The following is a 57,671-nucleotide window of genomic DNA, read 5'->3' on the forward strand; positions in this document are numbered from 1 at the left end:
AAGCACATGTCGTACGAAGAAAAAGTGGTCTTCCCGTATGTTCGTGGCCTGCTGGCCGGGAAGAAAGACCCGAAATACAATATATCGATCTTCCGCAAACGTCACGACCAGATAGAGATGAAGATCGTGGAACTGAAGAATATCCTGATAAAATATTACCCCGGTCCCGGAAGCAACCTATTGAACAGCGTCCTGTTCGACATCTTCGCCACCGAGCAGGACCTGGCTTCACACAACCATGTGGAAGATTATCTCTTTATGCCCGCTATTTTAGCATTAGAAAAAACAATTAATTGATGCCCTATGAGCACCACACTGAAAATCGTTATTGCTGAACCTTCCGCCATTGTCCGCAACGGACTGGAAACAATACTGAAACGCCTGCCCGGCGGCTTGCGTGTCCAGTTTTCTGAAATAACGACTATCGAGTCGCTTACCGAGGATCTTCGGACACACAAGCCGGATATCCTCATCATCAATCCTTCTATTCCCGGGTATTTCACTATTCCACATCTGAAAGAGATGACAGGTTGCCCGAATATGAAATGTGTGGCTATGCTCTATGCCCCTATCGACCATTCCCTGATCCGCTATTACGACGATCATATCAATATCCTCGACAGCCCCGACGAGATCGGGCTTAAACTGGAACGGCTCCATGCCAAATCGGAGGAAGACGGCGATGGCGACGAACAACAGACATTGAGCGCCCGCGAAAAAGAGATCGTGGTATGCGTGGTAAAAGGAATGACCAACCGTGAGATTGCCGACCGCTTGTTCCTCTCCACCCACACGGTCATCACACATAGAAGAAATATCGCCCGTAAGTTGCAGGTACACAGTGCCAGCGCCTTGACGGTTTATGCGATTGTGAATAAGCTGGTGGAGCTCAGCGACATCAATAAAGTATAAAGCCGACAGTGTTGCAGTTATCTACAATCGGGTTCCAAGCCAACCACGTCATTTAAGTTATTCCCTATTGTATCCTTTACTATTAACATAACAAATACAAAAAACCTTATCTTTCTTAATAATTAACCCTAACATTTCACCCTTTTTTTAAAACACAGCAAACAATATCCGAAACCTCGCTGTTAAGAACAAAGAGTATCACTAATAATGAATATCACATGAAGAAATTCTTTTTAATAGGAGCAACGTTATTTCTTTCTTTGTATGCCAGTGCACAGCATGTCGCATTAAAGAACAATATCGTCTACGATGCTACCGCCACTCCCAACCTGGGTTTGGAAGTGGGATTAGGAAAGAAGGTCACAATGGACCTTTCTGCGGGTTACAACCCATTCGAGTTCAGCAACGACAAACAGTTTAAACATTGGCTGGCACATGCAGGCGTACGTTTCTGGACCTGCGAAAAGTTTAACGGAACATTTATCGGCGTTCACGCCCTGGGCGGACAATACGATGTGTCAGGATTCAAGCTGCCGTTCGATATGTTCAAGAAACTGCGCGACCATCGCTACGACGGTTACCTGTACGGTGGAGGTATCAGTATCGGTCATCAATGGATACTGAACAAACGCTGGGGTATCGAAGGCGAAATCGGTGCCGGTTATGCCCGTATGCACTACGACGAGTACGCCAAGGGCAAAGACATGCCGAAAATACGCACTGCCAACCACAACTACTGGGGTGTGACGAAAGCGTCTATCTCTTTTATCTATTTTATCCACTAATAATCAAGCAAGCAAAATGAAGAAGTTATTCTATATAATAACCGTTTTAGTATGCTCCGCCTATGGGAGCATGCAGGCACAGACTGTTAGCCCCGACGGTATAGCTTACAGCGACCTGCAAGTAAATAAAGAGGGCAGCCAGGTTGTATTGTCGACCACCGCTAACCTCACCAACATGCAGCTAAAATCACAGAATATGGTGATCGTCACTCCCGTACTTCAGTCGGCAGACAAGGCACACACAGTAAAGTTCGATCCGTTCGTCATTACCGGAAAGAAACGTATGAAGGCACTCGACCGCGAAATGGGTTTCGGTGCCGAGCCGTTCGAACAGACACCGACCGTGATCTTCCGTCATAAAAAAAACCAGCCGGAGTCTATCCCGATGACCCTGACCGTACCATACGAAAGCTGGATGCGTAATGCTTCGCTGGTGATGCAGGCGAATACCACCGGATGTGCTTCGTGCGATGTAGCCAGCAATATCACTCCACTGTCGTCACGCATATTGCCTCCGGTAGTTGCACCGACTTACGAACTGAGTTATGTCACTCCTCCGGCAGAACCGGTAAAACAGCGTAGTGAAACGCACTCGGCTTACCTGAACTTCGAAGTGGGCAAGTCTGTCCTATTGCACGACTTCAAGAATAATGCCGCCGAACTGAAAAGCGTGAACAAGATCGTGAATGAAGTACGTAACGACAAGAACCTGAAATTTACAGAGTTCAATATCACCGGATACGCATCACCGGAAGGTGGCTACGACTATAATATGAAACTGTCGGAAAGCCGTGCCAAGGCATTCGCAGCCTATATGAAAGATAAGGAAGATATGCCGACCTCGCTGATGAAGGTGAACTGGGAAGGTGAAGACTGGATCGGCCTGCGCAACGCAGTCAAGGCGTCCAACCTGTCCAACCGTGATGAGATCATGAAAGTACTGGAAATTTCCGATATCAATAAACGTAAAGCACAACTCAAAGCCCTGAACGGAGGACGTACGTATCGTATGTTGCTGGACGATTATTATCCTGCCCTGCGCCGTATCGACTATACGCTGGCTTACATTGCCCGTCCGTTCGATGTGAACGAAGCCAAACAGGTGATCAAGACGAAACCGCAGTACCTGAGCCTGAACGAAATGTTCGTGGTAGCAAACACTTATCCGAAAGATAGTGAAGCATTCAAGGAAGTATTCGACATTGCCGTACGCCTCTACCCGACCGATCCGGTTGCACAGCAGAACACTGCCGCTCTTGAGATCGAACGCGGAGCCGACGATGCGGGTATCGAACGTCTGCAAAAGATCAACACGCCGGAAGCATGGAACAACCTCGGTGTTGCCTACGCCAAGAAGAAAGAGTACCAGAAGGCTCTCGAGTATTTCAGCAAGGCTGCCAATGCAGGTGTCAAAGCCGCAGCAGCAAACCAAGAAGGTTTGAGCAACTGGCTGAAAGAACAATAAGCCAATAATTGACCGATAAAATAAAAGCGTCCCGCCTTTTCCTTTGTGGAGAGGGCGGGACGCTTCTGTAAGAGAAAAAGACTACTTCAATCCATTCTTACGAAGCAATTCTTCTATTTCTTTTGGATGAATGGAATCACGTTCTGATTTATCATAAATATAGAGCAAGTTGATTTCTGTTTCGTCTATGGAAACAACAACAGTGAATGTTATCACTCTTGCTCCACCACTTTTACCGCGTCCTTTAGAGGTAATTTTCATGCGGATTTTACGAAGATTATCCCCCAGGTCAATACCTAGTTGCGGGTTATCGATTATTTCATTCCGCAATGTTTTCACATCCTCCAACAAAGAGGGATAACGTTTACCTAAACGCTTAAACTCCTTTTTAAAAGTGGCCAAGATCTCTACCTTATACTTCATCTTCCATTTCCTTTAAGAATTCATCCCAAGATGTTTTCCTTCCAGCTTTCAAATCTTTCAACCCAGCATCGATACCGGCAAGGATTTCTTCTTTGCTGATATACTCAGTTTCTTCCTCATTGATATCTTCCAATAGCTTTTCTGACAGCCATTTTTTGTTGCTTTTGGAAAGAGATTGAATGATCTGCCAAAGACTTTCTAATGATATTGTTGCTTTCATGTTTGGTACTCCTTTCTTAAATGGTTGGTTCCGAAGGCAAAGGTAATGAAAAAGGACGTATACCGTTACAGAGGGGGTGTTAAAATAAAAATCATATTATTGTCGAACCAATTCTTCAACAGCCCGAATGAAAGACTCTGCACGAGGATAGAGATAATGATGTTCGGGGGTCAGTTCCTGTTTCATAACACAATGCCCTCGTTCATTACATTAATAGAGAAAGGGGTTTGGAACGGACGGTTTTCCCACAGCTTACGAAGCATAATCATAGGACTGATTATCACCCCCGATTTGACCTCCAACTCGTACAACGGACGTATGATTTCCTGTTCACGTTCAGGAGTGAGCTGGGATTCCTCAAGCAAGATCAGCAAGTCTATATCACTGTCAGGACGTGCGTCTCCACGAGCTTCAGAACCATAAAGGATCGTTTTTGCATCGGGTGCCACATGCTTTACTATACGGCGGATTGTTTCTACAATTTCTGTTCTTTTCATAACCGTTCTCCTTTCTTAAATGGTTGGTTCCGAAGGCAAAGGTAATGAAAAAGGACGTATACCGTTGTATGAGAACATAAAAAAAGAAGATGTGCCACAACTCCCTCTGTCATGATGACACATCTCCTCGGAACTGTTATCTCACAGCTACCTTATAGCTCTTGCCGTCGATGCGGACGATGTAATTACCCGTAGGCAGCGTCCAGCGGCTATCGCCCGGAGCCACTTCAGCAAAACGAAGAAGCGAGCCGGTGAAGGTATAGATACCGACCTCCCTACGCATACCCAGACGCAGATACAGGCAGCCTTCGCCACCACGCACTTCGACGGTATCCGCCCGGATTGCCTCGTTGGCTACCGGATCGGGATTCTTCACAATACCGGAGATGCGAATGTCCAGATCGCTACGTACGTAAGGGATGACGTACTTTCTATCACTGGCACGCGGCTCGATCGTTTCGCCACGGCTTGTGGTAACAACCGGTTTCGACTGATCGTAGTCGGCATCGAGGGTAAGATAAAAACCAAAGCTATTCCATGCCTCTACCGTATATTCTCCTACCGATGGATCTGTTGTCGCACCTTCCACGGCGGGGAGGGTGACGGTGTAGTAGACAGGATCGGGTTCAGGCACATAAGGCGGGTTGTAGGTAAAGCGAGCAGAGACAGTCACATCGGATGCAGGCATCATAAAGGTGCTGCCATTGACCGTTACGGGAGTGCCTCCGTTAGTTTCCGTCACTGTCCAACCTACAAAGTCGTAGTTCCTTTGTGCCGAATAGGAAAGAGTCACGGTGGTGCCCTCTTGCGCCGATAAAGGATCGGCACTGATCGTGCCACCGGAAACCGCAGCATCTAAAGTGATGGTATAAAAGGGCTTTTCCTTCAATGTGAATGTCCATTTGTCGAGAGTCAACTCCTTTACTGCGTTGTAGTTGATACTCTCGGCAATATCAATCTTAACCGTATAGGTTCCGGCACTCACTGGAGCCTCACTCAGTTTCTTTCCGGCTGCATCGTAGTAATTGACGGTGATAGCACCTATCCCATTGAGACCGCTTACAGAAACCGTGGCCTCTTTAGGCGATCCATCCACATACAAATCGGCAGGTGGAGTAAAAGTAAAGTAATCATCCAACCCTTCCGTAGGCAGATTAGCCCTTTTGATAGTGAGCACCCAACCGTCAGCTGTCAAGCCTTCAATCGCATTATAATTATCTCCTTCTGTGACAGAAATCTTAACCTTGTAATCACCAGCATTCACGGGATCAACCTCCGAGTGCGTCCCCTCCGAATCATAATAAGAAACGGTAATCTTGCCAATCCCATTCAACGTTGAAGTAACCGTCGCCTCTTTCTTCAGTCCGTCGTATGTCAATTCATCCTCTCCGGTTACAGAAAAGGTAAAATCGTCCTTAGTAAGGTCGGCTCTGTTCACTTGCAAGGTTATCTCTTTCTCCACCCTGTGTTTTTCCGAATTGTAGCCACTTATCGAACTCCAATCATAATTGTCATAATCCGTATCATAGTATGCCGTATACTCTCCTGTTTTAACATCAGGCACAATGTCTTCCTCTGCCCATTCCCAGTTATTATCCAATGTGATACTGGTCAATCTTCGAGAAGGATCGTATATTATAGCATCAAGGGCAGCCGGGCCTTCCGGAGCTTCTGTTACCTCTTTCCTATTTACCATGACAGAAAGCGTCGTTGAAACTGTCCCGTAGTTCTTGTCAGATGGTGTAAAAGTTGCCTGATATCCATGCACACCAACCTTTCCTACTGATGTTTCCGGACTATCCCATGCCCAACCTTGACCTAATGGGATATCGGAAAGCAGATCTTCGTAGGTTGCACTCAAATCTTGTGGTTCCGTATAATCTGTAGCGGTCGTACCGTCGGCCTGAGTTATCTTCAACAGCTTTGTTACCATGTCCGATATTAGTGTTTCCTCATCCCCCCCATACTGAGCAGTCAGCTTATAGTTACCAACCTCCAAACCTTTCGTTGAGAAGGTAAAGGTATATTCGTTCGAGGCACCGACCTCCTGCTTGTCTGAATAATAGGTAAGGTCTTGCTCATAATCCGTCAATACTAATTGCACACTGTTCATTGCTGCGCTGCGCAAACGGGCTTTCGTCTGCTTGGCTGTTATGTTGAGTTTGACTTTCCATTGATGTTCCTCTGGAGTATATTTGGCTGTGTACTCTTCGTTTTCAAATGAGAGAGCTGATTGTTTGGTTGGTGTATTGCTACTTCCTTTTGTAATTGTAAAATACCCATCAGCCGTATCCCCATCCGCGTTATAAGTCGCGTTATAAGTCGTGATACTATTATCATTCGTACGCACCGTGATTGTATGCTTATCTGCCGTCATATACAGATAAAGCCTGTTGTCGCCTTCATGGTTTCCGGGGACATAATAAGGCTTGCCGTCAACGGAGACGTCGGTGACGTTTTCGATTTCGGGGGTGATGCCTAAGTAAACCGGATCTGTACCATTAGTAACATCAGGCATAAATTCTCCCTTCTTATTATCATAAAGACTTCCTCCGGTAAGAGTCAGTGTTCCTTTTGCGGGATTAGCACTACCAATACCTCCGGTAAGAGAAAGCGTACCTCCTTCAATTGTAATATTCCCTCCTTCACCTGGATAACCGGCATATTGCCATTTACCTCCACCACCTATTGCCATGGCATTTGCTTCTCCACTTTTTGCAATAATGTTTCCTCCTGAAATAATTACCGTTCCGCATGTCTCTCCTTGACCTACAGTTTTTCCATCACCTCCAATACCAGCACCTTTATTAGCTACAACATTTATTTTTCCTCCATTTACATACAACGTCTTGTTTGGGGTCACATGTATAGCGGCACGTCCTTCTTGAGAAGTCGTATTTATATTAATTTCACCTCCTTTTATAACTGCTGAAGTACAATCTATACGACTCCCATCCGTATTATTAATCGTCCCTTTATACATTACAAAACTCTCTCCGGAAAAAGAACTGTTGGTAAAGTCTCCACCTTGAACGGTCGTTTTTCCAGAGAAAGAGATGTTGGTTAAAGTTCCACCTTGAACTGTTACTTCTCCGGAGAAAGAACAGTTGGTTAAAGTACCATCTTGAACTGTAATATTATCACTTATCTTCCACTCATCAATAGTACCTCTAAGTATTGTTATATCCCCAAATGCACTTCCTTTATAATTTGAACTACTATGATAAGAAGTCGTTACACTCCCTCCACTTATCTTAATAGTACCTGCCATGCTGGAAGAGCCATAATTATTTCCTCCTGCATGTACTGTCCCTCCTTCAATTTGAATAATAGCCTCTTTGGTCGAAGTCATATTCGAAAAATATCCTTCTCCTAATCCGAATGCCCAGTCTCCTGCATAAGCATTGACTATACCACTCTTAATAAGGATTGTTCCGCAAGAAGTTCCTGCTCCAGCACCGATACCGGCACCGCCCCAGCCGCCTTGTGAAGTCAAAGTACCACTGCCAGTAATAGTTATAGAAGCACCTTTCTCAACTTGGATACCTGCTGTTCTATGACCACTTTGAAAAGTATTATTGCCTTGTAACGTAAGCGTTAGATTTGCATTTCTTTTAAGAAAAAATGCACTTGTACCAACAGCATCATCCCCGCCATCTGTAAGTTTTATATTAACTCCATTCAAAGTAACATTCGCCGTCACCCCTTCCTTCACGACGATATGGTCTGTCGTCGTCGTCCCCGAAAAGGTCAAAGCTTTTTCTGTCAATATCGTATATGTGTTATCCACATAGGTGTAATCCGTCCTTTCAATCCCCCCGGAAACAGCCAAAATACCTACCTCAGCCTGCCCCCACGCCACCGGCAGGCATAAAAAAAGGAATGCGACGATCCATGCGCCCATTCCCATGATACGATTCTTGTAATATTTACTCATACTAGTGTTGTTGTTTTATTTATGATTGTTGGTATTGTCTTGTCGAAACCGAATCGACCGCCCGGTCGAAACACCTTCGACTGAGTTGTCGATGATGCGTCGACCGATCGGTCGATGGTGCTTCGAGAGATTACGGGCTATTCGATAACCGGACGGTCATCGTCGTCGTCTTTCGGTTTGCCGCCGATCCACAAAGTAGTGGATGCGCTACGAGGCGATTTCAGCAAAGCGCCGCTCGTGTATTGCGTGGTGACAGTCAGTGTGTATTCGCCATCAGCTAGCTCTGAAGGGATCAGCAAGGTCAGTTCAGACGGCTTGTTGGTGGTGATCATGTCTTCGTCCAATTTCGTCACTGCACCCTTCGAGTCGGTTAGTGTGACACCTACTGCTTCGTCGTCGCCAACGACCTTCAGCATCGCACCGCGCACGAACAGGTTGCGGCCGGCCGTAGCACTGCCGTCGCGAAGCTTCGTCTTGCGGTCTTCCGTTTCGAGAATATACATGATGTTCGACTTTTCGCCCAGTATTTCCACGCTGGTCTTTGCGATTTCTTCGCGCAGCTCCTTTCCTTGGTTGAAAACGACATAGATGGAGTTCTTTTCCTTATTCCATACGCCTCCTTCCACAACACCCGTCAGGCGGGCTACGGCATAGAAAAGGCCGGTGTTCACACTTACTCCGTTCAGAATAAGACGGGTAATGATTCGGTTGTACAATGAAATGGAGTGGCGAAGCGTCTCCTCACGCAGGCCGGTGTCTTCTTCGCGCATTTCTTTGATAATGTCATCGATACCGGCACTTCCGTTTGATTCCAGTTGTAAAATCTTGTCTGTCAGATTGTCGGCAGTTACGGTGTTGTCGACGAGCCACCCTTTCAGTTTGTTTTGCATACCAGTGGTATTAGATTAGTTCTAATAGAACTACGTAAACAAGATAACTGATAATCAAACAAACTACAGGTATTGGCTATAACTGAGCTCTTTTCATACATTTTACATAATCGCCCTTTATCCCTTGTTTATTAAGAAGTTTTCTCTACCTTTGGCAACATTATTAACGTAGTTCTATTAGAACTCTATCCAAAAACAAAACACATTTCTTAAATAATACAAAAAAGGTTGTGTTATCAGTATTCATTTGAGCTACTGAGTAACACAACCTTTTGTTGTATCTATTAAAAAGCTAAACTATTCTTTCGCCCTCCACTCGTTGATCAGTTCGTTGATCGTCTCGCGTACCGACATGATACGGCTGGTCTTCCAGGCATTGCTTCCGGCAAAGGCATACCCGTTCTCAAAGTTTCCTTTGAAAGCGTTGTACAAAGCCGTGACGATACAATAAGGACTTCGCGAAATATCGCACGTCTTGATGCAGTTGAAAGGACACGCTTTCGGTTGCTTGATCCCTGCCTTCACCTTTTCGAGGAAGTTGCAATGGATCGCACGACCAGGCATACCGACCGGGCTCTTGATGATCTCGATGTCTTTCTCTTCCGCTTTAATATAGCTTTCCTTGAAAGCGTCGGAAGCATCACACTCGGTAGTCGTGACGAAACGGGTTCCTAATTGAACGCCCGATGCTCCAAGGTCCATCATGCGTTTGATATCTTCACCCGTATAAATGCCTCCTGCTGCAATTACCGGGATACTCTTATTGTATTTCTCTTCGAAAAGAGAAACTTCGTGTACTACCTGCGGCAGTAACTCTTCCAGTGAGAAATGTTCGTCTTCCAGCTGGTTCTCCTTGTAACCGAGGTGACCGCCGGCTTTCGGACCTTCCAGCACGACAGCGTCGGGCAGGTAGTCGTAGTTGTTTTTCCATTTCTCGCAGATGATGCGTACGGCACGTGCACTCGATACGATGGGTACCAGCTTCGTCACACTGTCTTTCTTAAGGAAAGAAGGTAAGTCGAGCGGCAGACCTGCACCACTGAAGATGATATCTACCTTTTCGGCGATACTGGTCTTCACCAGTTCGGCAAAGTCTGACAAGGCGACCATGACGTTTACACCGATGATACCTTTCGCCTTTTCACGGGCTTTACGGATCTCTTCAGCCAGCCCCAGATTGCCGGCTTCAGTGTAATTGGGAGATAATTTTTTATATAAAAGTCCGAGACCGGCTGCGGAGATAACGCCAATCCCACCTTCATTTGCAACGGCCGAGGCTAAGCCGGATAGAGATATTCCTACGCCCATCCCACCTTGGATAATTGGGAAACGGGGTTTGAGATCTCCGATTGTTAATGTCTTCATGTAAGTTTATATAGTTTATAAATACGCAGCAAAGGTAGCACAATAAACCAAATGATGTGCAAAAAGGACCAATATTATTGCACAGGTATATCTTTTTTGTGCAATAACATCAGTCCTTTACGACTAAAACCAAAGCAAAACCTTTAAAGACTAAACTATTTAACCGGGATATAACCCACTTTCTTCACAATTTCCTGTCCCTCAGCAGACAATACATAATCGATGAACGGTTTCACAGGACCTTCGTTTTTTGCCTCATAATAGTAGAACAACGGACGGACAATCGGATAGGTCTTATTCTTTGCGTTGGCAAAAGAAGGTTCCACATAGTTCTTTCCGGCATCGTAAGAGACATGAAGCGGTTTTACGTCCTTATTGACATACGCCAGTCCGACGTAGCCGATGGCACCTTTTGTCTGGCTTACCGACTGGATGATGGCTCCTGTCGCGGGCATACTCAGGATACCGTTCATATAATTCTTGTTCTTCAATACACTTTCCTTGAAAAACTCATAGGTGCCGGAAGAGGTTTCACGCGAATAGGCAACGATCTTCATATCGGCTCCGCCTACTTCTTTCCAATTCTTGATCTTGCCGGTGAAGATTCCTTCCAGCTGTTCGCGGGTCAGGTTGTCTACCTTATTGGAAGGATGAACGACTACCGCCAGAGCATCATAAGCGATCACCACTTCCTTTGCATTCTTCTTTGCTTCCTGCAGACGGACTTTTTCATCGAATTTCATTTTACGGGAAGACATCGCAATATCGGTCGTTCCTTCCATGAGAGCAGAGATACCGACACCCGAGCCGCCACCTGTTACGGTTACTTTAGTGCCTTTATGCTTATTCATAAAATTCTCGGCCTCCGTCTGGCTGACGGGCAGACAAGTATCACTTCCTTTGATCTTCTGTGCAAATACATTTGTTGTAAATAAACCGATGGCCATAGCAGCCAAAAGAATCGTCTTTTTCATTACTTTTATTGAATTAATTTTCTTACTGCAAAGTAACTACATGCGTATTTCAAGAGCATGAAACAGGTATTACATTTATGTGAAGATAAAAGGGTATCTACCTTATAATGAAAGGGTGCATACTCTCCGGAGAAAGCATGCACCCTATTTTGAAAGTATATGTATCCTTTTCTGGTAATCCGGTCAGAACTTATACTGCAAACGTACCGTCAGCACATTATCTTTGCGGTCTTTTTCATAGCCTTTTACGAAGTCGCTTTTCTCGTTGAAGTTGAATTCGTAGTAAGCCTGTACACGGATATGTTTGTTGAAGCGGTAGAGGCCACCGATACCGAAAGTACTCTGGGCTAAATCAGTCTTGGAAGTAAATGTGTTCTCCACACCGATCTCATTTCCTTTCAGCTTTGTATTCGGGTCGTATACATCATATTTGAATACAGCGGAGAAAGGAGACGTTCCGATATCCTGTACCAGATAGAAGAAATAACCTATAAAAGGACGTTTGAACAAAGCGTTTTCGGGCAAGTCTTCCGGACGTGTTCCGCTGTTCGGACTTCTACTGCTGGAAGCAATACCGGGCTGTGTACCCAAAAGGCCTTCGGCACGCAGAGTAGTCGTACCCCAGGAACTCAGGAAACTGAACTGGGCGTCCAGACCGATATATTCACGTTTCATGTAAGTGCCGGTTTTACCTTTATCCACTTCGATAAAGCGTTTGCCGTCCATCTCGTAAGCCGTTGTCGTCGGGTTGTAAACGCCACCATTATAATAGGATACGCCTGCTCCCCATTTACCCCAGTTACCGATCTCCTTATCGGCTCCCAGACGTCCGATAAAATCCTTGCGGCTGTCGGTCTCGCGGTTGATACTGTTTCCGGCAAAGAGCCCGGCATCGAGGCGAAGGAAGCCCAGGGGACTCTCTTTCTTGGCACGGAGGGTCAGCATAGCTCCCAGGTCGCGTTCGTCCGGGAAGAAGTACTGGATGATGGTAGCGCGTTCGGGCGACTCCAAACCGCTGGTCGAGTAACCGATCTCGTGTCCAAAAGGACGGTTGAAGACACCGGCCATCAACTGGCTGCGTTTCGTCCAAGGGTCTTTGATCCCGATATACAGGTCACGGAAGCTGACACCCTTATCGTTTGCCTCAATCTGTACGGCTCCGGTTCCGATGCCGTCGTTGTATTCAAACTTCAGGCGGCCGCGACGAATACCGATACGGTTGAAGCCTTTGTCTTCATGTTCGTTCTTGTCGCCGACCTTTAGGGTGGCATCTTCCTGTCCATACTGATATTGTCCCTGGATATAGGCAGAGACTTTAAACTTACTAAGTCCCTTCACTATCTTATCCAGCGTTGCTGTCTCTTCCGCAAGCGAATCTATGCGAGCATCTAACTGTTCCGTGTTCTGAGCTTCCGCGAGAAAGGGAAGCTGCGCTAACAGGGTGAGCGCCATTAATTTGATTACTTTCATTCCTGACTTTGTTGGTTGCGGTGAAAAATATGTTACATCACTGTTTCCGGCAGCAAAGGAACAGCTTTTCTGTTTCACATATATTGCAGCCCTGTTACAAAGATAAAACCAAATTATTACAATATTGTTACAAACTACTCGTTCGGAGCCTGCAACTCAACTGTCAGGTTTCCATGTCCGGTTCTTTTATCCGACTCGGCACGCTTCGCCAACTCTTTTATTGTAAGGGTGATCAGTTTGCCGACCGGTTTACCGTCGCGATAGGTAATGACACGCAGTCGACTGGCTGTTTTCGGAATACGCAGCGGTTTATTGTACTTCGGAGTAAAACAATCCGGATCGGTATTATCGAATGTGTAGTAAATATCTGTTCCTGCAATTTCACTACCCAGTTCGACCTCCAATACACCATCCTGCAAATACGGAGTGACAATTGCATTATTCATGCTGCGGGCATAATTGATACCGGCCTGATCGGCACGCACGAAATGGCGTTCTACACGAGGCCAGAATTTCTCCCAATCCGTTTGCGCGGGACCGCTCCACAGAACTTCCGCCAAAGCCCATCCACGGGGCCAGGTCATATACTCGACATGACGGAAGGTCGGAATGGCTTCTCCCCATACATTACCTTGTCCTCCCAATACCATTTCAGCCGGAACACCTTCCGGTACAGGATTAAAGCTATACGAGTCTTTCAACCGGCACATGGAATAAGTAGCGGGTTCTACAGAAGGCTCCCCCTGATACAAATCCAGGTAACAATGTTCCGTCGGTGTCATAATCACATGGTGACCGGCTTTAGCTGATTTGATACCTCCTTCCATACCACGCCAGCTCATCACATTGGCATCGGGTGCCAGGCCACCTTCCAGTATCTCGTCCCAGCCGACCAGTTTCTTTCCTTTCGACTTCAACAGATCCCCCATCCGGTGGATAAAGTAACTTTGTAACTCTTCTTCATTCTTCAGATTCTCTGCTTTCATACGAGCCTGGCAACGGGGGCATTTATGCCAGAATCCTTTAAAACATTCATCACCGCCGATATGGATATATTCGTCGGGGAAAAGGGCAGCCACTTCCGTCAACACCTTATCCATAAACTCGAAAGTAGACTCTTTACCGATACAAAGTGTATTCTCATCTTCTCCATAGAATTTATTTCCTACATTCACTGCGTCGGGAGCTTTCATACAGGCCAGTTCCGGGTAAGCGACCAAAGCAGCAACTCCATGACCGGGCACATCTATTTCCGGAATAACACGCACAAAACGCTGGGCTGCATAAGCCAGTACTTCCTTCACATCTTCCTGGGTATAAAAGCCTCCGTAAGTTGTTTCTTCTCCTTTTTGCGCACGTTCACGTCCCCACCAGTCGCCTACACGGTCAGCACGCCAGGCGCCTACCTCCGTCAGTTTCGGCAATGACTTTATTTCCAAGCGCCATCCCTGGTCGTCGGTCAGGTGCCAGTGGAAAACGTTCATCTTATACTCGGCCAATTCATCGATAAACTTCATGACTTCTTCTTTGTTGAACCAGTGGCGGCTTACGTCCAGCATCAGCCCACGCCAGGGGAACTGGGGGGTATCGGTAATCTCGGTACAAGGGATTCTCCATTTCTTATCTTTAGGCTGTGCAGTCTTACTTTTGATCTCAGCGGGAAGCATCTGCAACAGGGTTTGTACTCCATAGAAAATCCCGGCTGGTTTATTTGCCGTAAGCAGTATATCCCCGTGTTTCACTTTCAGGTGGTAGCCTTCATCTCCCAAAGCAGCATCTTCCACCAGCTTAAATTCGATCTTTCCATGTTTCTCCACAGGAAGAGTGAAGCCGGTAGCAGGTGAAATCTTTTCATTCAGATACCGGGCAATACCTTTTAACTCTTCATTCGATTGATCAAGAGTTATTGCGGCGTTAGAAGTAAGAGTGAAACAGTCGGAACCAACAGTCATTTCCTGTGGCACAGGGATCAATGCAATTGCTCCATTCTCCGTAACACATGACTTATTCGCACATGATACACAAGTCAGCAACAGAGCGGCAGAAGCAAGACTCAACAGTGTTCTTTTCATTATTATAAGTTTTTGTTTGAAATTTTGCACGAAGATAAGAATTCGCTGATAAACAGGAAAGATAGGGTAATAAAAAAGGCGGTGTGTCTCATGCATTCCTGCATAACAGACACACCGCCCGGATATTTAATAATTAGTATTTACAATTATTTCACGATCGCCTTAACTGCTTTTTCACCTTCCACACTAACGATTACAACACCCTGAGGTACAGGAATTGTTGCATTGTCGGATGTGATAGTTTGGTTTACAAGCGGCTGGCCTAATACATTGGTAACAGCTATAACTTTACCTGATGCATTACGAACGATGATCGAACCGTTACCGGCAACGACACTGATACTTGAGGTTGAAACTTCATCGTTAGAAGTTGCATAATCCTCTGTATCTTCCAGGTTGAAGATCTGAGACTGGTTGATCAGTTCCTTCATCTTATCCTTATCGTCCACATGGTTACCGTTGTCTACTTCATATTCAGCCAATACAGGTACACCGTTATGGATTTTCACCCATGCGCCCTTGAACGAAGCAATACTCGATACGCCTTCCTTGTTGGATTCCAGTAAGAAGTCCTTATGAGCGTCGTCTGTGTAACGCAGAGAGAATGCATAGTTCTTATGTAAGCCGTCTACCGGTTTCTTTTCAAAAATAGCTTCATTGTACAGGTCGCGAGGATCAAGAACACCGTCCTTATTCTTCAGGTCTGCCAACTTTCTGCCCCCTTTCAGGATATACAGATATTCGCCATCTGCATCTACCTGATGAACACCTTCAACGAAACCAAGACGAGTGTAAGACTGCCATTTGTAAACGTCAGGATTGTTCAACATGTTAGTGCTACCTTTCACCGAGTCAGTCAGGTTAATCAGGAAGCTACCAGCCAGGTAACCGTTGTAATCACCTTCATGTTCGCAACCCGGATTGTAACCGTGGGTGTTACACCACTTACCGTCTTTCACGGAGTCCGGACGAAGAACGAACAGGTACTGAGGCATACGATCTGTCGATTTCGTTACATAGTCAGCATAGATAGCCGTATTGCTTTCTTTACCGATCGGATGGATCTTTTCAGCTGTCATACCCAGGTAACCGAAGTCTTTCACTACCTGTGGAGCCAAGCTCTGGTTGTTAGAGTCTTCGAACAGTAATTCCTGACCTATACCTCTTGCACGGAAGATATTGATATGCTTACCTACTTCACCCAGATCCATATATAACGGACGATCGTCGGTGATCACTGCAAATGCAGAAGAGCGATCTTCAGCGTTCTGATCCAATCGGGTAATACTTAACTTACCGATACCGTCTACACAATGTGCTTGTCTCCAACCGTTGTATGCATGAGAATATCTCGGAATGAAGCAATCGCAACAATCGTCGCATTCTTCATCACAATTGTCTTCGTAATCTCCGCCGTCCCAAACAAATACATTAGGAGCTGGAGGATTAGGTGACGGACACTCTTCACATTCATTCTTATAATCTTCATAGATATCGATCAGGATATAGCACTTTTCATCGTCTTTACGTTGGTCGGCCTTCAAATAGAATACACCCATCTTACCTTTACCTGCTTTAATATCATCCAGGCTCATCGGCTGATAGTAAGCAGTCTTACCGAATTCTTCAACTAAAGCTATATACATCTTATCGTTATCGATCAGGTTTTTATCACTTACTTTCAGCATATAAGCAGTACGTGACAGTTGCGGTAAACCAGCAACACCTTCGCCAAAACCATATTTATAGTCTATAGCCTTGAAGCACTCAGGAGCTAATTCCAGTTCGTAGGTAGTAGACTGGCTTTCCACCGGCATAAAGGTATTATTTACTACATTCAGATATAAGTTTCCGTTGGCAAACAAGTTATAGTTCAGGCGATACTTAGTATACAGCAATGTTTCCGGATCCAGATGTTTATATCCGTGATATTCACTGGTCAAAGCCTCCTGATCGGTTACCGAAGTAAAGTTATATGTATGTCGATTATCCAGCTGCCAACTACATCCGTAACTACATGAGTTATCTTCAAATCCCCAATAATTATCATCTATAAAGAAGTTGTTGCCCTCTTCATCTTTATATAGTTGTCCTTCAAATACCGGAACTGCATCTTCACAGATATACCAATCCGCACTACGCTCCGCCATAAAATATTCTGAATAGTTATATGCATATTCACGATTGTAAATAGCGACAGTCGATCTGTCACCACAACCGGTTTGCTTAACAACCCACATCGTAGCAGGCATATCATCATAATTCTGATCATCTTCCGGTGCATCAAACAGCAAACGTCCCTGCAAGTTAGCAACAACATTTTTTCCATTATGTACGCCTTTGATGAAATACAAACCTTCTTTTAAAGTTGTCCGTGTCAGATAATTGAAATCACGATTCTTAAAGAAGAAACGAGTTTGCAGAGAACCCGGAAGTCCGATACCGCCATCTACTTCCGTATTTTTAGCAGTAAGAACTGAAGTACCGTCAGTCAAATAAGCCAAACGCAACGCAACCTGCCCATAGTCATCATTATGCTCCGGAGCATTAACTCCATCTGCCGCCCATATAGCAGCCATATCGTTGTTCGTCGAGTTGAAAGCATACTGGGCATTCTTCCACTGTCCGCTCGCAGGATCTTTCGATAGAGCATTCAATGGCTCAATAACCAAGCTGTCCTGTGAAGGGAAATAAGTGAATTTAAAAATAGAACGTGCAATCCAGGCTCTTTCTGTAAGTCCGGGAATATCTTGCGGCATATTGGATGCATTCAAGCCCAAGTCACCCTCCATTAATTCCAGTTTCAGTTCTTTACTGCTGTTTTCATAGAACTCTGTTCCTACATATAGAGTTTTATATGAATCATAGTCTCCCATTTCATCTCTTTCAGATGGGACCTCCAGCTTCACATAATCCTGTATTTCCCAATGACCAAGTCCTAATAAAGGATCTTCATCATCCATATCCGGAAGATAAGAGAAATCGATTTCTTTGGCAACAAACTGATTCTCCAGGAACGGACTTGCCTTAGTAGGAACCACAGAAGAGGCAAACTCCAAATTAGTACCTGCAGGCAGACCACCCAGATAAGATTGATGAACATACTGGAAATCAACCATTTGATTAATATCCCTAGGATTTAGCTTGATAGATCCGGCAAGAATAGGTTTTACTTTGACAATATCGTTAATAATACTGTTCATCTGATCGCCTGCCTCTTCCTTTGAATATTTCATCGCCAGAATTTCTTCATTATACTGACTCATTTGTTTCAAAACAACAACTGAATCCCGCTCTCCAAAGTAAGAATAGATCGGAGCGTAATTAAAATCAGAGTTCTGCTTATCCGTCGAATACCATGTCCAGTTTTGGATACATCCACCGATATAAGAGGCCAAATCATGTCCATAATAATTATCAATAGCTTCCTGAGTGAAAGCATTTACATGACCGTATTCTAATTCCATATTTGTTTCTTTGTTCACAAATACGAAATTTTTGCCGCTATGGCCGTCATCTACAGCCTTTATAGACCACAAAGAATAATTAATCGGAGCCGAACCCGGATCTACCAATTTTAGAATCAACCCGCCCCCCTTATATTGAGAAGCATTCACATAGCGATACTGCACAAGCAGTTTGCCGTCTTCATTCACTAATTGATACCATTTTCCCTTTTCAAAATGGTTTACAGTATTATCAACCTCATCACTACTCATAGTTTCAGTAGGGCGGAACGTAATATTATGCCCGCCGTAATTGACCTGAGAAAATGCAGAGAATGTAATACTGGATGCCAACATAAAGCCGGCAATTAACGAAGTAACTGTTTTACTCATAAATAACAATTTAAGTAATACTAAAATAAAGTTCTATATAAATTCTGTTTCTACTCTTCAACTTATCATCCGGATAAATCATTTATCCGAAGGTGGTTATAGCCATTTTTCTTTTGGTACGGGAACAAAGATATAAATAACAATTTAATAGCAATTCTGTTTTTACTATTATTAAACCATTAGGGTAGTTATTTTATCAAAGTTAGTGAAATTCACTACGAAATCATCTTTTTAACTCTTCAAAAAAACACCACCTAACAACGTAGTTCTCAAAGAACTAATTAACAAAATGTCAGTTTATAATAATAGTTCCCTAAAAACATCGCTTTACTAAAACACAGACATCTTTACTAACAATAGTTATTTCTCCCAAACAAAAAGGGCCATCGGAAAATACATTCCGACAGCCCCATTATCACATTTGTGTCCGTGTTATTTTGCAAACTGCAATCCCTGCAACTTATTCCATGCACCACGGGTAAAATCCGGTATCTCCACAGGAGCACCTCCGTTGTTCACTGAAATCTCCGTCAGTTCCGTCAGGCAAGACCACTCGGCCGCATCATATACATCCTGATCCAAGGGTAGCCCTTTTTGCAGGCAGTAAACAAGACGGTAGTCCATGATAAAGTCCATACCTCCATGACCTCCTACTTTTCTGGCTTTCTCACCCACCTCTTTGGTTATAGGATGTTCGTACAAAGCCATGATAGAATCCATTTGCACTTTGTTCAGAAACTCATGCGCATTCGGTTCCAACGCTATTCCTTCCACCGGATATTTCTGAGCAAAACCTTTGGTTCCGCTTACCACATGTTTACGGTCGTACGGACGCGGACTGGTTACATCATGCTGGATCAGAATCGTTTTCCCTTTCTCCGTCTGGATCAGGGTTGTATTCATATCACCCAGTTTATACGTCTGCTTCGCTTCCTTGGAGTCTTTTCCAAAAGTATTCTTCGCATATTCAGTCATCCCGACCTCTTTCGTCGACATGGATACCAGATAATTCATCTTATCTCCCCGGTGAATATTCAATATCTGGCAGATCGGACCTAAACCATGAGTAGGATATGGGTTACCGGTATGTTCTTCATTATATTTCAAACGCCACATACCCTGATAACCACCTTTCTCACTCGGATAGAAATTAAGTGAACGCAGGTCGTGGATATATGCACCTTCTCCATGAATAACTTCACCGAATACTCCCTGCTGGGCCATATTCAATGTGGCCATTTCAAAGAAATCGTAACAACAGTTCTCCAGCATCATACAGTGGCGACGAGTCTTTTCCGCCGTATTCACCAACTGCCAGCATTCATCGATCGACATAGCTGCCGGAACTTCCACCGCTACATGTTTCCCATGTTCCATTGCATAGACCGCCATCGGTGTATGATTCAACCAGTCTGTACAGATATAGACTAGGTCGATATCATCCCGTTCGCAAATCTTTTTCCAATCCTCTTGTCCGGTGTACTCATCAGCAGCCGGAAGATGTTTACCGGCCAAGGTTTCCTGTGCACTTTTCACATAATCGGCATTCAGGTCACAAAGAGCTTTCACTTCCACTCCGTCCAGGAAAGTGTAGCGGTAAACCGCACCGCTTCCACGCATTCCTAAACCGATAAATGCAACACGCACGGTCGGGATAGGATCGGTAGCCAGTTCCAATACATCTGTCTGACCGGCCGGACGCTCCGGAACCGGCATGGAAATCATTTTTACCTGCTCATTTACGGTTGGTTTATTACAGGTACATCCGGTAATAAGGGCCAACACTAACATAAAAAAAAGAGTCTTTTTCATTGTACTTTAAATCTATAATATTAATACCCAGGATTCTGATCGTTTTTCAGAAGCGGATTCAAGTCCATTGCATTTTGAGGTATAGGCATCAAAAGGATGCGATCATTCCATTTCTTTTCGATTACCTTATATCCATTCGGAGCATAGGTTGTAGTATTCATTATTTTCTGGCAATAGACAGAACCGTAACGACGGATATCATCGAAACGATGTCCCTCACCGGCCAGCTCTATACGGCGCTCGTTGCGTACAAAATCCAGAGCAGCCTCTTTCGATGGCATTGAAGTCGGCACTGACGGCATACCGCAACGATCACGCAGATCATTCAAAGCAATCTGAACATCATTGTCCCAACCCACATTCATTACGTGTGCTTCTGCAAAAGTCAGCAATACTTCGGCATAACGGATTACCGGATAGTCATCGGCACTGGTCCAATCCGAATAAGGAGTCAATGCAACCATCTTACGATAGCTGTAACCTGTCCACGACTCGTTACCATCCAGACCGGCCACTTCCGGTTTCCAACGATAATAGAATGTACCTCCAGCAAAGTCTGTCTCATGCCATCCCTTGAACGGGAACAGGATAGAAGCATACAAACGGCTGTCACGGTTACGGAATTCGTCCATATAAGCATATTTCTTCAAATCCATTTCAGGAACTCTTTTTATATAGCTAGCCTGATCCAGGTCCGCTACTTCAGCCGTGATCTCTTCAAAATTCTTTTTGCGGGTATCCACCGAAATCAAAGGACGTACTGTTTTACCGTCGATGTCCCAATAAGCATCCACCAGGTCCTGCATCGGTTCGTAAGACGAATATCCCGATCCCATTTGGCTCGGACGGATATAGGTATAACGGGCCCAGTCGTAGTTATTATCATCAGCCATGTACTCGCGGGTCAGGATATACTCGGGATTCGAAGGCGATGCATTGCTACCCTGCCATAACGTTTCATAGCTAAACAAACCTTTTGCAAATTTATCCTTATCGATACCCTTGCTTTCGAAATCGATAAACTGTACCAGTTCATCAGCTTCTTTCTTTTGCGCATCATTCAAAGCCGTTACGCGGAACAAAGAATGATGTCCTTCACTTATCACAGTCTTGGCAGATGCTTCAGCCTCCGCATAATTACCGAAATACAATGCAGCACGGGCACGCATAGCCAAAGCAGCGGCACGAGTGATACGTCCGGTTTCCTGCAGATAACCGCCATTATATTTGTCCGGCAAAACAGTTGCTATCTCAGCCAGTTCATCCAGGATGAAAGCCTGCACTTTATCGACCGGATCACGGGGTACGTTCGGTGCATCATATTCCATAACCGTAGTCACCAAAGGTACTTTACCAAACTTGGTTGTCAGGTCCAGATAACTCTGAGCACGGATAAAACGAGCTTCCGCCTTCATTCTTTCTTTCAGCGTTTCATCCATATCACAGGTACCCACTTTTTCCAGAAAGTTATTCACGATACGAATGGTTCCGAAGCTATATCCACGATCTTCCGCCGTACTCAGTTCGCTTTGCTGGATAGATTCATACGGCCCTTCCCAGGGTTTATGGCTATGAGCATTATCCGTACACATCTCGTCCCAGATATCGAATCCAGGTGTTTGTGCATAACAGGCATTCAATCCGTACCATGCATCTTTTTCTGTATTCCAGAAACTTTCTACTGAGATATCTGAAGGAGGTACCACATCCAGATCACAGGCTGTAAAAGAGACAGTCAATAAACCGAGAACTGTCCATTTCTTTATATTTAGATTTACCATTACTCTTACTTAATTAAATGTTATTAAATCAATTAGAAGGACACATTCACACCAAATGCAACCGATTTGGTTCCCAGTGAACCGATACCGCGACCGGAAGAAGCTTCCGGGTCAAAGTCTTTCATCGTATGATCCGCACGCAGTGTGAATAAGTTCTCACCGGTCAGGAAGAATTTCAAAGAAGACATTCCCCATTTCGAAACTAAGTTAGAAGGAACACGGTATCCCAGTGAGATTGTCTTAATACGGAAATAGTCCGCATCAAACAACTGATAGTCTGAGAAGTATTGATTATAATCATCCAGGCTATGACCTCCATAGATACGCGGATAGACAGCATGAGGATTCGGATTTTCCTGTGTCCATCTTCCCAGGTGGAATTTACGCGGGTTAGAGTTCAACATAAAGGCAGAAACCTGTTCAGACTCGAAAGCAGCCTGGGTACCGGAAACACCCTGTCCGAATAAAGAAAATTCGAAGTTCTTATATTGTAGATTCAGATTGATCCCATAAGTAAAATTGGGTACGTCTTTTCCTATGATCGTACGGTCTTCACCATTGATAGCGCTACCCCATTCCAGGCCTTCACGCTGCGGTACGTATTTGATATCACCGGCTCTCGGAGTACGTCCGTACGTATAATAATGTCCGGCATCGATTTCTTCCTGGGTATACAGTCCATCTGTTTTCAAGCCATAGAATGAACCGATCGACTCACCTTTACGCAGGATATATCGGATCTTATCGCCACCATTACTAATAATATCGTCCGACTCACCCATATCCATAATCTCATTATTATTAGTAGCAATATTTGCACTTACCTGATAAGAGAACTCTCCTAATATTTTACGATGAGTCAAAGCCAGTTCAAAACCACGGTTGCGCACCTTGGCTATATTCTGCGACGGATTAGATGCAATACCGGTTTCCAGAGGAACGTTATAGCTCAAAAGGATATCGCTGGTGTTTTTGATGTAATAATCGGCTGTTACACTGAACAAACCATTGAATATATCAAAGTCTACTCCGATATCGGTCAGTGCAACTGTTTCCCAACCCAGCTTTTCATTTGCCGGTTTCGATTCCAGTACACCTTTTATAGCTTCGTTATCAAAGTTATAATCCGCACCATTGTTATACAGCTGGAAATAATCGTAGTTTCCCACATTATTAATATTACCCAATGTACCCCATGATGCACGTACTTTCAAATTATCGACCCATTTCACATCGCTCATGAAACTTTCCTGATTGATACGCCATCCCGCAGAGAATGAAGGGAAGATACCCCAACGATTATTTTTATAGAAACGGGAAGAAGCATCCGCACGCAGATTCGCTTCAAACAAATAGCGGTCATTAAAGCTATAATTCAAACGACCGAAATAAGAAAGGATCTTATATTCACGCAACGGATCGCCGTAAGAATTTACATCCGGCTGATCTTTACTTACTTCCGAACCTGTTGTGATATCTTTCAGGTCGTCTGTTACAAAGTTCTTATATTTTGAATAAAGGCGTTCGTAATTATAATGTTCGTAAGAAGTACCGGCCAAAACTCCGATACTATGTACTTTGTTCGTCCAATCGTAACGGGCAGTCAACGTATACATCTGGCGGTTCTCACTCTGCCAGAGCATATTCATTTCATTTGTATATACTCCGGTTCCCGGGATTTCGGCACCGGTCTCAAAGTTCTTCACATTTTCCTGTAAAGCTGTATAATTCTTTGATTTCGACTCCCAGCTTTTGAATGCACCCTGTCCGGAAATAACCAACCCTTCGATCGGCTTCAGGTCAAAACCAAGGTCGATCATTGTGTTGTCGGTCTTACCGTTCGACCAGTTGTTCTTACTCAAGGCACGTAGCGGGTTACCATTCATAAACGATTGCGTTGCAGATTTACCGCCGGCAATAGATCCCCATTCCCCGTTGGACTGTTGTGCAACCATCGTAGAAGGAACCATCAGGAAATTACCGATAGAAGCGACACCATGCTCTGTTTTATTCGTGCTGCGGATAAACTTCACACCAGTCTTCAATGTCAGCCATTTCGTTACATCGGCAGCCACATTGGCATCCAGGTTATAGCGTTGAGAGCTCTGTCCGGGCATGAATTTATCGTCATACAGATAACCCAGGCCGGAGAAGAAACGAACCTTGTCGCTACCCCCGCTAAAGTTTAACGAATGTTGCGTTGTTACCACCGGATTGTCCAGTACCAGGTCTGCCCATTTTGTATTCGGGTAGTAATCAGGTCTTGAACCATCCTTGAACCAAGCGATCTCATCGTTCGAATAAGCAGCATTTTTACCGTTTGCCGCATCACGGTTGTAGAAAGCTTCGTTCAGCAACTCTGCATAATCCCATGAGTCGAGCACATCCGGCAGATAAGTCGGCATCTTCAATCCCACATAACCACTGTAAGAAACATTCATTTTCTCTTTCTTACCTGTCTTGGTCGTTACCAATACAACACCATAAGCGGCACGTGAACCGTAGATAGCAGAAGAAGCGGCATCTTTCAGGAAAGAGATCGATTCGATACTGTTCGGATCGAGATTCGAGAACAGATCGGCATCAGCAATAGCCCCGTCGATCACATATAAAGGAGAAGATGTTCCCAGGTTTCCGCGTCCACGGAAGTTTATGGAAGGAGTTTGTCCCGGACGGGATATAACAGTTACACCGGGTACAGTACCCTGAACAGCTGCCAGTACATTTGTCTGTACGCGATCTTTGATATCTTCTGAACTGATAGCAGCAACCGCCCCTGTCAGGTTTACCTTCTTCTGGGTACCATAACCGACCACCACTACTTCATCCAGAAGCTCGGAGTCTTCTTCAAGTATTACATTCAAGGAGGTCTGTCCTTCTTTCAAGGTTATTTTCTTCGTCGCATACCCTATATAAGAGATAAGCACGTGCTTATCTCTTCCTGACATTGTCAGGACAAAATTACCGTCAAAGTCGGTAACCGTACCGTTTGTCGTTCCAGCCTCTACCACGCTAGCACCTATCACCGGTTCTCCATGAGTATCTTTTACAATACCTTTAACGGTTACACTTTTCTGTTGCTGGGAAGTATTCCCGCCCATTGTATTCCTAGAAGATCCGGATGTTTTCGAGATCACAATCTGGTTATTTACAATCCGGTAAGAATAATCCGTATTCCTAAACAACTGACTCAATACCGTCTCTAAAGAAGCGTCCGTCACATCGATAGAGATCTTCTTGTTCAGGTTGATCTGATCGTCATTATAAAAAAAGGTATAACCGCTATCCTTTTCCAGTTCTGCGATAACAGACGACAAAGGCGCATTACTCTTTTTCATGGTAACCTGATAAGCCTGGGCGAAAGCCGAGACAGGGATCAGCCCTATCGCACCTATCAGAAATAATTGTGTGATCTGCTTTTTGAATGGTTTACAGAACACATCTCTCAACAAAACTACTCGTTTATTCATATTAATATTCAGATAAATTTTAATGTGTTTTTCCTTTTCTCTTTACCGGAGTCTATTTCCGGCATCCATGATTACGTTTATCCCTTTTTCATTTTCTATTCGATTTAAGTTTAACATTATCTTTTTTTCTCTTTTTCATACAATACAAATCCATCCCCTCGCCTGTGGTAAGATACCGGGGAACTGTTGGATATAATATTCAATAAAAGTTCAATTGATTCATTATGTATGGAGAAGGTAAAACTATACTTGTCAGCCAATTCATCCGGACATTCGATATGGATGCCATACCAGCTTTCCAGGCGGGGAAGGACCATCGCCAGCTTTTCATTTTTAAAGCTGGGCTTTCCCCCACGGTACCAGGCTGAATACTGGCTGGCATTTACTTTCTCGATCTCTGCTTTTCCATTCAGTTCGTAAGCCAGCTTCTCGTCCGGGAAAACCAGATAGACATCCCCTTCTCCCCCGGTTCTCTTGGTACTCACTTCCACGGCTCCATCCGAAAGGATCATCTCAGTATAAGAAGTCGAATCGACACTGAACACTTCAAAAGAAGTTCCCAGCGCTTTTATATCCATACTTTTTGTTTTCACGATAAAAGGATGTTCCGTATCGTGATGTACTTTAAAGAAGGCCTGCCCCGAAAGATATATTTCTCTGTTCTTCCCTGAGAAATGTTCCGGATAAGTCAACTTACTCCCGGCATTCAATGAAACATGACTACCATCGGGTAAATAAAACGACTCCATCGACTGACGTCCGGCATTCACCACATACACGATCTGAGAATCAGGTTCATTCGATCCGGCCAACCAGTACCCCACGGAAAGAAGTAATGCCAGTGAAGCGGCAATACCATATCGTCCCCAACGTTCGGTAAACGATTTATGTCCGTGTATCTTTTTCGTGATACGATCTAATACGCGGTCTTTAGCCTTCGGATCAAGGACTGAATCATTTCTGCTATCGTCCCATTGGCTTTTAAGATGGCGTACCACTATATCTTGTTCGGAAACGTTCTTTCTCTCCTCCCCGGTCATACGCCCGGATAGAACTTTCTTTAATATTTCCTCCTCATTCATCATTCGTAATTCTCTTTTTAAGCGATTCTACATTATAAATACTCCGATTCTTTCCCTATCCCCCAGAAGAATTCGATTTTTTTTTCATATTCTTTCCGGAACATTCGTTTAAAAGACGATACTTGATTATTGTTAATTCTTTTATATATTTGCAATCAACATGTACTAAACGAAGATATATTGGAAGATAAAGCACTGATAATTGCACTAAAAAATGGGGACGAAGAGGCATTTACCTCCTTGTACCATAGGTATTGCAATAAAGTGTATAAATTCTGCAGTCTTTATTTTACAAATAATTCTTCTGCAGAAGAGGTAGTGCAGGAGGTCTTTATTAAGTTGTGGGATATTCGCAGCTACGTAAATGAAAACGAGAATCTGGAAGGTTTATTATTTATCATTACCCGCAACATGGTCTTTGATAATACCCGGAAAAACTTCAACGAGTCATTTTACCAGATCTCAATCCTGGCAGCCTACGACAAAGCCTATGATATAGAAGAAGAGTTGCATGCCAAAGATTTGAAAGTATACATCGACCGGCTGGTAAACGAACTGACTCCCCGCCAAAAGGAAATATTTTGTATGAGCCGGTACGAACATCTAAGCTATAAAGAGATTGCTGAAAAGTTAAATATCACACCGAAAACCGTTGAACGGCATATCAACGATGCATTGAAATATCTGAAGAAAAACATCTATTTCCTGCATCTGTTCCTTTCTATTTAATAACAGCCTTCACCTTTCACATGCGAATAACGCCCAATGGAACAATACCTTATGGTGAAACGTCGGGGTTCACATTTACAAAGTGAGGGTAAAAAAAGACCGGACTTTTGAAATGTTAAGACTGGACTTTTGTATTCAAAAGACATGACTTTTAAAGACAAAACACCTATCTTTTTGAGCGATATCTACCCGTACATCAACGGACAGGCAGCCATAAAAAAAAGGTAGGCATCCATTTCCCAAAAGGCCGGCAGCTATTTGAAAAAAGCCTTACGGTTTCCGGGCGAAAACTGCAAGGCTTTTTCTACGAAAGAGCACGTTTCACAACAACTTCATGATATACAAACATTTGGAAGCCGTGAAAGGTGAAAGCTATTTGTTCGATCTTTACGTGTATGATCTAATACTATCAGTTTTTCTTTACTATTTCCTTCAATTGTTCCGGTTTGTCGGTCGTAATGAAATCTACATTTTGTTCGATCATCGACTGCATTACGGCCGGATCATCCACGGTCCAGACATTGACGGTCAGCCCGGCATTTTTTGCTTCCTGAATCCAGGTTGGATTTTTCTCGAATACCTTATAATGATAATCCAGGCCGGTAAATCCTAAGACTTTCAGATCGGCCGGCGAAATCTCACCACGCAGGTAAGCCACCTGTGCAGCCGGAGCACGACGGATCAACTCCTTACAGATATTCATGCTGAAAGAGATATATTCCACCTGCTCTTCCAGTTGATATTTCTGTACCAGGGCCAGGATAGCCGTTACCGCCCGGTCTTCATTGACAACTCTTTTGTGAGGCTTTATTTCAAGGATCAGTTGCGTACCTTTATTCTGCTTACCTTGTATCAGGTAATCTTCCAGGGTAGGAAGTGTTTCCCCGTTTTTCAGTTTCAGATCTTTTATCTCTTCATACAGAGAGGTTTCGATGCAGAATCCCTGGATACTGTCATTATGGTTGACAACAGGTATGCCGTCTGCTGTGATCAAAACATCGAACTCCGAACCATAAACACCTACTTCGTGTGCCTTATTCAACGCCGTGATAGAATTTTGCGCAGAACCTTCACAGTCCCAATAGCCGCGATGGGCGATTACTTTCGTCTGGGAAAAAGCGCTGCTTCCGCAAAGGAAAGCGGTAAGCAGCATCGATAAGATTAATCTTTTCTTCATTGTTTTATCTTTTATGTATTAGAATCCGTAACGGAGACCAATCTGTACCTGATAAGGATTACCATTCAGATTAGAAACACCGGTATTTGCATTTACATTGTAAACATACTGCTTTTGTTCGGAATCAAAGCTTTTGATCGAATAAATATTTTGTTTACCTAAGTTATGCCCGGAACCCCAATTCTTACTGAACAGGTTGGCTACGTTAAAGATATCGACAGACAATTCGATATTTTGTGTCTTATAAATCTTGAATTTCTTTGCGATACGCAGGTCGAACGTTCCGTAGAAACCGTTTACGCCACCGTTGCGCTCAGCTACTTTACCGAAACTTTTACGGATATACTTTTTGGTGCTTTCTTCCACATCCGGGTTATCGAGTATAGACTGGATACCTTCACGCAGATATTGAGGAGTTGCGGCATCGTTCGGATCATAGATATAAGCCAGGTCGTTGGAAGAGACAAAGTCACCATTCACATTCCCGTTCACAGCCAGTGAATAACGTGTTCCTCCCAGCCCGGAGAAACGCAGACCGACGCTTACTCCCCAGAAAGTAGGTGCCGTACCATAAAATACAACTTTATGACGGAACTGATTATCAGAATAACTCATTCTGCTCAGGTCGCGAGGATCGTCGACAACCATCTTAGAAAGGGTTGCTGAGTTAGCCACGTTACCATTATATGAAGTATTGTCTCTTGTATCATTCCATGTATAACTGAAAGCGATCTCCCCGTCATTCAGATAACGCCAGGTTCCGTCGACAACGAATGCAAACTGGTTCACCTTTCCTTCACTGTTCAGTTCAAGTACACGGCCTATCTTATCCGTCTTACGTCCCTGTGTCCAGTCGGCCGCACCGTTTGTCGGGTTGATACTTTCGGCAGGAACATATACGCCGCGGTTTCCTTCGGCTGCCAGGCGGAAGAACGGTTCGTCTGCCATATTCCGGTCTACGTACATATAATTATTACGTCCCAAAGTCATGAAACCGCTTACTCCCATTTTCAGGCGATCCGTAAAGAAGTGGGTGTAAGAAAAGTTTGCTTTATAGACAACCGGAACTTTCGCATCAGCCCCGTTCATATTGATAGTGGCTAACTTGGGAATATTCGGATTATTAAACAGGTCGGCACCGGGAGCCGTAGACGGGTCTTTGCGGTAAGACTCGAAATCGGGAGTCGGAACCAGATCACCGGTCAGATCGACCGACAGCACTTTGGTTCCATCGAATACCATATTATTAATCATCGCATAGTTATTGATATCCGAAGCGAAGATACCACCACCGAGGCGGATAATATCGGTATGCTTTTCGTTTACATCCCAGGTGAATTGCAGACGGGGCTGAACCTGAAAAGTAGTCAGGCCATTGTCCGTACGCAGACCCAATTCATCATACACGGTCTGGTTGAAATTTCCTTTATTGAAGTAATTGGCGTTATCGATACGAAGTCCCGCCGTCATTTCAAATCCGGGGAAAAGCTTCGTCTGCAACTGGCCGTACACTCCGGTATTCAGGATATTCTGTTTTACACGCTGGTCCGGATCGAGATATACCTCACGTACATAACGATAAGGTTTCAGGTCATTGAAATTATCCATTCCGGTGAAGTAAAAGCGACCGTTTGCTTCACTGCCATAGCGGGAGTCCATATTGGTGTACATCAGATCGGCACCAAAGGTGAAGTTAATCTTATTGGTGGTATAGTATAAGTTATCTACCAGGTGCAATACATTATTATAGAAGTTCTCCGGTGAATAACGTTGTCCGCCCAGCTGGATAGTTGTATTAACATCCTTGTTGTCTACCGTCGACTGTACCCGCTCCACGATGGCACGGGGGATATTTGCGGAAGGCAATTGCTTATTCGGTGTACTCTCTTCCGAAGTGTATAGATGCTGTAACTTCAACTCGTTGGTGATACGCGGTCCCAGTACGGAACGCAAAGTAGCCAGGATACTATTATCGATGGAATGTACATCACCATATACTTCATACAGGTTGATGGAACTGTTATCGCCCAATGCCTGTTTGTTACGGTCGTTCACATAGTTGTCGCGGATGGTCAGTAAGTTGGTCGCATTCAGCTGCCAGTCGATACGGGCGAATACGGCATCGGTAGCCTGTTTCTTATCGAAAGAGCCGAATTGGGGCGAGTTGGCTACTCCATATTTATTACGGGCGATTTCCAGATACTGATCCAATGTCGATTGCGTCACGTTGTAACGCTTTTCATCGGCTGCACTTTTGATATCGGCAATCTGCAACGGGCGGGAATCGGCCTGATGATCCCAGGCCAGGAAGAAATGGGCGCGGTTCTTAATGATCGGACCGCCCAACGTAGCACCATACTGATAGGTAGAGAAGCTGGCATCACGGTCATTACCACGAATATCATAAGGACTTGAAAGCCAGTCGGCACGTCCGTACACAAAGGCACTTCCGGTCAGGGTGTTCGTTCCCGACTTGGTCACTGTGCTGACGGCACCACCTCCACTGCGTCCGTAAGTTACATCATATTGATTGGTTACTACTTCAAACTCACGGACTGCTTCCATCGAAATGGCATAAGGTCCGCCGTTACGGTTCGTCGTTCCGCCCGAAGTAGGATTCTTTGCCGACATACCGTCGATCGTGAAATTGGTGGAAGAAGCTAACTGGCCGGAGAGGCTGCTCCCGGTACTCAGCGGGGAAAGGTCAACCAACGAGGTAAAGTTACGCCCGTTCACCGGCAATTTGGCAATATCTTTTGCCGTAACGGAAGTAGCTGCACCGATCTTCGGTACCGTATTCTTCAATGAGTTGGCCACTACTTCGACCGCTTCGATCTCGACCGATGCCTCCTGCATCTTAAAGTCCACGCGAAGCATATCGCCCTGGTTCAGCGAATAACCGGTTTTCTTCTGTTCGCCATAGCCGATAAAAGAGGCTGTTACCGTATAAGGCGATCCGAGAGGCAACTGCTTGATGATATATTCTCCTTTCTCATTCGTCATAGAACCGGTGAAAAAGCCGGTCGACTCATTTTTTACCTGGATGGTAGCACCGATAATTGTTTCGCCAAACTCATCGACTACCGTTCCGGTAATAATGGCCTGGGTACTCCCCTGTGCATTCACTGCACCGGAGAAACAACAAAATAGTACCAGTAATGCAACTAACTTAGTAAATAACTTCATAAGTAATTGTTCTTTTAATTTGTTTCCATATAGTTTGATGCCGCAAAAGTAGGGCTGCGGTATTGCAGCCATGTGACAACAGAATGTATATTCATTAACATTCCGTTTACTTTTTTGCAACAAAAAACCCAGTGAGCAACAAGCTTCACCGGGCTTCATCAAGCGTATGTCTATAAAGAGGAGTTTCAGTCTTCCAGGGTCTTGATTATCGAAGAGGCTATCTTCAATGTACTTTTACGGCTGATCTTACGCACCTTGTCCGGATTCTCCAGGTTCATGCAGGTGAAGTAATTATTTCCGCGGTATATTTCCTTCTTGTCTTTATCGAATAAGGTATAGCTTACGATATGGAACAAGGTACGGAGAGGTTGTTCCTGCCATTTCAGGTAATGTTGGTTCAAGACCAACAGATAATCGGCTCCGGCATTGTTCAATACCTTCTGTAACTCTTCGGTCGGGACAGACGAGAGGTCGGAATAACTGTCTTCGCTTTCACCGTTCACCTTGATCTCGTTCAGTATCTGTCCGTTCACCAGGTTCTCCGTTGCCGGGATAAACCGGCAACCGCCATCCTTCACCGCGGCTGCGATATTCTCTGCAATAATACTATTATATTCCCGGTCGATATGATCTGCCTGCATACCGGTTTCTTCAGCAATCATTCCGTTATAGAAATAATTGGATTTCACATTATCATGTAAGCCGACAATAAGAATCTGCTTCGCATGATAGTCACTGCTTTCTTCCTTTTTACTTCCTTTAGCCGAAGCAGTCACTGAAATACCCAGCGCAAACAACAGCATGATAATAACCTGAACATTGAATAACTTTCTCATAACTCTTTTCATTCTTGATTTTGGTCACAAAAGTAAAGTAGCCGGATTGCGACTTTGTTACAAACAGATAAAGTTCTTATTTCAGACTAAAATACCAACCGACATTGATTTGTATCACGCCATTATTGGATGTATTATCATACATAGAGTCGCTCAAACCTCCGGCATCTTTAAATATATTCGTCAGACCGATATTATAATTGGCAGAAACCGCCAGGCCGCAATCCAACAGATAACCGGCTCCCACTCCCAGAGAGAAATCGACTTTATTCACATTCTCCCTTATACTACCGGTTATCCGTTTCTGATATCCCGGCATATCGGAAACAACCATGTCGCTTACGTTCGCCCTCACGTTTATTCCCAATTGGGGACCGGCGAAGACATTAAAACCTTTAAAGAGATAAGCTTTGACATAAACCGGAATATTCAGATAGTCACATTTAAGTTTAGAGGTTACGCCTTTATCATCATACTGGTAGCCTTGCATGGAATAATACAACCCCGGCTCAAGGGCAAAACGCGACGAGAAACGATACTCACCGGCTACACCGATATTCAATCCCGGCCGCATATCGGCCCCATAAGGTGTCAGATTAGCCAGATTAAGCCCGGCTTTAGGTATAAAAGAGAACTCCTGGGCATTTACCTGAGCGGCAATCCAGAGAAACATAACAAACATTATCCATCTTTTCATATCAGTATTTTATTTATGTATACCTATATGATGATTTCAGCAGATCAAAAGTTGCAACGGAGTATTAAAATAAAAAGGAAGAAATAACAGTAAACGATAATAACCATAGTTCTGTACGAACTAAGCGGAATAAATCAGACTGAGAAAAACACAGTGCAAAAATAGTAAAAAAGGAATACAAAATGGTAAAATATCATTTTATTATTATAATATCTGCAAGGTTTATAAAATACTTTTTCACACAGCATTCAGCCAAACGACATTTTTTAAGATTTACCACCGCTTACAGACTCACTTTATCTCTCTCCTAAAACAGCCACAAGAAGCTCATTCGAGATAAAAGCAAACAGTTCGTACAGGACTACGTCATATATTTCAATGAAAGAACACAAGTAAACATTATTCTAATATCTAATAATGAGGCCTATGATGTAAAAAAAAGTGTCGTTTACCCGAATACGTATCAAATACGTAATTTTTATCAATTCAATTTATTAAATCTAACTAGTATTAATTAAATTATGAAGAAAGCAATTAAATCGATTTCTTTCAGGGATACAGTCTATGTATCCACATTCTGCCTGTTACTCTCTGCTTTACCAGCAAATGCAACAGACACAAACAGCTATAAATCAGAAGACATACCTGTATCAAACACTGTACAACAAAATAGGGCTATTACCGGTAAAGTCATTGATACCAATGGTATTCCCATTATCGGGGCAAATGTCGTGATTAAGGGCACAACCAATGGAAATATCACAGATATGGACGGTAAGTTCACGCTCGAGAATGTTCCTGAAAACACTATTTTACAAATCTCTTATATCGGTTATAAAACCCAGGAAGTTGCCGTACGGAATAAGTCCAAATTCGAGATCACATTGGAAGAAGATGCTGAAAACTTACAGGAAGTAGTCGTTGTCGGTTACGGTAGTACGGTGAAAAAAGACCTGACCACTGCCGTGACAAGTGTAAAAAGTAAAGACTTTTTGCAAGGGGCTTCCAATAGTCCGTTACAGATGATCGACGGTAAAGTAGCCGGTGTATCCGTATCCAATACGGCAGCCGCCGACCCGAATGCCAGTCCGAGTATCCAGGTACGCGGAGCCTCTTCTTTGAAAGCCGGAAACGGCCCGTTAATCGTTATCGACGGGATGCCGGGCGGCGACCTGCGGAATCTTGCCCAGCAAGACATCGAATCTATTACTGTATTGAAGGATGGTTCCGCCGCTGCCATCTACGGTTCCCGCGGAGCGAACGGAGTTATCCTGGTTCAGACGAAGCAGGGGAAAGCCGGTAAAGTATCCATCACATACGATGGTTATGCCGAACATGACTTCGTTGCTGCACGACCGGAAATACTGAGCCCGGAAGAGTTTGTGGCCAACAATATCGGAAAGGATTACGGTTCCCGTACAAATTGGTATGACGAGTTGCTCAACAAAAACAACTTCGGACAGAACCACAACCTGGCCCTCTCCGGTGGTAGCGAATCGAGTATCTTCCGTATCTCGGCAAACTACCGTTCAAAAGAAGGTATGGACATTGCCACCGACCGCAAAGAATACGGTTTACGTGCCAGCTTCAAACAAATCACTTTAGAAGGTTTATTGGAAGTGACAGGAAACATATCCTATCGTTACGCCGATGAAGACAACACCGATTACGGAAGTTTCAAACAGGCAGTCGAACTGAACCCGACCTATTCGAAAGACGAAATGGATGCATTCCGGAATAACTTCGACAGTTATAACCCGATCTTCAACCTGACAAGACGTGAAAACGGAGCTACACAGGAATACCTGACTACCGACTTCAACATCAAACTCAACATCCTGAAGAACCTGAATACCGAATTAAAACTCGGCCGCCAGGGACATGACAAGAAGAAACGAGAGTATTATTTTAAAGACCATCGCGAGTCGATCAACAACAGCCGTAACGGACGTGCCCGCCTGGAAAATGAAAAATGGGTGGACTATACGTTAGAATGGTTAGGCAATTATTCGCTGGATATAGATCAGCACCACCTGAAAGTAATGGGCGGTTACTCCTATCAGGAATTCAACTGGGAAAAGTTCAATGCCGAAAACATGAACTTCCCGACAGACGCTTTCCTGTACAACAACCTGGGAGCCGGCGACTACAACAAGGCCGACGGACGTCTGGGTATGGAGTCTGATAAAAACAAAGAAAAGACGATCGCTTTCCTGGGACGTGTCAATTATGATTTCGATAATACTTTCCTGTTCACGGGTTCTATCCGTTATGAAGGAAATACTAAATTCGGTACGGATCATAAATGGGGTGCTTTCCCTGCCGCTTCTGCCGCATGGCGTGTTTCCCGTCTTTCCTTCTTCGAAGACTCTCAAACCGTGAATGACCTGAAACTCCGTTTCTCTTACGGACAGACCGGACGCTCGGGCTTCGATAAATACATCTCCCTGGCGAAATATACCGGTTACGGATGGATGCCGAACAGTGAAGGTAAATGGGTTCAGGTGTACGGCCCGGGAAACAACCCGAACAGAGACCTGTCCTGGGAAAAGCAGATTTCCTACAACCTGGGGGTCGATTATACCTTGTTCAACTCCCGCCTATCCGGTAGTTTAGACCTTTTCATCCGTGAAGGGAAAGATGTAATCGGTGAATATCAGGTGCCGGTTCCTCCCTATTTGCACGAAAAGATCATGACTAATGTAGGTACAACCAATTCCAAAGGTTTTGAATTGCAGGTAAACTGGGATGCCGTACAAAACGACAAGTTCACCTATTCAACCAACGCCACGCTTTCCTATACCAAATCGAAGCTGAAATCATTCTCTAACGAGAAATATGAGTTGGGTTATATGGAAGGCGACGGTCTGCCTTCACCCGGAAACCCCGGCCCGTGCCAGCGTTTGCAGGATGGTATTGAAATCGGTTCATTCTACGGATACCGCTACGCCGGTGTCGATGAAGATGGAAATATCATGGTTTTCAAAGATGGTATCAAAGGAGGCGAAACCGTACGGGGACGTGACGCCAACGAAGCGGACAGAACCTATATCGGCAACGGTACGCCCAAATGGGAAATGGCCTGGGGAAACACATTTACTTATAAAGGATTCGACCTGTCCCTTTATTTCCGCGGACGTTTCGATTACCAGATCCTGAATCAATATCAGATGTATTATGGTTTGCAAGGGGTAACAGGTATTAACAAGCTGACATCCGCCTATAAGGAAAATGCCCATATCAAAGGAGAAAAGATCATGTGCGACTACTTCCTCGAAAACGGTAATTACCTGAAACTGGATAACATCACGCTGGGATGGACACCTAAACTGAATACGAAATGGATCTCCAACCTGCGTATTTATGCAACCATGAAGAACGTATTCACCATCACGAAGTATTCAGGCGGCATGGACCCGTCAAGTGTCGACGTCACTGGCTTATGGGCTGGTAGAGGCAGTATGGATTTATATCCGACAGCCCGCAACGTATCATTCGGAGTTCAAATCAGTTACTAAACTAAAAGTATATACAGCATGAAAAATATAAAATCACTTTGTGCAGTCAGCCTGATGGCTACCACCATGGCTTTCACTTCCTGTACGGATCTGACGGAAGAGCCATTCAATATATTGACAAGCGACAACTACTTCACAGACAAAGCGTCTGTCGAAGCAACCGTACTCCGTCCCTACGAACATGCCCAATGGTGTGGCTGGGACGGCGACCGCTGGCAGTTGCAGGAACTTACCGGCGACCATTTCGTCTGGACACAGAAAGGACGCCACGGCTACGACGACGGACAATGGGTTCGCCTGCACGAGCATAAATGGAATTACGATATGAACCAGATCAATGGAGGCTGGGTCGGTCCGTATCAGGGTATCCAACAGATCAATTCACTCCTTCGCGACTTCAACGTCCTGGACTTCCAGGCCATGGGGATCACAGATGAAGAGAAAAACAATTATATCGGCGAACTACGTACTTTACGTGCCTGGTTCTATATCTTCCTGATCGACTTCTACCGGAATGTACCTATCTTCACGGAAAAGGATGCACCGGACGAACTGCTCGCCCAGGCTACACCCGAAGAAGTATTCAGCTATATCGAGAGCGAACTGAAAGATGTATTGCCTCAACTGAAAAAAGAGAATATCGTCGGTCGTTTCACCCAGGCTCCTGCTGCGGCATTGCTGGCCCGTATCTATTTCAATTCGCAGGTATGGCTCAATGTCGACCGTTCGGCAGACTGTAAAACATTCTGCGAAGATATCATTGCCGGTAAATACGGGGAATATCATATCAACCAGAACGATTACCGCGATCCGTTCCGCTCCGGCATCAAAGGATACAGGTCGCCTGAACTGTTGTTCGAATTCCCTCACAAACGCAATGTGTACCAGTTCGGCGGTTTCCATGATTCTTTCCTGCATTATACTTCCGGCCAGGCTTTGGGTAATCCCGACGGTGGCAACAATGGTATTCACATGACACCTTCACGGGATTTCGATGGCAACGTGTATAGTTTCGCCAGCCAACTGGGAACCCCGTATGAAAAGTATGCAGACTGCGATTATCGTAAACAACCGTTCCAGATCACCAGTGCCAACGGCGATTACGAAGGTTTCTTTATGATCGGAACCCAGTATAAGTTCGACTATACCAAAGGATACGGCTATACAGATGAAACAGTGAAAGGAACAGAAGAATACAAAGGTGAACCGTTGATCTACGTAGATCAGGTAGGACGTTTCTCCGAAGGTCTCAATACAGCTAAAGAAAAAGGTTCGCGCGTCACGACAGGGGAAGAGAATTCGGGTGTGCGCTTCAACAAGTTCCCCTACTTGCAGGAAGGTGACGGATTGTATATGTGCCAGTCTGCTCCGGAAATCCGTCTGGCTGAAATCTATTACATGCTGGCTGAGATCAATTACAGAAGCGGCAATAAGACAAAGGCTGCCGAATTGCTCGACTTCGTACGCGTCAGAAACTATCCGGCAGACGAATGGAGCAAATACAGCTATACACAAAACCCGGCTCTATTGACCGATCAGGAGTTTGTAGACGAATGGGGACGTGAGTTTATCGGCGAACGCCGCCGCCGTTCGGACCTGATCCGCTGGGGACGTTTCGGAAATGCCTGGTGGGATAAAGGAACAGACGCTACCGATAAGGAATACACAATCTTCCCAATTCCAAAGCGTCAGATGGATGCCAACCCGTTGTTAAAGCAGACAACAAAAGGCTGGTAATAATCCGGTAGAACGAATATGGATAAGTAGCCACTCTAACTAACAATTTCGCACTTAATAATAATATTTCCAGGCTGCTTATTCATAAAAAAAAGGTTGCAATGTTCAGTACATTGCAACCTTTACTTTTATAAAGATGTATCTCTTTCCTTCCCCATGGTAACGTAAGAAATTTCACGTTTGCACAGACAATCCCTTTCTGATTAAAAGCGCCAGCCGAGATTAAACTGGAAGACACTGTTCAGGTAAGTTTTTCCATATGAATCCTTAAACGGATTAAGAAAACCGATTGTATAGCCGGCCGAAGCTAACAACCCGGAATCAAACTGATAGCCCAGACCAACTCCCAGACCCAGATCAAACGTTTTCAATGTAGAAGCACCTTCAAACGGATCGACATCATCCCTTCCGAAGGCTTTCACTTTATTTGTCTCATGTACTTTAATACTAATTTGAGGACCGCCGAAGAGATACAAACCGCCTACATTCGAATACCATTTAGCATAAACCGGGATATTCAGATAGTCGGCTCCACAAGTCATGGTACCGTCCTGACTCTGACCATTTTCATCAGCTATAACAATATCTCCTTTTGCTCCCTGCATCGAATAATAAACTCCCGGCTCGAATGCAAACCTGGAAGTTAACAAGAATTCTCCAGAAAGACCGACATTAAGACCCGGACGAACTCCCATATCGTATAACCCCGTTATTGTTGACAGATTCAAACCGACTTTCGGTATAAAATGGAATTCCTGAGCAAATCCATACACCACACCTAAGCAAGATAACAATAAGGCAAAAGCAATCTTCTTCATTATTTTATTATTTAAAGTTTACTTTATAACGCCGACTACACAGCTTTAGTATAAAAATGAAGCACAAATATATCCTACAAGCCTTGTAAAGAAACGGCTTACCGCATACACCCCCAAAAAACAAAGAGAGTGAATTCCCGATTCAGAATCCACTCTCTTGTTTTCATATAAAGTATTTCTCTTTTTCTTACTTCTTGTTTTCTTCAATCCACTTGCGTGCATTTACAAAACCTTCGATCCACGGAGTTACTTCGTCACCTTTACGGTCAGCAGGATAATAACCGCACTGCCATGGGAACAAAGCACGTTCCAGGTGAGGCATCATAGCCATGTGACGTCCGTCGTGTGAGCAGACACCGGCAACCGACCAAGGCGAACCGTTCGGATTGGCAGGATAGCCTTCGTAGTTGTATTTAAGAGCAATATGATATTCTTTCTCTTCGTACGGGAAGCTGAACTTTCCTTCTCCGTGTGTGATCCAGATACCCAGTTTCTGTCCGCTCATCGGACCGAACATCACTGAATGGTTCTTCGGGATCTCTACAGAGATAAAGTTAGACTCCAGTTTGTGAGAGTCGTTATGCAACATCTTATGTTTCTTTTCGTGTTCCGGATAAACCACACCCAGTTCAGCCATCAGCTGGCAACCGTTACAGATACCCAGACTCAACGTATCGGGACGTGCATAGAAGTTATCCAATGCTTTCTTTGCCTTTTCGTTATACAAGAAACCACCGGCCCATCCCTTGGCTGAACCTAAAACGTCGGAGTTGGAGAAACCACCGCAGAATACGATCATATTCACATCTTCCAGTGTTTCACGTCCCGAAGCCAGGTCGGTCATGTGAACGTCTTTCACGTCGAAACCGGCCAGATACAATGCGTAAGAGGTTTCACGTTCGCACTGGCAACCCTTTTCACGGATCACGGCAGCACGGATACCGCTCTTACCTTTACGGTCGGCAGTCAGGCCGTAGTCAGCCAGCTTACCGGTGAAGTTCTTGCCGTATTTAAATTCCAGCGGCTGCATCTTATAGTTTTCGAAACGGTTGCCTGCGCATACACTACCGCTCTGCTTGATATCCAGTTTGTAAGACGATTCGTACCACACGTCACGCATATAGTCGATGCCGAAGTGATACTGAACACCGTCTTTTTCCACCAGGATATGACGCTCGGCAGTCGGCTTGGCGATGATAGCGAAACCGACACCGGCTTCTTCCATCAGCTTTTCGAACGCCTTCTTGTCCTTCACCTGTACCAGGATACCCGGGTTTTCAGCGAACAGGATCTTCACGATGTCTGTTTCCGACAGTTTGTCCAGGTTGACTTCCAGACCGCCTTCAACGTTTGCAAAGCACATTTCAAGCATGGTAGTGATCATACCACCAGCCGAAATATCGTGTCCGGCAAGGATCAGATCTTTCTCGATCGCATCCTGCACGGCGTTGAACGCATCTGCGAAATATTCGCTATCCTTCACGGTCGGCACTTCATTACCCAGCTTGTTCAAAGCCTGCGCAAAAGCAGAACCGCCCAACTTCATCGTATCGAACGAGAAGTCTATATAATATATGTAAGAATTCTTTTCGTGAGCCAATACAGGAGAAACGATCTTGCGAATATCGCTTACCTCAGCACCTGCCGAGATAATTACCGTACCCGGAGCGATCACCTTATCGTCGCCATACTTCTGCGTCATCGACAAAGAGTCTTTACCTGTCGGGATATTGATACCCAGTTCGCAGGCAAAATCAGAAGCAGCCTGAACAGCCGTGTACAGACGGGCGTCTTCTCCTTCGTTGCGGCACGGCCACATCCAGTTGGCACTCAAAGAAACACCGGTCAACTTATCTGCCAGCGGAGCGAATACGATATTCGTCAACGACTCGGCGATAGCCATTACCGAACCGGCAGCCGGATCGACCAAAGCCACCTGCGGAGCATGACCGATGGAAGTAGCGATACCAGCCTTTCCGCGGTAATCCAATGCTACGGCACCTAGGTCACTCAACGGCAACTGCAATTCACCCTGGCACTGCTGACGGGCAATCTTACCTGTCACAGAACGGTCTACCTTATTAGTCAACCAGTCTTTACATGCAACAGCTTCCAGTTGGAGTACATTCTCCAAGTAATGATGTATTTCTGAATCTTTATAAACCACCGGAGCATACGTTTCGCTCACCGTATGGTCTGTCATGATTGTTCTAGGCGGTTTACCGAACATATATTCCAGCTTGATGTCGATCGGTTTCACACCGTCGGCCTGCTCGAATACGAATTTCATATCGTTAGTCGTTTCACCTACTACATACATCGGAGAGCGTTCGCGGTCGGCAATGCGGCGTACGCGGGCAACGTCTTCTTCCTTCATCAGTAAGCCCATACGTTCCTGGCTCTCGTTTCCTACGATTTCCTTGGCAGAAAGCGTCGGGTCGCCAACAGGCAACTGGCTCATATCGATGTGTCCGCCGGTAGCTTCCACCAACTCAGACAGACAGTTCAGGTGACCGCCTGCACCGTGGTCGTGGATGGAGATTACCGGATTGTTGTCAGACTCGGCAATCGCACGGATCACGTTCGATACACGTTTCTGCATTTCCGGGTTGGCACGCTGTACGGCGTTCAACTCGATACCGCTGGTGTACTGTCCTGTATTTACAGAAGATACGGCACCACCGCCCATACCGATACGGTAGTTGTCACCACCCAGCAGTACGACCTTTTCACCCGGCTGAGGATCACCCTTCAAAGCATCGCGCATATTGGCATAACCAACACCACCTGCCAGCATGATCACTTTATCGTAAGCATATTTCTTATTATTCTCTTCGTGTTCGAAAGTCAGTACCGAACCGCAGATCAGCGGCTGGCCGAACTTGTTACCGAAATCAGAAGCACCGTTGGAAGCCTTGATCAGAATCTGCTCCGGTGTCTGGTACAACCAGGGGCGCGGGTCCAGTATCTTCTCCCATTCACGGGCACCTTCCGTACGCGGATAAGCAGTCATGTAAACGGCTGTACCTGCGATAGGCAAAGAAGCTTTACCTCCGCCCAGACGGTCACGGATCTCACCACCTGAACCGGTAGCAGCACCGTTGAACGGCTCTACCGTTGTCGGGAAGTTATGTGTTTCAGCTTTCAGGGAAATAACCGATTTAATTTCCTTTGTTTCATAGAAATCAGGCTGATCGCCGCTTGCCGGAGCAAACTGTTCGATCACCGGACCTTCGTTGAAAGCCACATTATCTTTATAAGCAGAAACCAGTTTGTTCGGGTTTTCTGCCGATGTTTTCTTGATCAGGTTAAAGAGAGAGCTTTCTTTCTCTTCTCCGTCGATAACGAATGTACCGCCGAAGATCTTGTGACGGCAGTGTTCCGAGTTTACCTGTGCAAAACCGTACACTTCGCTGTCGGTCAGCTTACGTTCCAGCTTCTGGCTCACTTCGTTCAGGTAAGACACCTCTTCAGCACTCAGCGCCAGCCCTTCCTGTTGGTTGTAAGCTGCAATATCTTCGATATAAACAATCGGATCCGGTTGTTTACTGATCGTGAAGATATCCTGGTTCAGTCCGTTGTAAATGCGTTGCAGCATCGGGTCGTGGTCTGCCTCACCGGAAGATACAGGGAAGTATTCTTCGATACGTGAGATACCGCTCAATCCCATGTTCTGGGTGATTTCCACGGCATTAGTACTCCACGGGGTAATCATTTCCCGGCGAGGACCAACATACCAGCCATCCAATGTTTCCGATTGAACGGGAGTTGCTTCACTAAACAACCAAACGAGCTTTTGAACATCTTCAGGAGAGAAAGCATGTGCCGCCTCAACAGCCAGCACCGTCTTTGTTGGAGATTGAAAGAATAGAATCATATCGTCGATTTATTAAGATATTCTTTGTGTGCGACGGATTTCCGTCCGTTCTGTAATCAGCTGGGGTATACCCTCTCGCTTACAGGGTGCAAAGATACAAAATAAGTGGCAGATAAAAGGCAAGCAGACTTACCTTTTTAATATCTAAGTAAACCTCTTCGCCGTTATCCCGGAGAAAACTCCGCTCATCCGTATCTTCTTTGAAACAGTCCGGCATGTTTCCGTAATTTGTTGCCGAAGCAATCTATTGCCGACACTGTCGACAATATTGTCGAGAGCGTCAGCAATATTGTCGACAACGTCGGCAAAGCTTTCGACAGTGTCGGCAAAGCTTTCGAGGGCGTCGGCAACAGATTAGATGTAGAGGCAATTCCACTTTAGAGCATAGAAAACAAGAGGTTCTCCCTGATGTTTTCAAGTATGATTCAGCAAAAGGAATCCATACAGGATATAAGTACCCCAAAACACCTCCCATATATAAGAGAAACATCTTAAAAAAGCAGTTTTAATCAAACTTATTCTTTTTAATAAAGAACGATCTGTATATTTGTATCCTATTTATAAACGACAATAAATCTATCTATTCAAACAGAAAGATTGCTATAAAAAAATGCGGACCTTTAGTTCCAAATAAAATTATCATAAATCAATAGACTAAAAATATCATGAAATCAAATGTACTAATCGGTCTCGGACTAGGAGCATTCCTTGTCTCCCCGACCACCTCACATGCTCAAAAGGCAAAAGAGACAAAAACTCCGAATGTCATTTTCATCTACGCTGACGACCTGGGTTATGGCGACCTGGAATGTTACGGTGCAACGAAAGTGAAAACACCTAACGTGAACAAACTGGCAGATACCGGTATTCGCTTTATGAATGCCCATGCCACAGCATCTACCAGTACACCATCGCGCTACTCGATGCTGACAGGAGAATATGCATGGCGTCATCCGGGAACAGATATTGCAGCCGGAAATGCCGGAATGATCATCCGTCCCGAACGTTATACAATAGCTGATATGTTCAAAAACTCAGGATATACCACTGCCGCTCTCGGTAAATGGCATCTGGGATTAGGAGACAAAGATGGTGAACAGGATTGGAATGCTCCTCTCCCTACAGCCTTGGGCGACCTGGGATTTGATTATTCCTATATTATGGCAGCAACAGCCGACCGCGTTCCTTGTGTTTTTATAGAAAATGGAAAAGTTGCCAATTATGACCCTTCCGCTCCGATAGAAGTGGACTATCAAAAACCGTTTGAAGGCGAACCGCTCGGTAAAGATCATCCTGAACTACTCTATAACCTGAAACATAGTCACGGTCACGACATGGCTATCGTAAACGGTATCGGCCGTATCGGCTATATGAAAGGTGGTGGTAAAGCACTCTGGAAAGATGAGAACCTGGCAGACTCCATTACAGTCCATGCCATCAACTTCATCAAAGAAAATAAAGAGAAGCCGTTCTTCATGTATTTTGCTACAAATGATGTACATGTTCCCCGCTTCCCTCACGAACGTTTCCGCGGTAAAAACGAGATGGGATTAAGAGGGGATGCTATCGTACAATTCGACTGGAGTGTCGGTCAGATCATGAACACTCTGAAAGAACTGGGATTAGATGAAAACACATTAATCATCCTATCCAGCGACAATGGTCCGGTATTGGATGACGGTTACGACGATCGTGCTATCGAACTGGCAGGCGACCATAAACCGGGCGGTCCTCTTCGTGGAGGGAAATACAGTGCATTCGAAGCCGGAACCCGTATCCCGGCTATTGTCAACTGGCCGAAAGGAATAAAGAAAGCACAGGTGTCCGATGTATTGGTTTCACAAATCGACTGGTTCCGCTCACTGGGTTCCCTGATCGGAGCCACGCTACCGAAAGGATCAGCTCCCGACAGCTACGACCGTCTGGGCAACTGGTTAGGAACAGACAACACAGACCGTCCCTGGGTAATCGAACAGGCAAACGACCATACACTTTCCGTTCGTACAAAAGACTGGAAATATATTGAATCGAGCGATAGTCCTTCCATGATACAATGGGGGCCAAAAATAGAAACCGGTTATCAAAAGGCTCCATCCCTGTACGATATGCGCAAAGTAAACGAACAGGAAAATGAAGCAGAGAAACATCCTGAGATTGTATACAAATTACAGGAAATACTGAAAGATGTACGCAATAGAAAATTGTAAACAGTAGAGATCTTATTCAATATCAATGGCCTGGAGCAAAAGTTCCAGGCCATTTTTATGTTTTTACCTTTTTTTATCAGGGAATAGACATTATCTTTGCAAACTATTGGGCAGAAAATAAAAGGATAATGCTGGGACTTATTAGTAAAGGAATTGTGATAGGCATACTCGTATCGGCTCCGATGGGACCGATAGGTATGTTGTGTATACAAAGAACATTGAACAAAGGACGTTGGCACGGTTTCATTACCGGCCTGGGAGCAGCCTTATCGGATGTAATATATGCCACTCTCACGTGTCTGGGAATGGGAGTCGTCGTTAATTTCGTGGAAGCCAACCAGGCCCCTCTCCAGTTAATGGGGAGCATTGTCTTAGGTCTTTTCGGTTACTATATATACCAAACCAATCCTGTAAAAAACTTAAAAAAGCAACGTGAAAAAAAGTTATCGTTCACACAGGATTTTATTACAGCTTTTCTTCTTACCTTTAGCAACGTTTTAATCGTGCTTCTGTATATAGGTCTATTTGCACGCTTTGGATTTGTGTTGCCGGATCATTCCGTCTGGATGTTGTTAGCAGGGATCGCATGTATTGGTTTAGGTGCCGTTCTATGGTGGTTCGGTATCACATATATAGTTGCTAAATTAAAAAAGTGGTTTAATGTACGAGGAATATGGTTGTTAAATCGGATTGTAGGTACAGTCATTATTATTTTGGCTATTGTAGGAGTATTATCAGTTCTCCTTACCTCATATTTCCATTTGCCATTGCTCCAAATCTATAATTAACATGAAGAAGCTTAAAGTTCCGTATTTAGTAACACTGGATGTTTTGGATTTATCATCCGCAGGATATTTGCTGGAAAGCAAAGCGCACAGAGAGTATATCGATGTAATCAACTGGAAGGAATATCCTTACAAACCGATTGTTGCATTTGATATTGCACGATCAGATATCAATTTATACATACGCTATTTTGTAAAAGGTAATTCATTAAAAGCACTTCATAATGCGGATGGCTCACCTGTTTACACCGATAGTTGTGTAGAGTTTTTTATGAAGACAGTAGAAGATCACAACTACATGAATTTCGAATTCAACTGTATCGGAACCTGTGATGCAGCCCGCCGGCAGTCACGGGAGATCAAACGATCATTGACCACTGACGAATATGCTTCTATCCGCAGGTATTCATCACTGGAAAATAAACCATTCACCGAAAAGCTGGGAGTACACTCCTGGGAGTTGGTTGTAGCCATCCCATTCCAATTAATGGGACTCGATCCGGAAAATCTGCCGGAAAAGATACTTGGCAATTTTTACAAATGTGCCGATGATACAGAGTTTCCCCATTACGTGAGCTGGAATCCTATCGATGTTCCGGCACCGGACTTCCATCGTCCCGAGTTCTTTGGAGAGATCTATTTATAAAACAAACTCTGATTAAAAATAAAAAATACCGGAGAACGGCAGCTGATTGCCATTCTCCGGTATTTTTTTATTTTCTCTTATTGTTTACAATACTTCCTTCAAAATCTTAGTTACCTCCTCGGCTGTAGGATGGATAGCCAGAATCATCCCTTCTCTATCCACCAGATACGTACAACCACCGCTGTTACCAGCACCATACATCTCCCAGATATTCCCTTTATCGTTCAGCTCGACCAGATTCAGCCAAGGATATTTATCCTGCTCAATCGCCTTCTTCATGGCGTCTGTATTATTGTTTTCACGGGCAATACCGACAACTGTAAATCCCTTATTTTTAAACATTTCATAAACCGGTATCATACTAGATGATAACCGACGGCAGGGTCCACACCAAGAAGCCCACAGATCAATCAAAGCCACTTTCCCTTTTATTTGATCGGAAAGCTTTATCATATTTCCATTCAAATCTGGAGCTGTAAAATCAATATAGGAACCACCCACTTTTACATTCATGCTGGCAATGATCCGTTCTATATCTTTCACATAAGGGTGAGAAGCAAATTTTTCCTTATAATTGCTTTCAAATATTTCAGAATAAGCCGAAAATTCCTCTTTACCTGGATAATAACGAGCCATCATCACTGCATGATCAAGCATTTGCTTCAAAAGACATAAACCATTCACAGTCGATTCCTTTTTTATATAGTCAAGCTTCCATTTCCGTATACCATCAAAATATTGTTCGAATTTTTTATTCAACACAAGACCTTCTTCAGAATATTCTTTTCCAGCATTACACAACCGCTCGTATTCTGAGTATAATTTTTGCCTGTCTTCATCAGTCTTTGCATCCGACATCAGTTTTTTCAAATCATATATTTCTTTCGAAAAGTAATGTTCCTTTTTTTCCAGTTCATCCCTTTCCTCTTCTAGCCGGGTTACAGGGTAAAGTTTTTCTATTTCCTTCTGTATACGAATTTCTTCCTTATTCAAAGCACCATCTGCCTGCATAACACTATGTGGACGATGTTCCATTGGATAAAGAGTGAAATGCAAAGTTCCTTTTTCCGAAATAAAATAAGTCGGACGCCAGGCTCCATTCAGTTGTTCATCCCAAAATACTAATTCATACATCTCGTTTTCATCGGTAATGAGCGTATAATTGAACTTACCATCCCTGACAGGTATCGATATAAACGGGGTGGTACGCATATCTTTTCCGGTACGTATTAGTGTAAGGCGGGAACTTTGCGGACGGTCTATTATCTCGCCTTCCAATATACATTCAAAGGTACCGGGTTTAGCCAGTTCTTTCTTCAAGTGTATTCCTTCAATACGAAAATCTCCTTTCTCCGGTCCTTCGATAAAACTGATCGCATCTTCATTCGGATCAACAGGTTCAAATAACAAGGTAACCGAACTATTACCAGACTCAGGCATATAGACTTCTTTATCCAATTCCATATCCGCTGATTTCAATAATTTATATTTTTTTCCTGAAGTTAGGCCTTCCAAATAGGCACCAGAAGAAAGGCGTACCCAATAATTCGGATGGTTATACATTTCTGCATAGAGGATAGTTGCCGTATCCATCAGTTCCACTCTGTAGAGTTCCATCATTGTAGTATTTTTATTATCTATCACCGGATAATCGATGATACGACTCTGCTTTATACAGGAAAGACAAAGGCAAATCATAAAAAAAAGGAATAGTTTCGTTTTCATAATCAGTCAGATCAAAGGATTAATAATTCATCAAAAGTAAGCAATTGATGACAATAGACAAAAAATAAGGGTGAGGATATACCCTCACCCTTATTTAATATACGGCTCACTGGATTATTTATTTTTGTCTTTTGAAAGTTTCATTTCTAAAACAAAGGCGATGATCAAGCCTAGTCCACCGAATAATAGAACGGAAGCTCCATATACAGCACTTTGCATCTCGTAATTATCACATGCTTCTGTAGATATTGACAAAAAGAATCCGAACAATATACCTAAACCGACTCCCACCAGCAGGCAACCCGCTTTCAATGAGCTAAAAGAGAAATTTGTACTCAAGCGGGGTAAACCGATTTTAGCATCAAAAGCAGAAGGATCCAGCTTATCTCCGATCTTCTCAATAATAGCCAATCTCTCTTTTTTCCGTACAAACAATTCGAACAAGCCGTAAATCCCGGCACAAATTATTCCGATAATAAGCGGAACCATAATAAAATTCATCATAGCAGTAAATATTAAATGTTTTATTAATTCGTTTATTAGTTTGACGCAGTTTGGCAGAAAAGGTTACAGTTAGAGATGATAAAATACATAAATGATTTATTTCGTATTTTTATAGTTGTAAGTTGTAACCAAATTACCGAACTTGCGTCCATAAGGTAGAATGGAGTTGTATAGCGACGCATATTATATAGAAAGAGTAGCCGCGGGAGATACAGGTTGTTTTGCCTGCCTTCTGGATAGATACAGCCGTCCGGTTCATTCGTTAATCCTTAAAATGGTACGTAATAAGGAAGATGCGGAAGAACTGGCGCAAGATGTATTTATGAAAGTTTTTCGTAACTTGCCGTCGTTCAAAGCCGACTGTAGCTTCTCCACTTGGATTTACCGGATTGCCTACAACACGGCCATATCCGAACTCCGCCGAAAGAAGCAGGAGTTCGTTGCCATCGAGGAGTCGCAGATTGAGAATGTATCGGAAGAGGAAGTCAGCATACTGCTCGGCCGCACATCGGAAAACGACCAAGTGGAGAAACTGGAACACGCGCTTACCTTGCTTCCTCCGGAAGAAAGGGCAATGATCATGCTCTTCTATATGAAACAGAAATCGATAGAAGAACTGACCGTCATCACCGGCCTTGGTGCATCCAACGTCAAAGTGAAGTTGCACCGCATACGGAAAAAGTTATTTGTATTAATCAAAGGAATGGAGGATCAATAAAAATGGATACGCATAAAGACAACCCGGACATACTGGAAAAGCTGTTTAGCCAACTGCCGGAAGAGGAACTGCCCGCATCCTTCCGCCTGAATGTCATGCAGCAGATTACTAGCGAAGCCGCCAAAGTGCAGAAGCGCAACGAGCGTTTCGGGCTGGCTGCTGTCGTCATCGCTTCGCTTGGCATGCTAGGTATGGCTATCGCCCTTATACTTTATTACATAGGCCTGCCCGAAACTGCCGAAATACAAATCCGGTGGCCCCAAATAGATACAGGCATCTTCAGCTTCTATTTCTATATCGGCATACTGGCCTTGCTGCTCCTGTTCCTCGACTACAGATTGAGGAAGCTGTTTCATAAAGGCAAATCATAACCTTACAAAACGGGCTAGTCCTGCAATCCGAGATTTACCATAATTATAAAAAGTCAGGACTAACTTTGAAAGATGCTCAGCATGAGATAATCGAACGATTCCCCTGGTCACTGTTTCCGGAATATAAAGGATGGCGATTCTCTTTCTATATCCGTAACTTACAGGTAACAGAAGATGGACATTTATCAGATTGTGATGTAGAACTCCTTTACATCAAGTCGGAAAACGAAAAAGTGGCAGGCAACAATCATGCAGCAACAGAGGCTTTCAAGGAAACACTGAAAACCATTTACCCCTGGGAAGTTCTTTATATACACAATCAATTTACTACATCAAATACCAATTTCGTAATGCCTATCCAGGAAAAAAACGACAACAAACAGTAAACTAAAGATAACACAGAATATTACCCGCCTATCATCAAAGTATAGTAGAGAAAGCTCACAGCAGGTAATCACTGAAAGAAATCTTAAGTAAAACTATTGTCTATCAGAAAAAAGAGTTACCTTTGCCCCGATTTTTGAGAGATGACAACATAATGTCTAACTTACTAATTAAAACAAACTTAAGTATTAACAATTAGAGAATGGAAAATTTAAAGAACATTCAGCCGGTTGACGATTTCAACTGGGACGCCTATGAAATGGGCGAATCTTACGGTGACGTAAGCAAGGACGACCTTGTAAAAACGTATGACGAAACCCTGAACACTGTAAAGGATAAGGAAGTCGTTATGGGAACCGTTACTGCAATGAACAAACGTGAAGTTGTAGTGAACATCGGTTTCAAATCAGACGGTGTTGTATCAATGGCGGAATTCCGTTACAATCCGGATCTGAAAATTGGTGACGAAGTAGAAGTATACATCGAAAACCAGGAAGACAAAAAAGGACAGTTGATCCTTTCTCACAAGAAAGCTCGCGCTACACGCTCTTGGGATCGTGTTAACGAAGCTCTTGAAAAAGACGAAATTATCAAAGGTTACATCAAATGTCGTACTAAGGGCGGTATGATCGTTGACGTATTCGGTATCGAAGCATTCTTACCGGGTTCTCAGATCGACGTTAAACCTATCCGCGACTATGACGTATTCGTAGGTAAGACAATGGAATTCAAGATCGTGAAGATCAACCAAGAATTCAAAAACGTTGTTGTATCTCACAAAGCTCTTATCGAAGCAGAGCTTGAAGCACAGAAGAAAGACATTATCTCTAGACTGGAAAAAGGCCAGGTTCTGGAAGGAACTGTTAAAAACATCACTTCTTACGGTGTATTCATCGACTTGGGTGGCGTAGACGGTTTGATCCACATCACAGACCTTTCTTGGGGCCGTGTTTCTCATCCGGAAGAAATCGTTCAGCTTGATCAGAAGATCAATGTTGTTATCCTTGACTTCGATGATGAAAAGAAACGTATCGCTCTTGGCTTGAAACAACTGACTCCGCATCCTTGGGATGCTTTGGATACTAACCTGAAAGTTGGTGACAAAGTAAAAGGTAAAGTGGTTGTTATGGCTGACTACGGTGCATTCATCGAAATCGCTCCGGGTGTAGAAGGTTTGATCCACGTATCAGAAATGAGCTGGACTCAGCACCTGCGTTCTGCTCAGGACTTCATGAAGGTTGGTGACGAAATCGAAGCAGTTATCCTGACTTTGGATCGTGACGAACGTAAGATGTCTCTGGGTATCAAACAGCTGAAAGCTGACCCATGGGAAGATATCGAATCTCGTTTCCCGGTTGGTTCACGCCACACTGCAAAAGTTCGTAACTTCACTAACTTCGGTGTATTCGTAGAAATCGAAGAAGGCGTAGACGGACTGATCCACATCTCTGACCTTTCTTGGACTAAGAAGATCAAACACCCGAGTGAATTCACTCAGATCGGTGCAGAAATCGAAGTTCAGGTTCTGGAAATCGATAAGGAAAACCGTCGTTTGAGCTTAGGTCACAAACAACTGGAAGAAAATCCTTGGGATGTATTTGAAACTATCTTTACAGTAGGCTCAATCCACGAAGGAACAATCATCGAAGTACTGGATAAGGGTGCTGTAGTTTCTCTGCCTTACGGTGTAGAAGGTTTCGCAACTCCGAAACACCTGGTAAAAGAAGACGGTTCTCAGGCTGTTGTTGACGAAAAACTGCAGTTCAAGGTAATCGAATTCAACAAAGAAGCAAAACGTATCATCCTTTCTCACAGCCGTATCTTCGAAGATGAACAGAAGGGTGCTAAGAAAGACGCTCCTGCTGGCGACAAAAAACCAGCAGCTAAACGTAACAAGAAAGAAGATGAAGGTTCAGCAATGGTAACTGGTCCGGTTGAAAAAACCACACTGGGTGACATCGAAGAACTGGCTGCTTTGAAAGAAAAACTTTCTGGTAAATAATCAGTTTCACTGACATATAATTATAAAAGGAGTCACTTCAACAAGTGGCTCCTTTTTTACATTCATATCCTATCCGTCCCTCTTCCCAGAACAATCTTCTACAATTGTTGATATTCATAAAGATTTAAGTCTTATTGTTTGCGTATCTTAAATTAAATGCTGAAATTTGTTGGTGTTACTCCAATATTAAGATCATGGACGAAAATATAGCAAACAAAAGCATAACGATTCTCATCGCAGAAGATGAAGAAAGTAATTTTTTATTACTGAAAACAATCCTGAAAAGGCATTGTAATATTCTGCATGCTAAAACAGGAAAAGAACTGTTGGAAATCTATAAAGAACAACATGCCGACCTGATACTTATGGACATCAAAATGCCGGAAATGAATGGTATAGATGCCCTGAAAGAAATCCGTAAATTCGATGAGGAAATCCCGGTTATCATGCAATCGGCTTATGCCTTTGAAAACGATATGGAGTCGGCACGTCAGGCCGGAAGCAATGGATTCATCACGAAACCGATTAACATCAAGGAGTTAAAAGCGACTTTATCAAACTTCCTGCCGACTTTAACTTGGTAAGTTCAATACAGAAAAGAGAAAATAAAAAAGGAGATGCTTTCTACAAGTATCTCCTTTCTATTTTTGTATTGAAGCCTTAGTTACTCATTGGCAGCTTCCGCTTTCGCACATTCGGCTGCCTGTTCTTTAGCACCATAATAAGCGCAATCTTCCTGAATACCTAAAAGCTGATTCATTTCATGTCTCTTTTCCAGATCTGTAAAATAAACTTCTACCACTTTATAAATATCAAAACCTCCTGTCGAACCTGCGGCAAGATTTAATGACTCTACCATTTTTTTAGCTGCATTGTGAATTTCAGCTTTTTCAATGAGATGCAACTCATTACTGTGAATTAATTGATTCTTTCCCATGATGTTTGACTTTAAAGTTATACTTGCTTTTTTATTAATAACCACTAAGCAGACAAGTTTGTTATGCTTGCTGATTCTTTACAGCTTTAAATATACAAACATCTTCTTATTTTCCCACCATTTCATGCCTTTAATTTCAAACTTTCATTAAAATCATTCCATCAGACAAATTTCTTCTATCTTTTTACGCTTCAAATAAGGTGTCGATTACTTCCCCAATATGCAGGAGTAAAGAAGCTTCCATAGCAGAAACCAACTACTATACAGCAGCAAACACAAAGAAGAAAATGCTAACATTCAAAAGAAACAACAACATTTTTTAAAGAGCAGATAATGAACAAACACCCATAAAAGTCGGTTTATATGATTCAATCGGGTGCTGTCAATAACAAAAAATGTAAAGAGGTGTACCATATTTCTTCATTGTCATACCATACTTCCACTGTCTGAATATCATAAAGAACGATGTTTTAATTTTATACACAAATACAATTATAGGGTGATGTCTTTAAATGAAAACAGAATATGCGTAGGAAATAATGACACCATAAATTCTATAAAAAACGATTTAATATTCTACAAGAATGTCAGAGAAATTCCTATAACTCCGTATCCTTCATATACAGAATGCGGGATGGTGATGCTTTGTTCCGGAGGAAGCGCTAAGATCGAAGTCCATAGTCATGAGCATTTGTTCGTAAAAAACGAACTGGTAGTACTCTTACCTGGGCAACTCGTTTGTTTAAATGAAATAAGCAACGACTTTACAGTAACTGCTTTTTCCATTTCACCATCGTTATTCAATGACATATTAAGTGGAATTTGCAGGTTTTCTCCTCATTTCTTCTTTTATATGCGAAGTCATTTCCATTATAAGTTGTCAGACAACGAATCAATGAACTTCGGCAATTATTATAAGATGGTATGGACAAAGGCCCAATCTCCTTCTAACTTATATCCAAGAGAGTCTGTGATCCATATATTACGAATTCTTTATCTGGATCTTTATAACAGTTATAAAATAGACTCATTGCCATATATACCGACAATGGATTCTCACAAAAAAGAATTGGCTGATAAATTCTTTTCCCTGATCATGAAGCACTACAAAGAAAAACGGGAAGTTTCTTTCTATGCTAAAATGTTATGTATAACACCCAAATACTTAACAACGATCATCAAAACAGTAAGCGGTAAATCGGCTAAAGACTGGATATTGGAATATGTCATCCTAGAAATAAAAGCATTGCTCAGAGATTCATCATTAAATATACAGGAGATCGTGTTGAAAACAAACTTTGCCAATCAGTCTTCTTTAGGAAGATTTTTCCGAAAACATACAGGTATGTCTCCTTCCGAATACAGGAAAAGCAAATTGGACAAGAACTTATAAACAAATTTCTAACTAAATAAAAAAAGCGATGAACAGAAGTCAACTAATTAATGAATTAACAGAGAGAACAGAGATTAGCAAGAAAGACATTACGACGATACTTGATGCTTTTACAGATATGGTCGTAGAACAGACAAAGGCCGGTGAACGCTTATTTATCCCCGGCTTCGGCTCATTTAAACCTCGTTTACAAACAAGCCGTCCGGCACGAAACCCTAGAAACGGTGATGTCATCCAGCTAACACCACGTACCATCGTCCATTTCAAATGCGCTTCACAGCTAATTGAACGAATGAACGGAGCCGAATAAGACACAAAAAAGGGATTAAGTTTTTCAACTTAATCCCTTTTTTACTCAGCAGTGTCGGGATGACAGGATTTGAACCTGCGACCACACGCCCCCCAGACGCGTACTCTACCGGGCTGAGCTACATCCCGTTTTTGTTTTACGGGTGCAAAGGTAGGATTTTTCCTTTATACACCAAAACTTTCGCGGTAAAAATCTAACGACTCCAGTATTTTCTCCTTTGTCACCTGCTGATTTATCTGAACTTCACCGATTTTCGAAAGCAGGGTAAAGTTGATTATACCGCCCTCATTCTTCTTGTCATGGGTCATCAGTTCATATAAAGTCTCGTAGTCCTTACAGTCGAAGACGAAAGGAGGATAATATTCTTTGATATACTGAATGACCTGACTCAGGTTGGCAGATGGAAAACCACAAAGTTTGTGAGAAAGATATAACTCGCTCACGATACCGGCAGCCACCGCATGACCATGCAGTAAAGGACGATTCTTCTTAAACGACAGGCTTTCATAAGCATGCCCGATCGTATGTCCGAAGTTCAATGCCTTGCGGATACCATGTTCTTTCGGATCTTCCGCCACAATACGTTCCTTCACGGCAACAGACTGCGCCACCATCTTATTCAGGAAAGCATAATCCATCTTCTGGTCGAGATCGAACAGCATGACCGTCGCATAGGTATCCATCGAACTGATCAATGCGTGTTTGATCATCTCCGCATAACCGGACAAAAGGTTGTCACGATCCAGCGTACGCAGGAACTCACAGTCGATAAACACACATTCGGGCGGATAGAAAGAACCGATCTCATTCTTCAGGTCATTGAAGTTAATACCAGTTTTTCCACCAACGGCAGCATCCACCGACGCCATGAGTGTCGTAGGTATATTGACCGTTTTCAATCCCCGTTTAAAAGTTGCACCTGCGAAACCACCCATATCGGTAATCATACCACCGCCCAGATTCACCAACAGTGAATTGCGGGAAGCCCCTTCGTTGGATAAACGCATCCAAATATTCGATAAAGCTTCCAAACCTTTATGCGTATCGCCGGCATCTACGGTAATAACCGGAGCATCCTTGAGGGCTGGAACATCCTGGACTAACGGGTAACACTTTTCCTGTGTATTCGTATCTGTGAGAACAAACAATTTATCGTAATTCAATGAAGTAAGGAATTCCTGCAAGTCTGCTTTCAGGTCCTTACTAATCACCACTTTTTGATCAGCCATATATTTTATCTTTTTGCTTCTTGGTTACAAAGGTATTATTTGTAATCCTATTATCAAAGAGGAAGGTTCGTAATAACTATATTATCTTAATTCCCGGTTAAGATCAGTAATAACGGAAGATAATCTCTTAATTCAACACGAAGACTTTTAAGGGCTTGCTGAATACGATAATCGACCGTTTTGGCAGACATGTTTAATTCTGCCGCTATTTCATTATAGGTCTTGCCATCGATCCGGTTCAACACAAAAGCTTCCCGATATGTTTGCGGGAGTTTTTCCAACGCCTCTTCTATTTTCCGTGTCAATTCTTCTACCACATAAAAATCCGGATCTTCAAACTGTAATTGCCATTTGCTGGCAATGAGTGAGTGTACCTGTTCATGCAAACGAAGCTTGTCGATATGATTGTAACATTTATTCCGCACAGCACGGAAAAGATAACCATTCAAAGAAGACTCAACCACAATATCCTTTCTACGTTCCCATATACCAACCATCATATCCTGTATAATTTCTTCCGCATCATTAACCCCGACAAACTGTGTTGCATAAGCACACAAGACAGGATAATACCTTAGAAAGAAAGTATTAAAGGCCTTTTTATCTCCCTGTTGAAGAGACTCAAACAGTCTTTCATCTTTTGTTGTATGACTCATTTACCTTTATCATAATCTGTTTTTAACAGGCAGGCTCTTTGCATCTGTAAAACAAAATTAAAAAAAAAGAACCAAACTACCAATTTTGTTTAGGAACTTTCATTCCTGAACTGTCATATTAAAAACAACGCAAGAATGAAGCAGAAAAAAGAGATAAATGAACTGGAGTTGTTTCGATATATAAACCGTGAATTAACCGGTCAGGAACAGGTCGAAGTAGAAGAGTGGATCAATG

Annotated in this window: 42 protein-coding genes and 1 tRNA gene (1 of these 43 running past the window's edge); 17 read left to right on the top strand and 26 right to left on the bottom strand. The window is 43.7% G+C overall.

Annotated features, from left to right (window positions below; genetic code table 11):
* From BQ7394_RS19845 to BQ7394_RS19860, 4 genes are all read left to right on the top strand, one after another.
* A protein-coding gene (locus tag BQ7394_RS19845) for a hemerythrin domain-containing protein (protein ID WP_075558982.1) crosses the window boundary here: on the top strand, positions 1-297 show its end. The gene continues 396 nt to the left of window position 1, outside the view; 297 of the gene's 693 nt are visible here — the last part of the coding sequence; its start codon lies off the left edge, out of view; its stop codon occupies positions 295-297.
* 6 nt (positions 298-303) lie between these two features.
* On the top strand, positions 304-912 hold the full coding sequence (locus BQ7394_RS19850) for a response regulator transcription factor (RefSeq protein ID WP_075558983.1): 609 nt from the start codon (positions 304-306) through the stop codon (positions 910-912).
* A gap of 218 nt (positions 913-1,130) precedes the next feature.
* A complete protein-coding gene (locus BQ7394_RS19855; RefSeq protein ID WP_075558984.1) occupies positions 1,131-1,697 on the top strand; it encodes a DUF3575 domain-containing protein in 567 nt (188 codons plus the stop codon).
* A 16-nt stretch (positions 1,698-1,713) separates the two neighbouring features.
* A complete protein-coding gene (locus tag BQ7394_RS19860; RefSeq protein ID WP_075558985.1) occupies positions 1,714-3,162 on the top strand; it encodes a DUF3868 domain-containing protein in 1,449 nt (482 codons plus the stop codon).
* Positions 3,163-3,243: 81 nt separating this feature from the next.
* Here BQ7394_RS19860 and BQ7394_RS19865 read toward each other — a convergent pair whose 3' ends face one another.
* The 14 genes from BQ7394_RS19865 to BQ7394_RS19930 all read right to left on the bottom strand — a co-directional run bounded on the left by BQ7394_RS19865 (position 3,244) and on the right by BQ7394_RS19930 (position 26,997).
* The gene (locus BQ7394_RS19865; RefSeq protein WP_075558986.1) at positions 3,244-3,585 is read right to left on the bottom strand and encodes a type II toxin-antitoxin system RelE/ParE family toxin; all 342 of its coding nucleotides are present in this window, start codon (positions 3,583-3,585) and stop codon (positions 3,244-3,246) included.
* The gene (locus tag BQ7394_RS19870; RefSeq protein WP_075558987.1) at positions 3,575-3,805 is read right to left on the bottom strand and encodes a surface protein; all 231 of its coding nucleotides are present in this window, start codon (positions 3,803-3,805) and stop codon (positions 3,575-3,577) included. Before BQ7394_RS19870 ends, BQ7394_RS19865 begins: the two co-directional genes overlap by 11 nt.
* 182 nt (positions 3,806-3,987) lie before the next feature.
* Positions 3,988-4,302 carry a nucleotidyltransferase domain-containing protein gene (locus tag BQ7394_RS19875; RefSeq protein WP_075558988.1) on the bottom strand — a complete coding sequence of 105 codons (315 nt, stop codon included), beginning with the start codon at positions 4,300-4,302 and terminating at the stop codon, positions 3,988-3,990.
* Between the two features lie 136 nt (positions 4,303-4,438).
* Positions 4,439-8,239, bottom strand: a complete 3,801-nt coding sequence (locus BQ7394_RS19880) for an InlB B-repeat-containing protein (RefSeq protein WP_075558989.1) — start codon at positions 8,237-8,239, stop codon at positions 4,439-4,441.
* Positions 8,240-8,376: 137 nt separating this feature from the next.
* A complete protein-coding gene (locus BQ7394_RS19885; RefSeq protein ID WP_075558990.1) occupies positions 8,377-9,129 on the bottom strand; it encodes a DNA-binding domain-containing protein in 753 nt (250 codons plus the stop codon).
* 297 nt (positions 9,130-9,426) lie between these two features.
* Entirely contained in the window at positions 9,427-10,494 is a 1,068-nt protein-coding gene (locus tag BQ7394_RS19890; RefSeq protein ID WP_075558991.1) for an NAD(P)H-dependent flavin oxidoreductase, read from the bottom strand.
* Between the two features lie 155 nt (positions 10,495-10,649).
* Positions 10,650-11,468: a phosphate ABC transporter substrate-binding protein gene (locus tag BQ7394_RS19895; protein ID WP_075558992.1), complete on the bottom strand. Its 819-nt coding sequence runs from the start codon at positions 11,466-11,468 to the stop codon at positions 10,650-10,652.
* Positions 11,469-11,651: 183 nt separating this feature from the next.
* Complete coding sequence (locus tag BQ7394_RS19900; RefSeq protein ID WP_075560136.1) at positions 11,652-12,938, bottom strand: hypothetical protein; 1,287 nt, start codon at positions 12,936-12,938, stop codon at positions 11,652-11,654.
* Between the two features lie 134 nt (positions 12,939-13,072).
* Positions 13,073-15,010 carry a beta-N-acetylhexosaminidase gene (locus BQ7394_RS19905; protein ID WP_075558993.1) on the bottom strand — a complete coding sequence of 646 codons (1,938 nt, stop codon included), beginning with the start codon at positions 15,008-15,010 and terminating at the stop codon, positions 13,073-13,075.
* 146 nt (positions 15,011-15,156) lie between these two features.
* Positions 15,157-18,849, bottom strand: a complete 3,693-nt coding sequence (locus BQ7394_RS19910) for a DUF6383 domain-containing protein (RefSeq protein WP_139317731.1) — start codon at positions 18,847-18,849, stop codon at positions 15,157-15,159.
* 432 nt (positions 18,850-19,281) lie between these two features.
* Positions 19,282-20,661 carry a Gfo/Idh/MocA family protein gene (locus tag BQ7394_RS19915; protein WP_075558995.1) on the bottom strand — a complete coding sequence of 460 codons (1,380 nt, stop codon included), beginning with the start codon at positions 20,659-20,661 and terminating at the stop codon, positions 19,282-19,284.
* Positions 20,662-20,681: 20 nt separating this feature from the next.
* A complete protein-coding gene (locus BQ7394_RS19920; protein ID WP_075558996.1) occupies positions 20,682-22,442 on the bottom strand; it encodes a RagB/SusD family nutrient uptake outer membrane protein in 1,761 nt (586 codons plus the stop codon).
* 32 nt (positions 22,443-22,474) lie between these two features.
* Positions 22,475-25,912, bottom strand: coding sequence for a TonB-dependent receptor (locus BQ7394_RS19925; RefSeq protein WP_075558997.1), 3,438 nt, complete (start codon positions 25,910-25,912; stop codon positions 22,475-22,477).
* A 116-nt stretch (positions 25,913-26,028) separates the two neighbouring features.
* Entirely contained in the window at positions 26,029-26,997 is a 969-nt protein-coding gene (locus BQ7394_RS19930) for a FecR family protein (protein ID WP_075558998.1), read from the bottom strand.
* 177 nt (positions 26,998-27,174) lie between these two features.
* Here BQ7394_RS19930 and BQ7394_RS19935 point away from each other — a divergent pair, with 177 nt between their 5' ends.
* On the top strand, positions 27,175-27,723 hold the full coding sequence (locus BQ7394_RS19935) for an RNA polymerase sigma factor (RefSeq protein WP_075558999.1): 549 nt from the start codon (positions 27,175-27,177) through the stop codon (positions 27,721-27,723).
* A 409-nt stretch (positions 27,724-28,132) separates the two neighbouring features.
* On the opposite strand, the gene BQ7394_RS19940 is transcribed toward BQ7394_RS19935, so the two are convergent.
* From BQ7394_RS19940 to BQ7394_RS19955, 4 genes are all read right to left on the bottom strand, one after another.
* A complete protein-coding gene (locus BQ7394_RS19940) occupies positions 28,133-28,900 on the bottom strand; it encodes a glycerophosphodiester phosphodiesterase family protein (RefSeq protein WP_075559000.1) in 768 nt (255 codons plus the stop codon).
* An 18-nt stretch (positions 28,901-28,918) separates the two neighbouring features.
* Entirely contained in the window at positions 28,919-32,086 is a 3,168-nt protein-coding gene (locus BQ7394_RS19945; RefSeq protein WP_075559001.1) for a TonB-dependent receptor, read from the bottom strand.
* A gap of 185 nt (positions 32,087-32,271) precedes the next feature.
* Positions 32,272-32,922 (bottom strand): hypothetical protein, encoded by a 651-nt coding sequence (locus tag BQ7394_RS19950; protein ID WP_075559002.1) that lies wholly within the window; start codon positions 32,920-32,922, stop codon positions 32,272-32,274.
* Positions 32,923-32,998: 76 nt separating this feature from the next.
* A complete protein-coding gene (locus tag BQ7394_RS19955) occupies positions 32,999-33,619 on the bottom strand; it encodes a porin family protein (protein WP_075559003.1) in 621 nt (206 codons plus the stop codon).
* Between the two features lie 521 nt (positions 33,620-34,140).
* Here BQ7394_RS19955 and BQ7394_RS19960 point away from each other — a divergent pair.
* Together BQ7394_RS19960 and BQ7394_RS19965 are read left to right on the top strand one after the other, a co-directional pair.
* On the top strand, positions 34,141-37,137 hold the full coding sequence (locus BQ7394_RS19960; protein ID WP_075559004.1) for a SusC/RagA family TonB-linked outer membrane protein: 2,997 nt from the start codon (positions 34,141-34,143) through the stop codon (positions 37,135-37,137).
* A gap of 18 nt (positions 37,138-37,155) precedes the next feature.
* Positions 37,156-38,874 carry a RagB/SusD family nutrient uptake outer membrane protein gene (locus tag BQ7394_RS19965; protein ID WP_075559005.1) on the top strand — a complete coding sequence of 573 codons (1,719 nt, stop codon included), beginning with the start codon at positions 37,156-37,158 and terminating at the stop codon, positions 38,872-38,874.
* Positions 38,875-39,077: 203 nt separating this feature from the next.
* Here the strand turns inward: BQ7394_RS19965 and BQ7394_RS19970 are convergent, their stop codons facing one another.
* Positions 39,078-39,692, bottom strand: coding sequence for a porin family protein (locus tag BQ7394_RS19970; protein WP_075559006.1), 615 nt, complete (start codon positions 39,690-39,692; stop codon positions 39,078-39,080).
* 187 nt (positions 39,693-39,879) lie between these two features.
* On the bottom strand, positions 39,880-43,569 hold the full coding sequence (gene purL / locus BQ7394_RS19975) for a phosphoribosylformylglycinamidine synthase (protein WP_075559007.1): 3,690 nt from the start codon (positions 43,567-43,569) through the stop codon (positions 39,880-39,882).
* A 665-nt stretch (positions 43,570-44,234) separates the two neighbouring features.
* Between purL and BQ7394_RS19980 the strand changes: the two genes are divergently transcribed.
* The 3 genes from BQ7394_RS19980 (at position 44,235) to BQ7394_RS19990 (ending at position 47,207) form a co-directional block, all read left to right on the top strand.
* The gene (locus BQ7394_RS19980) at positions 44,235-45,776 is read left to right on the top strand and encodes a sulfatase family protein (RefSeq protein ID WP_075559008.1); all 1,542 of its coding nucleotides are present in this window, start codon (positions 44,235-44,237) and stop codon (positions 45,774-45,776) included.
* A gap of 128 nt (positions 45,777-45,904) precedes the next feature.
* Positions 45,905-46,564: a LysE family translocator gene (locus BQ7394_RS19985; protein WP_075559009.1), complete on the top strand. Its 660-nt coding sequence runs from the start codon at positions 45,905-45,907 to the stop codon at positions 46,562-46,564.
* Between the two features lies 1 nt (position 46,565).
* A complete protein-coding gene (locus BQ7394_RS19990; RefSeq protein ID WP_075559010.1) occupies positions 46,566-47,207 on the top strand; it encodes a carbohydrate-binding family 9-like protein in 642 nt (213 codons plus the stop codon).
* 84 nt (positions 47,208-47,291) lie between these two features.
* Here BQ7394_RS19990 and BQ7394_RS19995 read toward each other — a convergent pair whose 3' ends face one another.
* On the bottom strand, positions 47,292-48,932 hold the full coding sequence (locus BQ7394_RS19995; protein ID WP_235848786.1) for a peroxiredoxin family protein: 1,641 nt from the start codon (positions 48,930-48,932) through the stop codon (positions 47,292-47,294).
* Between the two features lie 114 nt (positions 48,933-49,046).
* Positions 49,047-49,436 (bottom strand): DUF6249 domain-containing protein, encoded by a 390-nt coding sequence (locus BQ7394_RS20000; protein WP_075559011.1) that lies wholly within the window; start codon positions 49,434-49,436, stop codon positions 49,047-49,049.
* A 160-nt stretch (positions 49,437-49,596) separates the two neighbouring features.
* On the opposite strand from BQ7394_RS20000, the gene BQ7394_RS20005 reads away from it, so the two are divergent.
* From BQ7394_RS20005 to BQ7394_RS20025, 5 genes are all read left to right on the top strand, one after another.
* Positions 49,597-50,154 carry an RNA polymerase sigma factor gene (locus BQ7394_RS20005; RefSeq protein WP_075559012.1) on the top strand — a complete coding sequence of 186 codons (558 nt, stop codon included), beginning with the start codon at positions 49,597-49,599 and terminating at the stop codon, positions 50,152-50,154.
* A 2-nt stretch (positions 50,155-50,156) separates the two neighbouring features.
* Positions 50,157-50,525: a hypothetical protein gene (locus tag BQ7394_RS20010; protein WP_075559013.1), complete on the top strand. Its 369-nt coding sequence runs from the start codon at positions 50,157-50,159 to the stop codon at positions 50,523-50,525.
* Between the two features lie 65 nt (positions 50,526-50,590).
* Positions 50,591-50,911, top strand: a complete 321-nt coding sequence (locus BQ7394_RS20015) for a hypothetical protein (RefSeq protein WP_075559014.1) — start codon at positions 50,591-50,593, stop codon at positions 50,909-50,911.
* Positions 50,912-51,111: 200 nt separating this feature from the next.
* Positions 51,112-52,911, top strand: a complete 1,800-nt coding sequence (gene rpsA / locus BQ7394_RS20020) for a 30S ribosomal protein S1 (protein ID WP_075559015.1) — start codon at positions 51,112-51,114, stop codon at positions 52,909-52,911.
* A gap of 194 nt (positions 52,912-53,105) precedes the next feature.
* Positions 53,106-53,495, top strand: a complete 390-nt coding sequence (locus tag BQ7394_RS20025) for a response regulator (RefSeq protein ID WP_075559016.1) — start codon at positions 53,106-53,108, stop codon at positions 53,493-53,495.
* A gap of 80 nt (positions 53,496-53,575) precedes the next feature.
* On the opposite strand, the gene BQ7394_RS20030 is transcribed toward BQ7394_RS20025, so the two are convergent.
* Positions 53,576-53,848 (bottom strand): hypothetical protein, encoded by a 273-nt coding sequence (locus BQ7394_RS20030; RefSeq protein ID WP_075559017.1) that lies wholly within the window; start codon positions 53,846-53,848, stop codon positions 53,576-53,578.
* 502 nt (positions 53,849-54,350) lie between these two features.
* On the opposite strand from BQ7394_RS20030, the gene BQ7394_RS20035 reads away from it, so the two are divergent.
* Positions 54,351-55,241, top strand: a complete 891-nt coding sequence (locus BQ7394_RS20035) for a helix-turn-helix domain-containing protein (RefSeq protein ID WP_075559018.1) — start codon at positions 54,351-54,353, stop codon at positions 55,239-55,241.
* Positions 55,242-55,269: 28 nt separating this feature from the next.
* Positions 55,270-55,551, top strand: a complete 282-nt coding sequence (locus BQ7394_RS20040; protein ID WP_075559019.1) for an HU family DNA-binding protein — start codon at positions 55,270-55,272, stop codon at positions 55,549-55,551.
* A gap of 54 nt (positions 55,552-55,605) precedes the next feature.
* On the opposite strand, the gene BQ7394_RS20045 is transcribed toward BQ7394_RS20040, so the two are convergent.
* The 3 genes from BQ7394_RS20045 to BQ7394_RS20055 all read right to left on the bottom strand — a co-directional run bounded on the left by BQ7394_RS20045 (position 55,606) and on the right by BQ7394_RS20055 (position 57,436).
* A tRNA-Pro gene (locus tag BQ7394_RS20045) sits at positions 55,606-55,679 on the bottom strand.
* 36 nt (positions 55,680-55,715) lie between these two features.
* Positions 55,716-56,780 carry a 3-dehydroquinate synthase gene (aroB, locus tag BQ7394_RS20050; protein WP_075559020.1) on the bottom strand — a complete coding sequence of 355 codons (1,065 nt, stop codon included), beginning with the start codon at positions 56,778-56,780 and terminating at the stop codon, positions 55,716-55,718.
* Between the two features lie 86 nt (positions 56,781-56,866).
* On the bottom strand, positions 56,867-57,436 hold the full coding sequence (locus BQ7394_RS20055; protein ID WP_075559021.1) for an RNA polymerase sigma-70 factor: 570 nt from the start codon (positions 57,434-57,436) through the stop codon (positions 56,867-56,869).
* Positions 57,437-57,671 lie beyond the last annotated feature (235 nt).

The organism is Parabacteroides timonensis, from assembly GCF_900128505.1.
GTDB lineage: Bacteria > Bacteroidota > Bacteroidia > Bacteroidales > Tannerellaceae > Parabacteroides > Parabacteroides timonensis.

Coding starts and splice junctions, on each gene's coding strand:
- BQ7394_RS19850 (WP_075558983.1), top strand. CDS start 304: ATGAGCACCACACTGAAAATCGTTATTGCTGAACCTTCCGCCATTGTC.
- BQ7394_RS19855 (WP_075558984.1), top strand. CDS start 1,131: ATGAAGAAATTCTTTTTAATAGGAGCAACGTTATTTCTTTCTTTGTAT.
- BQ7394_RS19860 (WP_075558985.1), top strand. CDS start 1,714: ATGAAGAAGTTATTCTATATAATAACCGTTTTAGTATGCTCCGCCTAT.
- BQ7394_RS19865 (WP_075558986.1), bottom strand. CDS start 3,585: ATGAAGTATAAGGTAGAGATCTTGGCCACTTTTAAAAAGGAGTTTAAG.
- BQ7394_RS19870 (WP_075558987.1), bottom strand. CDS start 3,805: ATGAAAGCAACAATATCATTAGAAAGTCTTTGGCAGATCATTCAATCT.
- BQ7394_RS19875 (WP_075558988.1), bottom strand. CDS start 4,302: ATGAAAAGAACAGAAATTGTAGAAACAATCCGCCGTATAGTAAAGCAT.
- BQ7394_RS19880 (WP_075558989.1), bottom strand. CDS start 8,239: ATGAGTAAATATTACAAGAATCGTATCATGGGAATGGGCGCATGGATC.
- BQ7394_RS19885 (WP_075558990.1), bottom strand. CDS start 9,129: ATGCAAAACAAACTGAAAGGGTGGCTCGTCGACAACACCGTAACTGCC.
- BQ7394_RS19890 (WP_075558991.1), bottom strand. CDS start 10,494: ATGAAGACATTAACAATCGGAGATCTCAAACCCCGTTTCCCAATTATC.
- BQ7394_RS19895 (WP_075558992.1), bottom strand. CDS start 11,468: ATGAAAAAGACGATTCTTTTGGCTGCTATGGCCATCGGTTTATTTACA.
- BQ7394_RS19900 (WP_075560136.1), bottom strand. CDS start 12,938: ATGAAAGTAATCAAATTAATGGCGCTCACCCTGTTAGCGCAGCTTCCC.
- BQ7394_RS19905 (WP_075558993.1), bottom strand. CDS start 15,010: ATGAAAAGAACACTGTTGAGTCTTGCTTCTGCCGCTCTGTTGCTGACT.
- BQ7394_RS19910 (WP_139317731.1), bottom strand. CDS start 18,849: ATGAGTAAAACAGTTACTTCGTTAATTGCCGGCTTTATGTTGGCATCC.
- BQ7394_RS19915 (WP_075558995.1), bottom strand. CDS start 20,661: ATGAAAAAGACTCTTTTTTTTATGTTAGTGTTGGCCCTTATTACCGGA.
- BQ7394_RS19920 (WP_075558996.1), bottom strand. CDS start 22,442: ATGGTAAATCTAAATATAAAGAAATGGACAGTTCTCGGTTTATTGACT.
- BQ7394_RS19925 (WP_075558997.1), bottom strand. CDS start 25,912: ATGAATAAACGAGTAGTTTTGTTGAGAGATGTGTTCTGTAAACCATTC.
- BQ7394_RS19930 (WP_075558998.1), bottom strand. CDS start 26,997: ATGATGAATGAGGAGGAAATATTAAAGAAAGTTCTATCCGGGCGTATG.
- BQ7394_RS19940 (WP_075559000.1), bottom strand. CDS start 28,900: ATGAAGAAAAGATTAATCTTATCGATGCTGCTTACCGCTTTCCTTTGC.
- BQ7394_RS19945 (WP_075559001.1), bottom strand. CDS start 32,086: ATGAAGTTATTTACTAAGTTAGTTGCATTACTGGTACTATTTTGTTGT.
- BQ7394_RS19950 (WP_075559002.1), bottom strand. CDS start 32,922: ATGAGAAAGTTATTCAATGTTCAGGTTATTATCATGCTGTTGTTTGCG.
- BQ7394_RS19955 (WP_075559003.1), bottom strand. CDS start 33,619: ATGAAAAGATGGATAATGTTTGTTATGTTTCTCTGGATTGCCGCTCAG.
- BQ7394_RS19960 (WP_075559004.1), top strand. CDS start 34,141: ATGAAGAAAGCAATTAAATCGATTTCTTTCAGGGATACAGTCTATGTA.
- BQ7394_RS19965 (WP_075559005.1), top strand. CDS start 37,156: ATGAAAAATATAAAATCACTTTGTGCAGTCAGCCTGATGGCTACCACC.
- BQ7394_RS19970 (WP_075559006.1), bottom strand. CDS start 39,692: ATGAAGAAGATTGCTTTTGCCTTATTGTTATCTTGCTTAGGTGTGGTG.
- purL (WP_075559007.1), bottom strand. CDS start 43,569: ATGATTCTATTCTTTCAATCTCCAACAAAGACGGTGCTGGCTGTTGAG.
- BQ7394_RS19980 (WP_075559008.1), top strand. CDS start 44,235: ATGAAATCAAATGTACTAATCGGTCTCGGACTAGGAGCATTCCTTGTC.
- BQ7394_RS19985 (WP_075559009.1), top strand. CDS start 45,905: ATGCTGGGACTTATTAGTAAAGGAATTGTGATAGGCATACTCGTATCG.
- BQ7394_RS19990 (WP_075559010.1), top strand. CDS start 46,566: ATGAAGAAGCTTAAAGTTCCGTATTTAGTAACACTGGATGTTTTGGAT.
- BQ7394_RS19995 (WP_235848786.1), bottom strand. CDS start 48,932: ATGAAAACGAAACTATTCCTTTTTTTTATGATTTGCCTTTGTCTTTCC.
- BQ7394_RS20000 (WP_075559011.1), bottom strand. CDS start 49,436: ATGATGAATTTTATTATGGTTCCGCTTATTATCGGAATAATTTGTGCC.
- BQ7394_RS20005 (WP_075559012.1), top strand. CDS start 49,597: ATGGAGTTGTATAGCGACGCATATTATATAGAAAGAGTAGCCGCGGGA.
- BQ7394_RS20010 (WP_075559013.1), top strand. CDS start 50,157: ATGGATACGCATAAAGACAACCCGGACATACTGGAAAAGCTGTTTAGC.
- rpsA (WP_075559015.1), top strand. CDS start 51,112: ATGGAAAATTTAAAGAACATTCAGCCGGTTGACGATTTCAACTGGGAC.
- BQ7394_RS20025 (WP_075559016.1), top strand. CDS start 53,106: ATGGACGAAAATATAGCAAACAAAAGCATAACGATTCTCATCGCAGAA.
- BQ7394_RS20030 (WP_075559017.1), bottom strand. CDS start 53,848: ATGGGAAAGAATCAATTAATTCACAGTAATGAGTTGCATCTCATTGAA.
- BQ7394_RS20035 (WP_075559018.1), top strand. CDS start 54,351: ATGTCTTTAAATGAAAACAGAATATGCGTAGGAAATAATGACACCATA.
- BQ7394_RS20040 (WP_075559019.1), top strand. CDS start 55,270: ATGAACAGAAGTCAACTAATTAATGAATTAACAGAGAGAACAGAGATT.
- aroB (WP_075559020.1), bottom strand. CDS start 56,780: ATGGCTGATCAAAAAGTGGTGATTAGTAAGGACCTGAAAGCAGACTTG.
- BQ7394_RS20055 (WP_075559021.1), bottom strand. CDS start 57,436: ATGAGTCATACAACAAAAGATGAAAGACTGTTTGAGTCTCTTCAACAG.